The organism is Couchioplanes azureus (assembly GCF_014648355.1).
Classification (GTDB): domain Bacteria; phylum Actinomycetota; class Actinomycetes; order Mycobacteriales; family Micromonosporaceae; genus Actinoplanes; species Actinoplanes azureus.
Map to the genome: position 1 here is coordinate 57,672 of NZ_BMQY01000012.1, position 57,671 is coordinate 115,342.

Sequence of the window (57,671 nt, forward strand, 5' to 3'; positions counted from 1 at the left end):
ACGGGCTTGCCGCCCTTGTCGCCGCCCGCCTCGGCGCGGTTGCCGCCGGTCAGGACCCACGCCGCGGCGCCACCGCCGAGCAGCAGGACCAGCGCCGCACCCACCGCGATCAGGGCGACCCGGCCCCGTTTGGCCGGCGGTTCCGGCGCCGCCGCCGCGGAGCCGGCGGCCGGTGCGGCGGTGGTCGATGCGTAAGTCCTGGTGCGGGCGGGCCGGCCGGCCGGGCCGGCGGGCGCCGGGAGGCCCGCGGGACCGGTCACGGGCGCACCGGGAAGAGCGGGCGCGTCGACGCGCGATGCCGGATGCGGAATCACGGGTTCGCCGTGGAACGTCGCCCGGACCGGCCCGGCCGCTGGTGGCGCCGGCCTGGCGGGCGGGGCCGCGGGTGCCGCCTGCCGGCTCGGCGGGGCCGCGGGTGCCGCCTGCCGGCTCGGCGGGGCCGGGCTGGGCACCGCGCCGGCGGCGCTCGCGGGCCTGGTCAGTGCTCCGCCGGCCAGCCATGCCGCGCCGAGGGCGACCGAGTGCTTGGGATGGGCGTCGACCACCACCGGCCGTCCCAGCTCCGAGCCGACCAGCTGGGACACGATCGGCATCCGGGACGAGCCACCCGCCAGCAGCACCGAGTGCACCTGTTCCGGCGCGCAGTCGGCGGACCGCAGCGCCCGCTGGAGCGCCTCGACGGAGGTGTGCAGCGCCGGCCGGACCATCGTCTCGAACTCGGCCCGGGTGAGCCGGATCTCCGTGGACACATCGGGCAGCAGGACCGGGATGGTCGTGTCGGTGTCCGCCGACAGCGCCTCCTTGGCCTGGACGCACTCGTCCCGCAGCCGGGCCACGGCGTTGATCACCGCGGGGTCGTCCTCGTCGAGCTCCTCCAGCTTGCCGTCGAGTGCGGTACGGACATGGTGGAAGACCGCCGCGTCGAAGTCGCTGCCGCCGAGCCGCTCGATGCCTTCCGGCTGCCCCATGACCTCGAAGCCGGTCGCCGTCTTGCGCAGCACCGCGGCGTCGAAGGTGCCGCCGCCGAGGTCGTACACGGCCACGACGGTGCCCGGCTCGACGCGTTGCTGCTGGGTGTAGTTGACCGCCGCCGCCTCGGGTTCGGTCGTGTACGTCACCGGCAGATCGAGGCCGGCCATGCGGATGGCCTGGCGGAAGAGGTCCATCTTGTACGGACCCCAGTTCGCGGGGTGCGAGACGCAGAGCGCGGTGGGCAGGCCGCCTTCCCGGCCGGCCACCTCGTCGACCACCCACCGGAGCAACCGCGACATCAGCGCCTCGGCCGACTGCGGCACACCGCCGAGCAGGATGGGGGTGGTGTCGCCCAGCCGCCGCTTGAACTCGCGGGCGACCCGTTGCGGTTCGGAGAGTCCCCGGCGATGTGCCGCGTCTCCGGTCAGGAACGTCTCGTCCTGACGGAGCAGCACCACCGAAGGGATGGCCGCGCTCCGGTCGCCGAGCGAGACGGTCTCCGCCCGGCCGTCCCGCCAGATCGCCGCCGCCGTGAAGGTGGTTCCGAGGTCAATGCCAAGCGCGTACATCGATGGGTGCTCCGATTATGGTGATCAAGACAGGGCTCAGGTCGTCGCACGACACACGTCGCGGCGGGTCGACCGGTTCGATCGCGACTCAGCCGTCACTCAGCGTGATCGCCGCCGTTCGGCGATCATGCCTTCGCAGGACCGGACGGCCACCCGTGCGGCGACCGCCATCTCCGCCGTGGTCAGGGGGTTCTCCGCCCGGCGCTGCCAGCGGGCCAGCGCCGCGTCCGCCGCCGCGTCCAGCTCCGCGCCGGAGGCGTCCGGCGGCAGCCGCAACCGCTGGTGGATCGCCGCGCCGGCGCCGCCGATGAGCTGCTCGAGCTCGGCGACGACGTCGGGCTTGCCGGTCACCCATCCGGCGCGGAGGCTGGAGAGCACCCTCAGCTCGTGGAACGGGTGCGCCGAGGCGATGATCTCCTCCACCATGGCGGCCACCTGGTCACTGCCCGGCCGAGGGCGGACGCGCGTGATCTCGGCCAGGGCGAGCAGCGCGGACCGGGACTTGAGCACATCCCGGCGTTCGAAGAACAGCGAGCCGAGGATCTCCCGCAACTGCGCCAGTCCGCTGCGCTCGGTCAGCTCCCGGGCCAGTTCCGTTGCGGTGCCGCTGGTGCCGTGCCGCAGCAGGGCCGCCGACAGCCGCAGCCCGAACAGGCCGAACCGGGCGAGCAGCGCCTCCCGCTCGATCGAGGTCATGCCGAGCTCCGGCATGGTCTGGACGAACCGGTCGACGGAGAGCAGCAGCTGCTCGGCCTGGGCCGGCGGCAGCTCCGAGATCCGGCGCAACCGGGCGAACTCCACTTCGGTGAGGGTCGCGGCGGTCTCGGCGAGCAGGCCCGCCACGGGAACGACGGACTGCACCAGGCGCCGGACGCCCGCGTCGGTGCTCAGCCGGCCCGCGACCCGGCGCGCCGAGGCCATCGCGTCGAGCCGGCCGGCGGCGATCTCGTCGGCCCGGGACAGCACCCCGATGGCGTTGACCGGATTGGGGCGCGACACCTCCACGTCGTGGAAGGCCCGCAGGAACTCGACGTCGTTGCTGTGCAGGTGACGCATCAGATAGATGACGGCGTCGGCGGGCGTCTCCTCGTCGTCGGGCGCGAGCAGGTGCCAGGAACGCTGCGAGGTCTGCTCGGACAGCGACCCGATCCCCGGAGTGTCGATCAGCGTCACGGTCCGCAGCGCCTGCGCCGGCCAGCTGACCTCCAGCTGCACCACGTCCTCCACGCCGAGGTCGCCGAGGTCCATCTCGATGGCGCCGTCCTCGCGGCTGAACCGGAGCTGCCGGGGCGGACCCTGATGGGGCCGGGCCATGACCTGGTAGGTGTGCCCGTCCCGGTACCAGGTGACGATGCGAGTGCACTCCCCCGCGTCGGTGGGCGCCAGCCGGTCGCCGACCAGGGCGTTGAGCAGCGTCGACTTTCCGGCCTTGACCCGGCCCGCGACGGCCACCCGGAGCGGCTCGTCGAGGCGGTCGCGCAGGGCGGCGATCCGCCGCTCCTCCGGCGTCGCGCGGTACACGCCGGCGGCCCGGCCGAGCACCTCCCGGGTACGGTCGATCAGGCTCATCCGGTCACCGCGGACGACCGCCGCCCGAGCATACGCATCACGCCCAACTCGGACCCCACATCCTCACGTCGCTGCCTCCCGGACGGCACCGGAGCACGCCTCCCGGTGCAAGGTACTCGGCGGTTCCCGGCCGCCCGGCCGGACGGCCCGGCGCATGTGGTGCGTCACTGTGCCGCCGGTGTGGCCGCCACCATCTGACAGTCTTGGTGCCGGGAAGCGGCGACGGTACACCCTCGACGCGAGCGGTACCACACCGTGCGGCCGCCCCACCAGCCGTAAACTGCCAGGTCGGTACGGGCGGAGGGATCGCACGGGTGACTGTCGTGGTGGGCGTGGACGGCTCCGGGCGTACCCATCGGCTGGGTGAGATCGCCGCCGCAGCCGGCCGGCCGGTCGCCTCCGTGGTCTTCACGACGGCCGACGACCTGGAAGCGCTGCTGGCCCGCGCCCGCTCCGACGGCGCGATGGTCGTCGTCGACGACGCCCACCGGCTGCCCCCGGAGGCGCTGCGGGCGCTGGCCGCCGCCGCGCGCGCCGGACTGCCGATGGCGATCGCCCGCCGCCCCACGATCGACGGCCCGGAGCTGGCCGACCTGGACGAGGCGGTCGCCGCCACGTCGACGGTCGAACACCTCGGCCCGCTCGACCCCGGCGCCCTGACCGCGCTGGTCACGGCCACGATCGGCCGGCCGGTGACCCCGGAGCACGTGGCGGCCGTCCAGGCCGCCTCGGCAGGCCTGGCCGCGCTGGCCGAGACGGTGGCCGCGGCTCCGGACGGCACACCGCCCGCGCTGGTCGCCCGGCTGCAACGACGGCTCGCCGCGTCCGGCCGCGACACCGCGGAACTGGCCGGAATCCTCGCGCTCGGACTGGACCTCGGCGACGACGTCCTCGGTGCCGCGGCACGGTTGGATCCGGCGGCTGCCGCGGCGGCGATGCGCTCGCTGCGCGACCAGGGACTGCTGATGCCCGACGGCGAACGGATGATCCCGGCCGTCGCCCGCGCGCTCCTCGCCGACCTGTCTGCGCTGGAGCGCCGCCGGGTGCACGACACCGTGGCAGCGGCCCTGCTGGCCACCCGTGCCGACCCGGTGCGCGCCGCGGAGCAGCTGCGCGCGGCCCGCGCGCGTACGCCCGCGGCGGCCGACGTCTACCGGCGTGCCGCCGACCGGCTCCGCTTCGCCGCGCCCGAGCGCGCTCTGTCCTGCTACGACGACGCGCTCGACGCCGGCGCCGACCCGGCCGTCGTCGCCGCGGGCCGGGCCGAGGCGGCCGTCCTGCTCGGCTTGCCCGTCGACCTGGACGCCGCGACCGCCTCGGAATCCGACGCGGCCCGGCTCGCCCTGGTCGCCGGTGCCGCCGCGGCCCATGACGGCCGAGCCGGCCGGGCGGCCGAGGCGCTGCTGAGCACCGGCCCGCCCGGGCCCGTCCTGGCCGTACCGGCGCTGGTGGCCACCGGTCGACCGGAAGCGGCGCGCTCCGCGGCGACCGGCCAGGCTCCCTTGCCGTTGCGCCGCCTCGCCGAGGCGACGCTGGCCGTCGGCAACCCCACGACGGCCCTGCCGCTGCTGATCGAGGCGGCCGAGGCCTACGAACAGGCGCCACCGGCGGTCACGGTCCCCGACCTGCCGCACGCACTCGGCGCGCTGGTCGCGGTGACCGCCGGTGACAGCGCGACCGCCGAGTACCTGCTGGAACGGGCGCTGGACGCCGGGACCGGTGGGCCCGTCGCCGGCAACCGGCACCGCACACTGCTGGCCTGGGTACGGCTGCGGGCCGGCCGGTACGACACCGCCCTCGCCGAACTCGACCGGCTGACCGGCACGTCGCTGCCGGGCCGGGAACGTCTGGCGTTCGCCTGCCTCACCGCCGGGATCGCCCGGCGCCGGGGCGACATCGCCCAGCTCCGGGCGGCGTGGGCGCTCGCCGAGCCGGTGCTCGCCCGGCGTGCGGTGGACCTGTTCCACCTGGAGATGACCGAAGAACTGCTGGTGGCCGCCGCCCGGCTGCGCCACCACCGGCGGATCGCGCCGGTCCTCGACGACCTGGAGGCGGTCGTCGACCGGCTCGGCCGGCCGGACGCCTGGGCGGTGTCGCTGGGCTGGATCCGGCTGCAGATCGCCGTCGTCGGCGAGGACCGGGCGGCCGCGACCGCCGCCGCGGACCACCTCGCCGGCCTCGACCCCTCGGGCCCCCGGCAGCAGGCCCAATGCCGTGCGGCCACCCGGTGGGCCGCCGCGCTGCACGGCGACGTACGCCCGGACGACGTGCTGGCGGACGCCGCCGATCTGGTCGCGGCCGACCTGCCGTGGGAGTCGTCCCGGCTGCTCGGGCACGCCGCGATCCGGACCAGCGACCCGTCGGCCGCGCGCCGGCTGCTGGAGCGCGCGCGGGAGCTGTCCCGCCCGGAGGGGACGGCGGACGAGTCACCGCAGGATGCGGGCCGGGGCGGTCTGTCCGAGCGGGAGGTGGAGGTGGCACGGCTGGTGCTTGCGGGTCGTACGCACCGTGAGATCGGGTCGCAGCTCTACCTGTCCCCGAAGACGGTGGAACACCACGTGGCCAGGATCCGTGCCAAACTCGGTGCCGCCAACCGGGCCGAGATGATCGCTGCGCTGCGGAGCCGGTTGCCGTCGGAGTCCTGACCGGGCCCCCCTAACCCCCTCCGGCCGGAAGGGGGAAAGCCCCGATGCGAGGCATGGTCGGCAACCCGCAGGCTTGCTCATGTCCGACCACCGGGGCGGGCCCGAGCACAGGAGAAGTCATGGCCGTTGAAGTAACCCCGCTGATCATCGACAACATCCGGGCGTTGTTCGAGAAGGTGTTCAGCAGCGACGCGGAGACCGCGAAGTTCCTCGCCGACCCGGCCGGCGCCTTCGCCGCCAACGACATCGACGCCGAGTCGCTCAATGCGGTCGACATCGACCAGGTCGTCGCGGATGCGGCCTACGGCGGCGACGGCGCCGCGAGCGGTGGCTACAGCGGCGGCTACACCGGCAGTGGCAGCGGTGGCGGCTTCAGCGGTGGCAGCAACGCCGGCGGCTTCAGCGGTGGCGGCAGCGGTGGTGGAGCGGCCGCGAGCGGCGGTGCCGCCTCGGCGCCGGCCCCGCAGGCCGTGCAGCAGGTCACCCAGGTCACGCAGACCTTCACCACCCAGAACCTGATCGAGAACACGCAGACCTTCACCGACAACTCCACCAGCATCGACAACTCGGTGGACGTCGACGTGGACGGTGCGGTTCTCGGCGACATCGACATCGACGCCACCAACCTCAACCAGACCGGTGACGGCAACGTGGGCACCACCGGCGCCGGTGACGTCAACGCCGCCACCGGCGACGGGGCGGTGGCCCAGCAGGGCGACGGGGACCAGGTCGCCGCGACCGGCGGCTCGGTGGCGGCGGGCGGCACCGCGGTCGGGGTCACCGGCGACAACTCGTCGGCGGAGGTCGTCGGCGGCGACAAGGTCACCACGGGTGACGGCTCCGTGGTCGGCACCGGCAGCGGCGACGTGCTCGGCGCGACCGGCGACGGTGCGTTCGTCGGCAACGCGGCCAACGGCGACGTGGTCGGCAACACCGGCGACAACGCGGTGACGGCGGGCGGCGACATCTCCGGCGCGGTCAACACCGGGATCAACTCCGGGGTGCAGGCGAACGGCGACGTCGACAAGGCGATCCTGGGCGACAACTTCGGCATCGTCGGCGACGACGTGGACAAGGCGGTCGTCGGGGACGGCAACCAGTCCGCTCAGTTCGACATCGACACCAGCGGCGGCGCCGGCGGCACCGCCAACGGCACCGGAGGCGCCGGCGGCATCGGCGGCGACGCCTCCGCCGACGGCGGAAACGGCGCCGGCGGCGCGGCCGGCACCGGGGTCGGCCTCGGGGTGGGCGTCGGGCTCCGCGGCAGCGGCGACGGGCGCGGCCAGGGCATCGGTGGCGACGGCGGCGACGGCGGCGACGGCGGCACCGCCGTCGGTGGCAGCGCCGCGGGCGGTGCCGGTGTGGGCGGCAACGCCGGCGGCGGCGCCGGTGGCGCGGTGGGCCCGATCAACTTCAACTTCGGTGGGGGCAGCCAGACCAACGTCTCCGGCTCCCGGGTGGAGGACTCGTCGGTGTCCGGCAGCGGCAACGCGGCCACGACGCAGGACTCGTTCAACGACCAGTCGACGAACGACTCCTTCAACGACCAGTCCACGAACGACTCGTTCAACGACCAGTCCGCCGATGACTCGTTCAACACCGACGACTCGATCCAGGCCGACGACTCGCTCATCATCCGCGAGTCCGCCGACAACTTCACCGGGAACGGCCGCGACGCGCTGGACGGCGCCGACGCGGACGCGAGCCCCGCGGCCTGATCCCAGACCGGGGGAACCGGCAGATACCGGGCATCGGGCCGGTGAGCACACCGTGGCGTGGCGGGTCGGTGGACCTGCCACGCCACACTCGCGAGCGGGCCATGGCCGGCCGGCCCCGGTCCGCCGTACCCTTCGTGACCGGGAGGAACGACGTTGACCACCACCACGGCACCGCCGGACGCCGGCGACACGCTACGACGGGCGACCGAGATCGTCGACCTCGCGCACCGCGCCTGCGAGGCGTACGGCCGCGCGGACCTCGGCAGCCGGCTCGCCGCCGTCCGCGCCACGCTGGCCGACCCGGCGGTGCACATCGTCGTCGTGGGCGAGTTCAAGCAGGGCAAGAGCTCGCTGGTGAACGCGCTGGTCGGCACCAGGGTCTGCCCGGTCAACGACGACGTCGCCACCGCCCTGCCGACCTACGTGCGCTACGGCAAGGAGCCGTCCGCCGAGGTGCTCCTCGACGAGGTCCCGCCCCGCCGCGAGCCGGTGCCCGTCGACCGGGTCCGGGAGTTCGTCCTGGAGAAGGACGCCGGAGGCGCGGTGGACGGCGTGACCGGGGTCGAGGTCCGGCTGCCGCGCCAGCTGCTCTCCAGCGGCCTGGTCATCGTCGACACCCCGGGGGTCGGCGGCCTCGGCTCGATGCACTCGGCGGCCAGCCTGACCGCGGCGTCCATGGCCGACGCGCTGCTGTTCGTCACCGACGCGGCTCAGGAACTCACCCGCAGCGAGCTGGATTTCCTGCGCCAGGCCCGCGAGGTGTGCCCGACCGCGGTGTGCGTGCTCACCAAGACCGACTTCTATCCGTACTGGCGCAAGATCCGTGACCTCGACGCGGGACATCTGCGCGACCTCGGGGAGATGCCCATCCTCCCCGTCTCGTCCGATCTCCGCCTGCGTGCCGTCGCCGCCGGCGACAAGGACCTCAACGCCGAATCCGGGTTTCCGGACCTGGTCAAGTTCGTCGCCCAGCGGGTCTCCGGCGGAGCGACCGCCCGGGTTGCCGCCCAGGCGGGCGCGACGGTCGTCGGGATCTGCGAGCAGATCGAGAGCCAGTTCGAGGCGGAACGGGCCGCGCTCGCGGACCCGGCCGCCGCGGCCCGGGTGATGGACGACCTCACCAGGGTGAAGACCCGCGTGGAAGCGCTCAAGGCCGCCGCGGCGAAGTGGCAGCAGACCCTCGGCGACGGCATCGCCGACCTCAACGCCGACATCGACCACGACCTGCGCGGCCGGATCCGCCGGCTGGTGGAGGAGGCCGACGCGGAGATCGAGGCGGGCGACCCGGCCGACACCTGGGACGAGACCGAACGGTGGCTCAAAGCCCGGGTCTCCGAGGAGCTGGTGGCCAACTACATGATGCTGCGGGACCGGGCGGTCGGGCTCAGCGACGACGTGGCGGCCCACTTCGAGGAGGCCGCGGGGCAGATCCTGCGCCAGGTCGCGATCGCCGACCCGCTGCCGCTGGCCGGCACCGCCCAGGTCGAGCACAAGATCGACCTGGCCAGGATGAACCGCCGGAAACAGGCGATGGTGGCACTCAAGAGTGCCTACGGCGGCGCGCTCATGTTCACCATGCTCGGGACGCTGACCGGCATCGCCCTCGGCCCGATCGGCATCGGGATCGGCCTGGTGATGGGCCGCAAGGGCCTGCGCGAGGAGAAGAAGCGGCAACGGACGAACCGGCAGAACCAGGCCCGGAACGCGATCCGCCGCTACTGCGACGAGGTCACCTTCCTGATGACCAAGGACTCGCGGGACACCCTGCGCCGGATCCAGCGTCAGCTCCGGGACCACTACAGCGGCCTGGCCGACGAGCTGGCCCGGTCGAACGCGAAGGCGCTGAGCGCCGCGTCGGAGGCGGCTCAGCGCACCGCCGCCGAGCGCGAGAGCCGGCTGCGCGATCTGACGGCCGAGCAGGAACGCCTGCGGCAGTTGCGGGAGTACGCCGCGGCGCTCATCTCGTGACCCGGCCGGCCTCAGGCGCCGTCGACGTCGTCGATCTCCGGGGCATCCGCGGGCAGCGACGGCATCGCCCACAGCCCGGCCGCCGGCGACGGCACGTCCTCGGCTTCCGGCAGGTCATGCAGCTCGGCGTCGCCGACCGGCTCCGGCTCCGGTGCCACGGCACCGAAGGCGGTGTCGTCCACCGGCACGCCCGCGACGTCGTGGCCATGACCGAAGGCCGTGTCCATCGGCAACCCCGGGTGCTCGACGGGCATGCCGGCGGCGGCGGAGCCCTGCCCGTCCGGCAGATGCGCCTCGCCGGCCCCGAGGGGCGGATCGATCTCGGGCATCGCCGGGGTCGCACTCTCGTCGAGATCCGCCGCGGGGGCCGTGGCGAGAAGATCGAGCAAGTTGCCGATGTCACCTGCCGCGGTGTCGCCCTCGACGATCGGACCGTGCGCCCGGACGAACGGGGCCAGATGCTCGGCGACCTCGGCCCGGGCGGTGTCGGCGAAACTGACCACGGCCTCGGCGAGGAGCTCCTGCGGCAGGTCCGGGTATCCGCCGTCCCGGAGCACGGCGGAGAGGTCGCCCGGGGTCCCGGCAGCGCCGGTCAACCCCGCGAAGATCTCGTGAAGGGAGCGCGCCGGTGCCATGTACCTACTGTAAGGAGAACGCCACCGGTACGGGCAAGGGGGACATCCCCCGGCCGTCCCCCTAACGCCCGCATGACCGATATCGATCGCTGCTGCCGCGGTGCGGCCGTCCGGCTTGAACGGGCGCCCGGTGGGCCCTATCCTCCGTCCGAGCCGAACCCTGGGAGTGACGAATGACCGGCCGCACCATGACGTTCCTGGCCAGCGTGGCAGCACTCGGTGTCGCCGGGGTCGTCCTGTCCACCACCGCCAGCGCGGCCGAGGAACCGAACACCGCGCCGGAAGGTGCACACAAGCTTTCCACCTACCGCATCTGGCCCGGTCAGACGACCGTACTGACGGTCCTCTCGGTGAGCGACGACAGGACGCCGCCGGCGGGGATCACCCAGACCATCGACTGGGGCGACGGCTCGGCCCCGCAGGTCGTCGCCGGTGACGTGACCGAGATCCCGCACTCCTACCGGACAGCGGGGACGTTCACGCCCAGAGTGATCCTCTCCGACGGCGTCCTCACGTCCCAGGCCGGGCGGCAGACCCCCGGATACGTCACGGTGTCGGCGCCGGTGGGCGGATACCGGGTGAAGCAGACGTCGGCCTGGGCCGGAACGGCCGCAGGTCTTCGGCACCACGCCTCCGACGACACCGACACGGTCCGGATCTGGTGGGGTGACGGGCAGTCCAGCACGGTCGAGGCCAGCCTGTCCGAGGCCACGGCCGCGCACGTCTACACCAAGGCCGGCACGTTCGCGGTGACGGCGGCCCCGGCCAACGAGTTCGGCGTCGCCACGCCGCAGAGCGCCGGCACGATCACCGTCCGGATCGACGCCACGCGGCCGGTGGTCACCCTGACGAAGCCCTCGACACCGAGCAAGGCGGCATCCTGGGCCACGCTGCGCGGCAAGGCCGGCGACACCGGGACAGGCGTGCGCGCCGTGCACCTGACCGCGATCGAGAAGCGCGGTTCTTCCTGGTACTACTACACCGGCACGACGTGGGTGAAGGCCACCTCCGAGCGCACCGCGGCCGCGAAGGCCAAGGTCGTGACGATCACCCCCGCAGCGTCCGGCGCCTGGAGTGTCAAGATCAAAGGTTTGACGAAGGGAACGGTCCGCTTCTCCTGCACCGCCGTCGACCGGGTTGGAAACCGCTCCGCCGCCAAGCTCACCACCCAGACCCTGAACGCCTGAACGCCCCTTTCTGTCCACCGACAAGCCTGTTTGTTGTCGGCCGTCGGAACCGGCGCCGGCAACCGTACGGACGATTGCCCCGCTGACCGATCGGCGAGGACAACCGCAGCTCGGCCGGTACGCCGCCGGCCATTTCCCCGACCGCGCCACGAATCGGCGGAACCGCCGTAAACGGAGCCTTTGGCGCGGTCTGCAAATACTTCGACTTCGCCCCGGACCCGGCCGCGCCGGCCCACATCTGCCCAATTGGCGACAGCCTTTCCGCCGCGCACGGGACTAAATTGGAGCACCACGGGCCGCGACGGCGTGTTGTTGCCGGATGCGCTTCGCGATAGCGCCGGACAACGCATGGGGGAATCGCATGACCAGATCACATCGCCGCGTCCTGACTGCTGCGGCGCCTCTCGTCCGCTGACCGGTTCCTCCCCACCAGGCAAGGGAAGCCGTTATGGACGCAGCAGCTCACCTGCTCGCCGCCGGCCAGGGGTTGGTCCGCCCCCGCCTGCTCGACGAGCTGGACGGTCTGCGGACCGGCCGCCTCGCGATGATCGTGGCACCCGCGGGCGCGGGAAAGACCACCCTGCTGGCGCAGTACGCCGCCCGGTGGGCAGGTCGGGTCGGCGCCGTCCAGATCGAGACCGCCAGTACCCGGGCCCGCGATGTGGTCCGGGCGATCTGGCAGGCCATCCCCGCGCTGCCCGCCGCGGACCGCGGCGAGGAGGTCGACGAGCTCCTGGCCGCACTTCGTGCCGTCCGTACGACCGACACCCTGGTCCTCATCGACGACATCCATCTGCTGGCGGGGGCCGAGGCGTGGGCCGCGCTGGAGACGATCGTCGCGTACGTCCCGCCCTGGCTGCACATACTCTGCTGCGGCAGGCGGATGCCCGATCTCAACCTGTGCCGCTTCGAGCTGGCCGACGCCTGCCTCGTCGACGGGGAGCACCTGCGGTTCCGGTCCTGGGAGGTCGAGCAGCTGCTCCGCGAGGTCTACCGGGAACCGATGCCTCCCGACGACGCCGCGGCACTGACCCGCAGAGTCAGCGGCTGGGCCGCGGGCCTGCACATGTTCCATCTGTCCACCCGCGGGCGGCCCCTCGTCGAACGCCAGCGTACGGTGGCGGCCCTCGACGGCAGGTCCGCGCTGACCCGCTCCTACCTCGCCCGTACGGTGCTCGGCGAACTGCCGCCGGAGTTGCGGGACTTCCTGGTGCGCACGTGCGTTTTCGACGTCCTGACACCGGCCCGTTGCGAGGGATTGCTCGGCGACCCCGGTGTCAGCCGGCGGCATCTGGAGGAGTTGGAGCGCAGACAGGCCTTCACCGCCAGTCCGGACGGCGGACACACCTTCCGGTATCACGAGGTGCTCCGGGCGCACCTCGCCATCACCCTCGCCGAGGAGATCGGGGAAGCGGCAGCCCGGCAGTGGCATGCCCGGGCCGCGGCGCTGCTCGCCGCCGAGGGTGCGGACCTGGAGGCGGCCCGGGCGTACGCGCGCGCGGCCGACTGGCCGGCGGTGCGGCGGCTGCTCACCCGGCTCGGCATCCGGGTGGCGGACGAGGGGGTCGAACCCTGGCTGGACCTCCTGCCGGACTGGCTGGTGGCCGAGGATCCGTGGCTGATGCTCGCCGAGGGCCGGTATCTGATGGCGTGTGGCCGGCTGACCGCGGCGGTACGCCACCTGCGCTCGGCGGAGGAACGCTTCTCCGACGAAGGCGCTCGCGCCCGTTGCCGGGCCGCCCGCCGGCTGGCGTCGACCTGGCTGCCCGGACGGGCCGTGCTCGCCGGACACTACTCCGCCGCCCTGCGGGAGGCGACCCGGCAGCATCCCACCCTGGTGGCGGCCGAGGCACAGGGTGAACCCCTGGTGCAGGCCGTGGCATACCTGCTGGCGGGCAACGTGGCCGAGGCACACCAGGCTCTGGTGGCCGGCACGGCCGACGACAGCGACGTCGGACATCTCGGCGTCCGGCTCCTGCAGGCGTGCTGGGCGATCGCCGCCGGGTCCGCGGCCGACGGCCGGCGTCAACTCGCCGAGGTGCTCGTCGAGGCCGAGCGGGCCGAGCTGCCCTGGCTGGTCCGGATGGGCCGGGCGGCCCTGGCCCTCGACGGCAGCGCGCGCGGCGCGGCCGAGGCGGCCGCGGTGGTGGGCGAATGCGACCGGGCGGGCGACCAGTGGGGCGGTGTGCTCGCCCGAGCGGTGCTCTGCCTGGTCCGTTCGCTGAGCCCGGAAGCCGGCCCGGCAGACGTGGAAGCCACCGCCGAGTTGCTGCGGCGCTGCCGCGCACTGGACGCCGGCGTGCTCGAGGCATGGGCGCAGGCGCTGGCCACCCTGGCCGCGGCACGGACGGGAATGTCCGGCACGGACGTGGCGGCGGAGCGCCCGGAAGCCCTCGCCCGGTCCGCGGGTGTCCCGGGCGCGCGGGTGGCCGCACTCGCCGCTGCCACCCGGTGCGGCACGGCCGGCACCGACCCGCGGTCGCTGGCCCTCCAGTGCGGCTTGCCGGTCCGGGTGGCCGGCAGGTGGGCGGGTGTGGAGAGCCCGGCGGCCGGGGTCCGCGAGCCGGCCCCGGTCGAGGTCCGGTGTTTCGGCGGATTTCAGCTGCGGCTGCACGACCGGCCACTGGACCTGTCGATGGTCAAGCCGCGGGCCCGGACGATGTTGCGACTGCTCGCCATGCACGCCGGCCGGCCCGTGCACCGCGAGGCCCTCATCGAGGCGCTCTGGTCCGCCCTGCCGCCCGGGGCCGCAACCCGCAACCTCCACGTCACGATGTCGAGTCTGCGCACGTTCCTCTCGCCGGGCGGCCCTCGCGGGTGCGCGGGGCTGGTGGCACGCAACGGCGACGCGTACCACTTGTCCCTGCCGGAGGGCGGCTACAGCGACGTGACCGACTTCCGCGGCGCGCTGAAGCAGAGCCGTCAGGCGCGTCTCGCCGGTGACGCGGCGTCGGCCGCCGCCGCCCTGCAACGGGCGTTGCTGGCGTACGGCGGCGACCTGCTGCCGGAGGAGGGGCCCGCGGAATGGGTGGTGTGGGAACGCGACATGCTCCGCCGCGAGGCCGCCGAGGCGGCCGCCGCGCTCGCCGCCGACGCCCTGGCCGCCGGCCGGTACGAGGAGGCCGTCGTCGCGGCAGAGCGGTGCGTCCAGATCGACCGCTACAGCGACGAGGGCTGGCGCTCGCTGGTCGACGGGTACGACCGTCTCGGTCACCGGGCGGCCGCCGCGCGGGCTCGCGACAGCTACGCCGAGATCGTCGCCTCGCTGTAGGTGGTGCGGTCGCCTTCCGCGCTAGCGCCGAGCGTCGAACTCGAGCTCCGCCAGTGCGCACACCCGGGCCGGTGCCATCCCGTAGGTCGACATGACCGTCAGCCGGATCCCGGTCGCGTCGCTGACCCGCAGGTCGAAATACTGCGGGCCCGGCTGATCGCGCAACGCGAGGGTTTGCGCCGGGGCCGGCCCGGAACCGGTCAGCACGACGGCCTTCAGCTCGCCCGGCCGGCCCTGGTGGGCGAACCGCTCGGGATCCGACGACACCCCGGCGGTGACGATCACCCGCAGCAGCCGCACCCGCTCGGCGAAGACCAGCTCCACCCATGCGCCGACCGGCTTACCGGTGGGCGCCCAGTACCGGTTGCTCTTGCCGTCGACCAGGTTGGCCGGTGCCGCACCCCGGGCGGCGGACGACGCCTCGCCGGCGCGCGCGGCGAGGCGGAACGACGCCGTGAAGCGGTCCCGGACCGCATCGTCGGCCCGCCTCAGCAAGCCGGTGGGCACGGCCATCACCGCCGTCACCGCCAGCGCGGCGAGGAGCACCGTCCACACCATCCGGGCCGTTCCCGGGCCGCCCCGCACCCGGCGGCGGGTGCCGGCGTCGTGGACTCGCCGGGCGGTCCACCGTGCCCGCCACCGCCGCCACCAGGAGAGCCGCGGTGGCGCGGCGGCCTCGGTCAGCGGCGCTCCGCAGGCGCGGCAGAATCGCCGGCCGAGGGTGTTGCCGGCCGCGCAGCGCGGACACGGCTGCTCGTCGGCGCCCAGCGGGCGCGGCTCCGGCGGGACCACGACGTGCCGCCGGGTTCTGGTCTCCCCCGGGCGTACCGCCTCGGGTGTCTCGCTCGGCCGGTCCGCCTCGATCGGCACCGCCGCCGGACCGGGCGCGGCCTCCTCGGCCCGTGGTGCCTGCGGAACGGCAGACTGCGATGCCGGCGCCTGCGCCGGAGGCGCCTCCGGCTCGGTGGAAGCGGTGTCCCAGTCCAGGAAGGCCCCGCACTCCCCGCAGAACTGCACGCCCTGCGGGCTGCGTTCGCCACATTCGACGCAGACGACAACGGCCACGGTCAGCTCCTCGCCGAGACGTCGACCGTGACGCGGACGTGTGCCGGCACCAGTTCCACGACGACCTGGCGCAGCCGCCGCTGGTCCACGTCCCGTACGTCCGCCACGCGGACGCGCACCACCACCTGTGGCGGGCCGTCGCCCGGCAGCGGGCCGCCCGCCCGGTCCGACCAGGCGCACAGACCGCTGTCGGCGATGTCGACATCGCCACCGGTCAGCAGACGCACGTGTTCCGCCAGCCCCCGCTTGGTGCCGCGCCAGCGGTGCAGCTGCACCGCCTGTGCCACCAGCTCCCGGCGCTGCCCCACGGTCCAGCTCTCGTCCACCGCGAAGGCCACCCAGTCGGCCAGCCAGCAGACGAAGTCCTCCGGCGCGAGCCGCGGGTCCAGATAGTCGGCGAAACAGTCCAACGTGAGGATGATCGGCGCCAGGACCTCGTCGAGCGCGCTGGTGAAGCGGAGGGTGAAATCGTCGTCCAGGTAGACCGCCGGCAACCGCTCCGCGATCGGCAGCGGTGTCGCCAACCCGGCCATGGCCGTCCGCATGCTGGTCATCGCTTCGACACCCGGACCTGGTGGCCGTACGAGAAGACCAGGGCGTGCGGCAGCAGGTCCAGACGTTGCACCGCGCCGCCCCGCTCACCGGTCGTGGGGTCCGCCCCGAACAGCCGGACCTCCTCCACCAGTTCCACCCCGCTCAGGCGCTGCAGCACGGCGAACACCTCCCCCGCCTGCACCGGGCGGCCGAACGGCCAGCCGGTGCCGTCGGGGCCGCCGCGCAGCGGATCGAGGTATCCGTACAGCGCCCGGACGGCCCGTTCGCGCAGCGCCTCCGGCGACGTACGGGCCCGGGCCTGCACCTGCGCCACCACGGTGACACCCTGGTAGAAGGGCGGTTCGACGGAGATCCGGGCGCCCAGGCAGCGCCGTTCCTCGAGGTGCCGGGCGATCCTGCCGAGAATCGTCCGGCTCGGTCTGAGATCCTCGAACACCGGCTCCGGGGACTCGGCGCAGGCCGGTACGACCAGCACCCGGACGCCCTCGGAGCCCTCGTCGACCGGCACACACCGTACCCGGGCGACCTCGGGCGCGGCCTCGCGAGCCAGGTGCTCGTAGTCCTCGACCGTGACCGCCCGCTCGCGGGTGCGCAGCAGCAGCGGTCCCCGGATCGCGGCGTCCCGCACCGATTCGCCGTCGACGCCGCCCGCCGCGGGTCGGCGGTTGGCGACCGTGCTGACGAACGCCACCGGATCGCGGGCGACCTGCAGCACGTTGCGCGCGACATTGCCGCGCAGCCCGCCCCCGGTGCGGTACTCCGGCACCCGGATCGGCGCACCCTTGGGTGGCACCCCGCCGTAGTACACCAGCCGGCCGTCCGGTTCGCGGACCGCCGGGCCGAACACCACCTCGCCCGCGACGCGGTCGAGGACGAGATGGCGGTCGTACGGGCCGGACTGGGCGAACGTCGCCACTTCCCGCCACTCCTGCCAGCCGTCGCCCCCGGCGACCTCCACGACGAGCGGGCCCTCTCCGGGCACCACCGGCCGCCGGGCCAACGGGAAGCGCTGACCGGGCACGCCCTCGGAGATGCCCAGCACCTCGCCCCGGACGATCTCGGCGTGGACGGCCGCCACGGTGCCGCCCACCACGGCGGCCTCGGCCGACACGATCTTCGGAGAGACCGTGTAGAACGGCTGGTCGGGCCCGGGCGGCACGATCCGGCAGCGCAGCCAGCCCGCCAGCTGACGGCCCACCAGCGACGTGGCGTGATCCTCCGGTACGTGCAGCAGGACGTCGCCGGCCCGGTTGAAGCCACCCGTGGTGTCCCGCTCGACCTCGCACTCGGCCCACCCGCCGCCCTGCCATGCCTCCCATACCCAGGGCGGGTTACGCGGGTCCACGCCGACACCCTTGGTGACGCAGTCGAGGCGCAACAGGACCGCGCAGGACGGCACGGCCGCCGACAGCCCGAGGTAGAGTGCGTCCCCCGATTGCGGTGGTGCGCCGAAGGCGTCGATACCGGCACCGGACCGCAGGTCGTCGGTGCGGTTCCGGGGTTGCCCGGCACCACCGGTCATCGCCCGGGCCAGCTCGGCGGAGACGATCCGCAGCTCACGTTCGGTGGTGAAGACGACCGGTTCCTCCACCTCGTTGCGTACGCTCGCCACCTGCGCTCCGGCCGGCACAGTCACGTCGTTGTGCTGCGGCGCCGACAACCAGAAGGTGACGTCGCCGCGGGCGGCCGTGGGCGGGAAGAGCCGTACCCCGATCAGCTCGAGGAACCGCAGGTAATGCAGGTCCGGTACCCGGTTGAGCCGGTACACCAGCTGATCGACCATCGACGCGAAGGTCTCGATGAGCGTCACACCGGGATCGGAGACGTTGTGGTCGGTCCACTCGGGACAGCGTTCCTGGACCCGCCGCTTCGCCTCGTCGACGAAGTCCTGGAACCGGCGGTCGTCCAGGTGGGGTACCGGCAGCGGCATCAGCTCTCCACCTCCTCGTGGGTGGGGATGACATAGAACGGGAAGACGAGGTTGCGCGGATCGTTGCTGCCGCGCAGGGTGTAGCGGATGTCGATCAGCAGCGTGCCGGCCTCCACGGCGTCGAACCCGACGATGACGTCGGTCAGGTCGATCCGCGGCTCCCAGCGCTCCAGCGACCGGCGTACCTCGTAGGCGATACGCCCGGCGGTCGCGGCGTCGGCCGGCGCGAAGACCAGATCGTGGATGGCGCAACCGAACTCCGGCCGCATCGGCCGCTCCCCCGGCGCGGTGGCCAGGATCAGCCGGACGCTCTCGATGATCTCCCGCTCGCCCCGGACCAGGGCCACCGATCCGGTCGCGTCGGTACGCAACGGGAAGGCCCAGCCAGCGCCGATGAACTCGGTGTTCACGGCGTACCTCCGATCCACGTGCTCAGTTCAGCTTGATCATGGCGCCGCGGACGGTGACCTGGCCGTTCGCGGTCAGTTCCGCCTCGGACGTCGCGGTGATCGACACCTTCTGGCCTTTGAGCTCCAGGGGGCCGGTGCCGGCATCGACGGTCACGCCGCTGCTGCCCTTGATCTCGACGACGCCCCGCTTCTTGTCCAGGCGGACGCTGAGCTTGCCGTCTCCCGTGGCCACGACGATGCCGTCGTTCTCCACCAGCTCCACCCGGTGCCCGGTCCGGGACACGAACCCGCGTACCGCGATCTCTCCGCTGGCGCCGTCGATCGGGTCCGTACCGAGGGTCGGCACGCCGTCCTTGCCGTTGTGGAGCCCGCCCAGCACGTACGGCTCGCCCAGGTCGGCGCCGGCGAAGCCCACCAGCACCTCGTCGCCGACCTCCGGGAGGATCAGCGTGCCGCGCTGCTTGCCGGCTCCAGCCTGCGCGGTACGCGCCCAGCCGCTGGTGAAGTCCTTGCCCAGCCAGGGAAAGGTGAGCCGCACCCGGCCGAGCTTCTGCGGGTCCCGGACGTCACTGACGATCGCCGGCACCAGCCCCGCCGCGCCCCGCGTGCCGGAGTGCGCGCCGGTGACGAGCCCGTGCAGGGACCGCTCCTGGCGACCCGAGACCGTGAACGCGGTGGTGTAGCCCGCGTGCTCACTGAACAGGTGCCGGGTACTGGTCAACGTGTACTTGCCGAGGAAGGGCTCCGACACGTTCGCCAGGGTGACCGCCGCACCGGCGCGCAGCTTCGGGTTGCCCTTCGCCACCCCTTCCAGCTCGACGCAGGCACCGCCGAGCTGTCCGGCGAGAGCGTCCGCGACCGCCTTCACCATGCCGGGCGTGTGCCAGGACGCGTCCGCGGCCAGCAACGGCGGAGCGTCGAAGGTGCGGGCCAGCGCGACCGGGTCGGCACCGGGCACCTCGGTGCCCGCCGTGTGCGGGGTGGCGGTGGCGCTGACCTCGCGCTTGTTCGCGAAATCCCACCCCCGAGCCTCCACCTGCGGGACCTGTTCCGCCGCGCTGACGCAGGCTCGCAGCGACACCAGGTTGCTGTGCGCCTCGAGCACCAACGGGTTGCTGGTGGCCTTCGCCGCGGTGTCGGGGGCACCGCTGGGTGCCGTCGGCAGCCGGAAGTCGAGGGCGCCGTCCACGACGGCGAGCTGCGCACCGACGAGATCGGCAAGCCGGGACAGGAAGTCCCAGTCGCTGATGTTGTCCTGACTCAGCTGCGTGTCGCTCTGGCCGCCGACGCCCGGCAGCGCGTCGATCCGGCCGGCCTTGAGTCCCGCCCGTGCGGCGACCTTGCGGACGACGTCGGCGACGGTCATGTTCGGGTACGCCGCGACCCGCCGCCCCCGGAACAGCCGGTGCGCGACGTCGAGCCCTCGAACCTGCAGAAACGTACCGGTGCGGTCGAGCTCCAGCTCGACCGCCGTGACCTCACCGGCCGCCAGTTGCTGGGGGCCGCCCGCATCGGCGGTCTGCACCTTGAGCGTGACCTCGGCCCCGATGGTCAGCCGGACCTTGGTGAGCACGAGCTGCTGCGGGTCCCGGAAGCGCAGGACGAACATGTCGGGCAGGTTGCGGCTGTCCTCGACGTACGCATAGGTCAGCAGGGCGGCCACGTCGGCGGGCAGCGCCGTGCCCGCCACCTCGACCAGCAGCGTGTTGGCGAAACTCTCATTGGCCATGCGCCTGCTCCAGCTCATCGAGGGCGGGGATGAGCAGCCGGCTGCCGGGGCGCAACCGCATCGGATCGTCGATCCCGTTGGCCTCGGCGATGTCGCGCCACAACACCGGATCGCCGTAGGCCTGGAAGGCCACCGAGGGCAAGGTGTCGCCGGCCACGACGACGTGCACGTCCCGCGCGGCCAGCGATCCCGACGTGGGATTCTGGCCGCCCTGCTCGCCGGAGATCTCCTCGAGCGCCACCGTGCAGAGTGCCCGGACCGGGGTGCCGCTCGGCGTGAACAGGGTGTACTTGGCGGTGACACTGCTGACGTACGCCGGGAAGCTGGTGAGCCCGCCCCAGCGCAGGATGACCCACGGCGGTGAGCCCTTCTTGCCCTGCCGGCTCTTCACGGTGGGCACGCAGCACTCGAAGAGCTTCTCGACCGACTTGACCACCTTGTCGTCCATGCTGTCGGTGGCGTCGAAGAACATCTCGAGGCTGAGCTTGCTCGGATCGGAGCCGGTGAACTCGGGCGGCCCGCTCTTCGCGGCGTTGCGCTGGGCCTCCCGCTTCCACTTGGCATTCTTCGTCAGGCTCAGTTCTCGGGGATTGAACTGGAAGGGGATGGTGCCGAGCACCGCCTTCCCGGGTTCGGCGGTGCCACCCCCGGCCGGCGGCTCGTGCAGTTCCAGGTACGCATGCTGCAGGCTGGCCGGTGCGCCGGCCTTCGCCGGCGCGGCGCCCGCTGCGGTGAACGTGACGGGGGACGTCATGTCAGCGACCCGACGGCCCGAGGAAACCGTGGTGAGCCAGCTCGATCGTCTCGACGGCGACCTTCGCGGTGTCCGGGTTCAGCTGTGGCCCGCTCCAGCGCACCGGGACCACGTCCATCAGGCTCCAGCTGGCGACGATCGTGCCTTCCAGGGTGCGCGCCTCGATGGTGGCGGTCTTGCGTTTCACCCCGGCGGCCATCCCGGCGAACCACTGGGCGATCTTGGTGCTGTCGCGGGTGACGGGCCGCGACAGCTTGACGTTGGAGTACCTGAGCCGGGTGGGCAGCTGCCAGATCCAGCCGTTGTTGCCGCCCTCCTCCCGCTGCTCCATGACGAACTCGCAGCCGAGCCCCTCGCAGCTGTTGAAGGCGCCGAGACTCTGGTCGTCGATCTTGACGACGAAGCAGACGGCGACGGCTTCCTCGATGTCGGTCATGGTGGTGGGCTCTCCTCCGTCATCGGGGCAGGTCGGTCAGCCAGCCGCGGCGGTCCCGGTCGATCCGTAGTTCGGCCTTGAGCCGGCGCAGCAACGGGTCGTAGAGGGTGGCCAGCAGCGTTTCGGGTTCGATCGCCGAGGCGGCGGGCGGGGCGGCGACGGCCGGCGGTGCGGTGACCGTGGCGGCATCGGCGGGCGGCGCGAGGACGGCGGTGGCGCCGGCGGGCGGCGTTGGCACCGCGGGACCGGCCGGCGGCATGGCCGCGGCGGTCGCCTCGCCCGGCGCGGGCCCGTCACGCTGGACCGTCATGATCTGCGGACCAGTCGGCGTACGGTCCGCGCCTGCGGTCACGGCCCGCGCCACGGTCAGTGGCAGTGCCGGTGCGACGGCGAGCTGGGGCACACCGGAGGTGGGTCCCGTGGCCGGGCGCGCTGACGCGCTGTGCGGGTGCCCGGGCAGCCAGCCGGGCCCCGCCCCAGCGGGCTCGGCGCGAACCGGATCGACCCCGGACGATGCGGGGGTCGGCAGCCGTTGCAGGTCGGCGACGGCACCTGCCGGACCCCACCGGGGTGCCGCCGATCGCGGCTCAGGCGTGCCGCCGCCGGTGGCCGCCCCGGTGACCGGCTTGTCCGGGGCCGTGGCGAGACCGGCGGCCGGTGGCGCGCCGGTCTCGACGAGCCGCGACACCGCCGCCACGGGACGGTCACCGATCAGCGGGGCCAGCGCCGCCGGCGGTGGGAACGGGTCAGGCCGGGTGACCCGCACGACCGGGAGCTCGGCGGCAGCGTCGGGGCCGGTGCCCGGGTCGCTGACGGCCGGCTCGGCGGGGAGGGCACCGAGGTCGACGGACGTCGCGCCGGGCTCGCCACCGTCGGAAGGCGACGAATCCCGCGCCGCCGTCGGTGCGACCGGAGACCTCGGCGAGTCGGCGAACCATGGTGCGCCGGTGTCCCGCTGCACCGGTTGCGGCCGGACCGCGTCCGTCGGATCGCCGCCCGGCACGGTCGGTGCGGCCAGGCCCGGCACGATGGGGGTGCCGGCGGTCAGGGAGCCGACTTCACGCTGCACCAGGTCCGGTGCCCCGGCACCGGCGGCGATCGGGGCGCCGAGTCCGAGGCGGCGGGTGGCGACCGGGCCCGTGGTGTCCGACGTGCCGAACGTCGGGGCCCCGAGCGCCGGGTTTCCGGCCGTGGCACTCCCGGCCGTGGCACTCCCGGGCACGGCGCTCCAGGGCACGGCACCGCCGGGCTCGGCGTGGCGCTGAGGGTCATCGGCCGGGGCCGGCCGGGCGGGCGGCTGCGGCACAGCCGCAAGCGGGTCGGGCAGCCGCTGCACCGCCGGGGATCCGGACGAATGCTGCGCCGACGAATCCGGCGCGGCAACGGACGAGCGCTGCGCCGACGAACCCGGCGCGGCAACCGACGAGCGCTGCGCCGGCGAACCCGGCGCGGCAACCGACGAGCGCTGCGCCGACGAACCCGGCGCGGCAACGGACGAGCGCTGCACCTGCGGCCGGTTCGCCGTCGCCGGCAGTACCGTCGCCTCCACGCCTTGGGCCGGTGGTGTCCCGGAGCGTTCGGGCCGCTCTGCCGCATTCACCTCCGCGGTGGGGACGCCGGGCACCGGCACCTCGAGCGGCGGCCCGGAAGCGGTGGCACGCACGTCCGGCACGGCGGACACGGCGACGACCGCCTCGGGTTCCGTCTGGCGGGAGACCGTGGGCGCCGCCGGTTCGAAAGCCTGCGGGACGGGAGCGGACGCCGTCTGGACGACCGGTGCGTCGGACGGCGCCCCAGGCGGCGGTGCTGCCGGCGCCGAGAACGTGGGGGCGCGCTGGGCGAACGCTGTCCCCACCGGCGCGGCGGCGGGCGGTTCCGGCGACGGTTCCGCGGCCGGAGTCCACGGCGGCTGCGGGGCGGTAGCAGGCGGTGGCGCGACCGGCGTTGCGGCGCCCTGCGGCCCGGCCATCCGCTGGACGACGGCGCCGATCCAGCGGGTCGGTGCCGTCCACAACCGCCGGACATCAGGCGCCGGCGCGGCGAGCGGCAACCCCGGCGCGGCCGGATCAGCGCTCACCGAAGGTACCGGGGCAGCCCCGATGACGCCGGACGGTTCGCCGGCACCGACGGCGTGGTGCAGCGGCGCGACGAAGCGGGGATCCTGCCAGGTGGCGAGGGCGCCGCTGAACCGCTGGACCGGATTCGTCAACGGTGGGTCGCCCAGCACCCGCCCGATCGCCGCCACGTCCCGCCACGGCTCACGCGGCACCCGGGACACGGCGTCCGCCGGACCTGCCGGAGGCTCGGCCCGGCCGCGTCGCCACGGCCACATCACGCCTCACCGCCCCTGACTGATACGGGTGTTGATCCGGGCGATCTCGTCGACGTAACGCCGGCGGTCGGGGTGCTCCAGATCGAGGATCTCGTCGAGACCCCAGTGGAAGTGGTAGGCGACGTACGCGACCTCCTCGTGCAACCGGTCGGCGGCGTACGTCACGATTCCCCCAGGCGGCCACCGGCGAGGTCGATCTCGAACCGGTGCCGGCACTCGGGACAGGCGACACCCGCCCGGGTGTGCCCCTCGCTGTTGATCCGCCGGTACATGTCCTGCAGGAAGGCCAGGTCGGCGGCGAAGAGGTTCTCCATCACGCCCACATGCACGTCGGTCACCGCCCCGATCCGGGTGACGACGCGGGCGAGCAGCACGACCGTGAGGTACGCCGGGTTCTCCCGTACCCGGTCGTCCTTGAGGGGCACCAGCTCGTCGCGTCCGGTCGCCAGGCGCATGACGCCGTCGCGGTGCACGACGCCGGCGCCGTCGAGGTAGCCGCGGGGCAGTTCGAAGGCGAACTCGGTACGCAGCTGTTCACGCGGCCGTTCGGGTAAGGCGGCCGGTTCGGCTGCCGCCGGATCCGCCAGGGAGAGGCTGCGGCGCATCGGTCTACTCGACTTCCATCAGCTCGTACGTGATGACCAGCTTCTCGGTCAGCACACTCGTGTCGCCGGCCTTCAGTGAGCCGATCTCCAGGCTCTTCGGCCAGGCGTTGGTGAGCTTGTAGCGTTTGAGCGCGGCGCCCTCGTAGTCGTACACGATGATGGCGCCGCCCTTGCGTGCCGTGGCCATCTTGCCGAAGTGCGCGTCCTTCACCCACTTCTCGAAACTGTTGTCACCGGTGAGGCCGCGGACGAGGGTCACCTCGCCGGCCTTGGGCCGGCCGGGCAGCTTCTTGACGACGTACTTGCCGTCGGCGGTGTTCTGCTTCAGCTCGATGACGTCCTGCTCCATCTTCAAGCCGCTCACCTCGGAGATCTGCTTGATCACGATGCCGTCGACCTCCAGGCCGAAGGAGTGACCGACCGAGGTGTCGAGATCGGGCAGTGGCATGGTCTACCGTCCCTTGCTATTCGTTGACGAGGCTGGTGCCGCCGGAGAACTGGGCCAGGCGGAACACGACGAACTCCGCGGGCTTGACCGGCGCCACCCCGATCTCACAGACCACCTGGCCGAGGTCGATGCTTTCGGCCGGGTTCGTGTCGCGGTCGCAGCGGACGTAGAACGCCTCGTCGGGGGTCAGCCCGAACAACGCGCCCCTGCGCCACTCCATGACCAGGAACGCGCTGATGGTGCGCCGGATGCGCGCCCACAGGGCGTCGTCGTTGGGTTCGAACACCACCCACTGGGTGCCGGCCAGGATCGATTCCTCCAGGTAGTTGAACAGCCGGCGGACGTTCAGATACCGCCATGCCGGATCGCTCGACAACGTGCGCGCGCCCCAGACCCGTACCCCGCGGCCGGGGAACGTGCGGATGCAGTTCACCCCGACGGGATTCAGCAGTTCCTGCTCGTTCTTGGTCACCTGGGTGGCGAGAGTGATGGCTCCCCGGACGACCTCGTTGGCGGGGGCCTTGTGCACCCCCCGGCCGGCGTCGTTCCGCGCCCAGACACCGGCGATGTGCCCGCTGGGCGGCACGAACTCGTTGGTGCCGGTCGCCGGGTCGAACACCTTGATCCACGGGTAGTAGAGCGACGCGTACTTGGAGTCGTAGCCGGCCAGATCGGTACGCCATTCCCTGACCTGCTGCGGTGACAGTCCGGGCGGCGCGTCCAGGATGGCCATCCGGTCGCCCATCAGCTCGCAGTGTGCGATGACACCGAGCTGCACGGCCTTCACGGTCTCCAGGTCGACCCCGTTGCGCCGATAGGCGCTCATCAGGTCGGGCACCGCGACCATCGTCACCTCGTCGACGGTTTCCAGGCCACCGAACCCGGTCCGCTCCGCCACGTCACCGACGTAGTCGTCGGCCGCCACTTCACGACGCGCCGGGGCCGGCGGCGGCGCCTCCGGCCGCAGGGTGACGGTCCCCTTGGCCAGTCCGGCGTTGCTGTCCACCTCCTCGGCAGTGATCAGCTTCGACTGCTCACGCAGGACGGTGACGACATGGTCCTTGCCGCGCTTGGTGGTCACCTGATGGGTCTCGACGGGCTTGCCGTCCTGTTTGACGACGATGGTCTGCTTGTCGCTCGCGCCCGCTTCCCCACCGTCGCCGCTGGGAGGGCTGTCGGTCACCTCGACGCTCAGCTCCGGTGCGCCGCCCTTGGCGCCGCCGGAAGCCCACTCACGAGAGACCAGCCGGTAACCGCCGAGCATGCCCTGCGCCTTCCTCGGCACGGGCTTCGCCCGGCCGTTGCCGGTGGCACCGTCCCCCTCGGCGGTCCGCTCGCCACCGACCCGTACGACGTAGCAGTTGCCGCCGCCGTTGAGGAAGTAGCCGTAGACGGCGTGCGCCAGGTAGTAGTCCTCGGCGAACTCCCCGAAGACCTTGGTGTACTGGCCCCAGTTCGTGACCAGGGTGGGCGTGTGGAACGGTCCGCACGGGGCGAAGCCGACGAACGCAGCGACCGCTGTCCCGACGCCCTCGATCGGCCGGGAGCCGGCCTCGACCTCTTCCACATACACGCCGGGCGAAAGATACGTGGGCATCGCGCCTCCTCGTCAGCTGTACGGGAAGCGTCGCACCGTTCGCGCCGCGGCTGAACGACCGAGCGGCCGCTTGATCGGGAACGCTGTGCTGCCCCATGGGGCACCGCCGGTCGCCGGCGTGGGCGCGCTGCGCCTTCGGGCAACCCCGGCTTCCCCGCCGACTGCCCCCGGGACCCCTGCCGCCCGGAGCGCCCGGCGGCACAGTGGACGTATGCGATACGGCCGGACGGCGCCGGCGTGACGGCCCGGGCGCCTCGCGAGAGCGGGGGGAGGACCGAGCCCCGGAAGAAGGCCGCACCCGACCGGCGCCTCCCGGCCGGACCGTCCGCCGTGCTGCGCCTGCAGGCGGCCGCCGGCAACGCCGCAGTGGCCACTCTGTTACAGCGCCGGTCCACGGCGCAGGCCTCGGTGCAGCGGCTGGCCGGCTCCTGCCCCGCTCCCCCGGTCGCGCCGCCGGGCGTCACGCCGGCCGCGGACCCGAGGTTCGCCGCCGTCAAGGCCGACCTCGCCGCCACGGCGAAGACCGCCCGCGCCCATCCCCCGGCCACCGCCGAGGTACGCAAGGCTCAGGACGCGGCCGTGGCACCGCCGGACGACAAAGAGGCCCAGGCCAAGGCCGCCCAGACCGACCAGATGGCGGCCGCCAGGCCGGCCGGCTTCGACAAGGCCGCGTTCATCGCCGCGGTCAATGCCGCCGTGTCCAAGCAGGCGCCGAAGAACCTCGAGGAGGCCGACGGCTTCGCCACCTCCGGCAAGGCCGACCAGGTGAAGTCGGAGGTGCTGGGCAAGGTCACCCAGGGCAAGGACCAGTCGGGCAAGGACATCGCCGAGAAGACCCGGCAGGCCCCGGACCTCGGCAAGGCGGTCGACAAACCGGTCACGCCGCTGCCACCGCCCCCGCCCGCACCGCGGCTCGCGGCCCCCGACCCGCGCAAGGCCACCCCGGAGCGGGCTCCCGCGGAGCAGACCGATCTCCGCGCCGAGCAGTGCGAGACGCACGGCGCCATGGCGGCCGCCGGGGTGTCGGACGATCAGCTCGCTCACTCCGGCGAACCGCAGTTCACCGAGGCGCTGGCGGCGAAGAAGGAGGGTGAGCAGCACACGGCGACGGCGCCCGCAGCGGTCCGTGACACGGAGGCCAAGCAGTTGTCGGCGACCACCGCCTCCGCCGATGCCGCGGGCAAGGCCGCCGTCGCCGGCATGCTGGGCGCCCACAAGGCCACCGGCCAGAAGGGCAACGCCGCCAAGGCGGCCACCAAGAGCAAGGACGAACAGGACCGGACCCGCATCACCGGCGAGATCAAGGCCATCTTCGACGCCACCAAGACCGACGTCGAGACGATCCTCAACGGGATCGACACCGAGGTGACCAAGCGGTTCGAGACGGGCGAGGCCAAGGCGAAGGCCGCGTTCACCGCCGACCACAAGGCGCGCATGCAGCGGTACAAGGACCAGCGCTACTCCGGTGTCACCGGCGCCCTGTTGTGGGCCAAGGATCTGGTGGCCGACCTGCCCGCCGAGGCCAACAACCTGTTCCTGGAATCGAAGAAACTGTACGAGAGCCAGATGCAGGTGGTCATCGCAGACATCGCCGACTTCGTCGGAGGCGAGCTGAACCGCGCCACGAACCGCATCGCCCAGGGCCGCGAACAGGTCAAGAAGAAGGTCGCCGACCAGCCGGCAGCCCTACGGAAGATCGCCGGGGAGGCCGCGGGCGAGTTCGAGAAGCAGTTCGACGACCTCGACACGGCCGTACGGGACAAGCAACAGGCGGTCGTGGAAGACCTGGCCGCGAAGTACGTGGAAGCACGCAACGCCGTCGACGAGGAGATCAAGAAACTCCAGGAGGAGAACAAGGGCCTCTGGTCGAAGGCCAAGGACGCGGTGGTCGGCGCGATCGAGACGATCGGCAAGCTCAAGGACATGCTCCTGGGCGTCCTCGCCCGGGCCGCCGGCGCCATCGAGCTCATCGTCAAGGACCCGATCGGCTTCCTGGGCAACCTGGTCAACGCCGTCAAGACCGGGGTGATGAACTTCGGCGCCAACATCCTCGAGCACCTCAAGGCGGGTCTGAAGGCCTGGCTGCTGGGCAGCCTGGCCAGCGCCGGCGTGGAGATCCCGGAGACCTTCGACCTGCGGGGCATCCTCGGGCTGGTGCTGTCCCTGCTCGGCCTGACCTGGGCGAACGTCCGGTCCCGCATCCTCAAGGTGATCCCCGAACCGGTGCTGGCGGCACTGGAGAAGACCGTCGCCGTGGTCGGCATCCTGGTCACCGAGGGCCTGCCCGGCCTGTGGAAGTGGGTGCTGGAGAAGGTCGGCGACATCAAGGAGATGGTCCTCGGCCAGATCAAGCAGTTCGTGGTCGAGAAGATCGTCAAGGCCGGTCTCACCTGGATCATCGGTCTGCTGAACCCGGCGGCGGCCTTCATCAAGGCGTGCAAGGCCATCTACGACATCGTGATGTTCTTCGTCGACAAGGCCGCGCAGATCAAGGAGTTCGTCGACACCGTCCTCGACTCGATCGAGTCGATCGCACGAGGCGGGGTCGGCGCGGTGGCCGGACTGATCGAGAAGGCACTCGCCAAGGCGGTGCCACTGGTCCTCGGCATGCTGGCCAGCCTGCTCGGCCTGGGCGGCATCTCCGAGAAGATCAAGAGCATCCTCGAAAAGATCGCCGCCCCGGTCAACAAGGTCATCGACTCGGTGGTGGGCACGGTCGTCAAGGCCGGCAAGAGGGTGCTCACCAAGATGAAGGCCCGGCTTCGCGGCGGCGACGACAGTCCGGAGGGAAAGAAGCAGCGTCTCGACAAGGCCATGGCCGCCGCGAAGTCGGTGACCGAACGGTTCGGCGGCAGGCCGGTGTCCGAACGGATCCTGCGCCCCGTTCTCAGCGTCATCAAGATGCGATACGGCCTCACCCGCCTAGATCCCGTGGCGAAGGGCCAGACGTGGGCAGCCGAAGGCGAGATCAACCCCAAACAGACACAGCCATTGACTGCCCTCGTCGTCAACCAGGTCGACATCGACGAGATGGTCCGGTCACACGACATGGCACTCGCCGGGCTCAAGGTGGCGCGCGACCTGATGAAAAAGAACCGAGTTAAGCAGGCGCTGACCGCCGATCCTGCGAGAAAGGCCTCCGCCGAGGAGGCCATGGCCGACTTCGAGGCTCATTTCGTCGCAGGCAAGGATCCGGAACGAGAGTTCCGAAGCCTACGGAAGGGCAAGGGCGGATCTCGTAACCCCAAGGACATCCAAGCTGTATTCGACATGCTCGGGCCAAGGATCGGCGCGTTCCTTCGAGGTCTGGACACTGCGGTACAGCAGGACGTCAAGAAACACGACATCATCCAGATCAAGCAAGAGAAGGGCTGGAACATCTGCGAAGTCACCGAGGTCGCTGGCGGCAAGATCCGGTTCATCGGTCACAACTCGACCTCCCGGATCTCGGGAATGCTCGACGCATCAGGCATGGGTCGCACTTGGCAGAAGTTCGTGCCGGAAGCGAACTACAAGGTGGGTGCCGCCTTCGACGCAATCAAGGACCTACCGGAACGGGGGGGAAGCTTCCCGGACGTCCGTCAGGTGCTCAGCTACCGCGCGCACGGCCAGTTCAACGTCCCGCCTGGCATGCAATGGCACCACATCCACGAGCATTCCGCCGGTGGCCCGAACACTGTGACAAATCTAGTCCTCTCCACGGCTGCACAGAATCAGGCCTTCAACGTCTGGTTCGGTGAACGACACGGCGCGGCCGACGGCTGTCCTTGGACGGAGGACAAACCGCTGAGGGCCTTCCTGGTAGGTAAGGACCGCGCTCTGCACGAGATGTGGGGTCAGTTGTGCCTCACGAAGCATGGGGTGACAGCCATTCGCGTGGACCGCGGTCGCGGACCGTTCTACATGTTGGTGTGACGGCAGCTCTGCACGGATCCGTCATCGAGTGCAGCGGCGGAGATGGTGGAGACCCCGTGGGGACGGGCGTGCGCGGCATGAACCTTCAATGCCGTGAGGCCTACGCCACGTCCGGCTAGTGACGTCCGTGGCCGCACGATGGCCACCACGCGGCTTCGCCGGAAAGTTGGTGAGACTATTCCGGTGCTTCTTCCTCTTCCTCGGCGCGCTGGACGTACGTCTGGGCCGATGCCTTGTCGTCGTCCTCCTCGGACGACTCCTCGCGCTGCACCGCACTCGGTGTCGTGTCCTCCTCGCACCGCTGGACGCCGGCGGCGGGCGCCGCGGGGATCGGTGCGGACATCGCCCGGTCCGCGGTGGCCGCGGCTTCGCGTTCGAAGCGGTCGGACGGGTCGCTGACCTTCACGCCGCCGCCCGCGTCGGTGCCGTCGACCGGCCCGTTGCGCTGTTGCACCACGTGGGTCAGTTCGTGCGCCAGCATGTGGCGGCCGCTGTCCGAGGACGGGTCGTACCTGTCGCGCTGGAAGACGATGTTGGTGCCCACCGTGTACGCCTGGGCGTTCACCGACCGGGCCGACTCGTGGGCGGCGGCGTCGTTGTGCACCCGTACGTCGCCGAAGTCGTGGCCGAGGCGGGCCTCCATGTCGGCCCGGACGGCGGGGTCGAGCGGGCTGCCGCCGCCGGAGCCGACCACGTCGTGGACGGGTGAGCGGTCCTCCTCGACCAGCGAGGCGACGCCGGCGTTGCCGACCGCGCGTTGCAGGCCCAGCAGGCCCGCCGGGCCGAGCACGTCGGTACGGCCCGCCGCGGCCGCGCGGAACATCAGGTCGCCGCCGTCCTCCCGCTCGACCCGGTCACTGCTGGGCCGGAAGTCGCTCTCCGGGTTGTGGTCGTGCCCGCGCATGGCAGCCCCCAAGGTGGTGAGACCCTTGGCGAGAGCCTGCCCCGCGCGGCTCCGGCGGGCCAGGCGCGGCCGGGCGCTTCCCGGGGCAGAGCCGGCCGCCCGATCGGGCAGCGCCGCGCGACGAGCCGGCCGGCGTCACTGCGGGATCAGATAGAAGTCCTGGTCCTGGTTGTCCGGCTGGCAGTCCCACTGGCCGACGTGCCCGCCGTTCTCGAGGCTGCTCGCGCCGACACCGATGCACATGCCGGCCGGGACGGTGTCGAAGCTGTGCATCGGCCGCAGGTGGAAGACCTGTCCGTCGGGGGTGTCGTCGCCCCGGTCGAACGCGAACTCCTGGTCGAGGCGGGTGTCGTCGCACTCGTCCTGGAACGCGTCGGTGCCGCGGCCCACGGCGCCGGCGCTGACGCACAGGCCACTCGTCAGGGACTGGATCCGGTAGACCTTCGACCGTACCCGCTGGAGCTGGAACTGCTGGTCCGGCACCTCCGCGCAGTCGGCCTGGACGATCCACGCGGCGGGCTCCGCGCCCTCGATCCCGAGGCATTTGTTCAGGGCGAAACTGTGCCGCGGCCGGAACCGGTAGGTTCCCTCGTCCAGCGCGACCGCGCCGGCCGGTGGACGCTTTCCCGACGGCGGCGACGACGTCGGGGGTGAGGATTCCGGCGAGGAGGCCTGCGGGGTCGGCGACGCCGGCGGGGTCGTGGGAGTCGGGGTGGCCGCTGCCGACGACTTCGACGCCTGCGGCGACGGCGTGTCCCTGCCCGCCGGGAGCGGCGTGGCCGACGAGGTCGCCGTCGGTTCGTCGGCACCGCCGGCGAGCATCATCGCGGCTGCGGCGCCGCCACCGAACAGCACCAGGACCGCCGCCAGCGCCGGGACCCAGGTCGGGAACACCGGGACCAGGTGCCGGGTGCCCTCGAGCCGGATCGGCGGCGTGCCGGGGGTCGCGGGCGTCACGGTGACCCGTACGGGCACCGTCCTGGCCCGGCCGAACCACCGGGGCCGCGCCCGGACCGTCATCGGCACCTCCAGGCGGGCCGGCGGCAGGTCGACGGCCGGCGTGCCGACCCGTACGGTCAACGCCCCCTCGTCGTCCGCGGCGGCCAGACCGAGGCGTTCGATCACGTTGCCGTTGTTGCGCAGCACGATCTGCTGGGTGGTCGTGCCGCGCCCCGACGCGCTGAGCGGCACCAGTTCCGCGGCGAGGTCGCGGTACGGCGCCACCACCGCGACGCCGCTGACGGTCGCGGCCAGACCGGGGTTGATGGTGGAGGCCAACCGTACGGTGTAGTCCGTCGGCCCGGCGGGGGTCTCGGAGGAGCGCGGCGGCGCGAAGCGCACCGTCACCGTCGTGGACTGCTCCGGGTAGACGGACAGCTCGACGGGTTCGACGGTGGTCCACGCCGCGGCCGGGCCACTGATCGTCACCTCCAACCCCTCGACCCGGGTCCCGCTGTTGTGCACCGACACGGTGGTGGAGGCGCTGTCCCCCGGTGTGACCTTCACGGACGGCTTGGCCAGGTCGGCGCGGACGCCGGCCCGCTGGTTCTCGTTGGCGGAGGCCTGGAACCCCGTGGCGCGATAGAGGGTGCCGGTGTCGGTGCTCTGTTTCTCCCAGCCGAGATAGGCGCCGCACGCCGGGTTGGTGCAGAACTGCGCGGCCTGCTCGTTGCGCTGCCCGCAGTGGGGGCACGTCATGCTCATCGTGGGTCCCTCGTCAGCCCGTCAGGGCCAGGTAAGGGCCGAACTCGCGGTCCAGGCAGAGCCGGCCGAGCTTGCGGTACTCGCGGGCCACCGCGCCGATCAGATCGGCCATGCCGACCGGCCGGTCGGCATCGGCGGCCAGGTAGGCGGCGGTGACCGCGGCGGAGCGGATGTGCCCGCCCGCCAGCTCGAACGCCGTCGCCAGGAAGGCCAGGTCGAGGTCGTTCGAGCGGGGCAGCGCGGTGCCCAGGCACCGGTCCCAGAGGGCCCGGCGCAGCTCCACGTCCGGCAGCGGAAAGTCCACCACGACGTCGAGTCGGCGGGTGAACGCCTCGTCGAGGTTGGCCCTCAGGTTGGTGGCGAGGATGGCGATGCCGTCGAAGGTCTCCATCCGCTGCAACAGGTAGGCGCTTTCGATGTTCGCGTACCGGTCGTGCGCGTCGCGGACCTCCGAGCGCTTGCCGAAGATGGCGTCGGCCTCGTCGAAGAGCAGCACACCGTTGACACCCGCGGCCTCGGTGAAGATGCGTTCGAGGTTCTTCTCGGTCTCGCCGACGTACTTGTCGACCACGGTCGCCAGGTTCACCGTGTACAGGTCCAGCCCCAGCGAGTGGGCGACGACCTCGGCGGACATGGTCTTGCCGGTGCCCGAGTCACCGGCGAACAGGCCGGTGAGCCCGCGGCCGCGGCCTCCGCCGGGCCGCATCCGCCACTGGTCGAGGACGCGGTCGCGGTGGTGCGCCCGGGCCGCCAGCTCCCGCAACTGGCCGAGCACGGCCGGCGGCAACACCAGATCCGGCCAGTCGACGGCGGGTTCCACCCGGCGGGCCAGCCGCTCCAGGCCGGCCGCGTTCTGCCCCCGGGCGCCGCGCCGCAGCAGGTCCGCGGTCACCGGGCCACCGACGGCGCGGGCGGACAGGACGGCGGCCTCGGCGGCGCGGCGGATCTGCGGCGGGCCGAGGTTGAAGTGGGCGGTGACCTCGGCCGGGTCGACGCCCGGCGCGAGCCGGCCGTCGAGGGTCGAGCGCCAGACCGCCGCGCGTACCGCCGGCGGTACGGTCTCGGCGTCCAGCCGCAGCGCGGGCCGCTTGCTCCACCGGGGGTCCCACCCGCCCGTGCCGTACAGCACGAGCGGGACGTCGACCCGGCTGAAGGCCTCCAGGCAGGCACCGACGTCGACGCCGTCGAGCGGGCCCAGCACCACCCCGGCGCCGGTGAGCAGCGCCTCGCGCAGCAGCGGTCCGGCGAGTTCCGGGGCACCGGCGAGCCGGACGGCGTCGACGCTGAGCGCCGGACGGCCCATCCGGTCGAACGCGCTGACCGCCAGGGCGGGCCCGCTGCCACCCGCCCTCTCCTGGAGGTACGCCAGCCCGGCGCCGCTGCCGAGGGCCCGGACCAGCAGGTCGACGTCCGGCAGGCCGGGCACCGGGGTCACCTCGTCGAGCAGCGGGCGCAGCTGGGGATCGGGCCGGTCGTCGCCCAGCAGATAGCCGACGACGCGATCGGGCAGCCGCAGCGTCCGGGACAGGAACGGCCGGCCCGGGTCCTCCACCACGATCAGGCCGGCGGCGAGCAGCGGCGCGTCGGCGTCCAGCCGCGCCCGCCCGGCGGCGACCGCCTCGGGGAGCCCGCACAGCCGCAGCGCCAGCCCGGCGGTGCACCGGCGGCGCGTCACGTCGTCGTTGAGGTAGCCGTAGAACTGCTCGAACCGGCTGTCCACGTCGGGGGCGACCGCCACCAGCAGCAGCTCGGTGTCCAGGGCGGTGAGGCCGGCCGCCGCGGGCAGCAGCCCCGCACCCTCCGGCGGCGCCGGGAACGGCTGCCGCGGCGCGTCGAGCAACGCGTCGATCGCCTCGTCGGAGAGGTACAAGCCGCGGAAGGCGTCGTCGGGGGCGGGATCCGCGGCCCGCCGGGCGGCCACGGCGTCCCGGACGCGGACCTCCAGCGCGGCGAGGCGGCCGAGCAGGTGGCCGAGGCGGTCCATCAGCCGTCCCGGCCCGGGCCGGCCGGCTCGGACGGTGGCACCGGATGCGGCCTGCGGTGCGCCCTGGCGCCGTCGCCGTCGACCCGCAACCGCATGCCCTCCTCGGGCGGCGCTGCGGCCGGGTAGCGACGCCCGGCCTCGACGGGCACGCTCACCACCACGTCGAGGGACGGCTTCAGCTCACCACCGAGCGCGGTCCACACGTCGGCGAACGCGCGGTCCTCGGGTGGCGGCAACGCCACCGTCATCGGCGCCGGCATCCCGAGGGCGGCGAGCGAGCCGGTCAGCACCTCGGGCGGCAGCGCCTCGTAGCCGAGCAACGTGACCAGCAGCGAGGAGAGCAGCCGGTGCTCGTCCTCCGGCCGCTGGGTCCAGGCAGTGATGAGGTACGACATCTTGACGTACCGCGGGGGCAGGTGCCGTGCGGTCACCCGGCCGTCGTCGCCGTACTCGTTGATCAGCCCGCGCTGGCGCCGGCGCAGGTCTTCGCGGATGTCGTACAGGTACATGTCGACCGTCGGAGCGTTGCGCCGGGCGGCCCAGTCCTTGGTCGGTGCGTCCAGCACGATGTCCACGTCGTTGCCTTCGAGCGCTCCGCCCCGCAGCAGGCTGCGCAGGGCATCGTCCACCTCGTGGATCATCCGTACCCCCTCGGCGCGACGGCGATCAGATGAGCCCGTGCCGCAGGGCGTACGCGACGGCATGGGTGCGGTTGCGCAGATGCAGCCGGGCGGTGACGTCATGCAGGACGTTCTTGACGGTGCGCTCGGAGTAGGACAGCTTCAGCGCGATCTCCGCGGTGTCGAACCCGTCGGCCACCAGGCGCAGCACGTCGATCTCCCGCTCGGTCAGGCCCGAGAAGGTCCAGCCCCGCGGGCCGAGCACCTGCCGTTGCAGCCGGCCGACCTGGCTGAGCAGGTGGCCCAGCAGGTCGGGTGGCACGCTTCCTTCACCCTGCACGGCGCTGGTGATCACCGTGACCAGCCGGTCCGGCGTGGCATCCCCCCGGCGGATCAGCCCGGACACCCCGACCTCGACGATCGGGCCGAGATCCGCCTCGTCGATCCGGGTGGCCACCATCACCAACCGGGGTACGCCGGCGCAGCGCAGCTCGCGCAGGACCCGCAGCGCCTCGTTGTCCACGCCGTCGACGACCGCCAGACCGACGTCGGCCTGGTTCGTCTCGTCGGATCCCAGCAACCGGATCTCGGGACGGGGGCGCAACTGACCGGCCACCCCGGCGTACGAGATCGGATCGCTGGCGTGCAGGTACACCGGAACCCTTCGCATTGCCATGGCGGCCGCCCCTCCACGATGTCGCTCCGACCACTCGCCAGAGCATGCGCCGGCGCACCAACCGCCCAGTCAACGTGGGCTCAACGGGCGGCGATTTCTGCCCTCAGGTGTACCCGCACGGCGCCTGGCACGGCGTCGGCGCCTCCGTACGGTCGCGCCCATGACGACCCATGCGATGCTCGGCACTCCGGAGCTCCGGGTGCTGCCCGGAAGCGAGGCGACCTGCGACCTGACCGTCCGCAACACCGGCGATCTGGTCGAGGCGTACGAATTCGACGTGGTCGGCGACGCCGCGGCCTGGGCCACCGTCGAGCCGCCCTCGGCCAACCTGTATCCGGGCGACGAGACCACCGCGCGGGTGGTGTTCCAACCGCTCCGGTCGCCGCCCCCTCCCGCCGGCGAGATCCCTTTCGCCGTACGGGTCCGGCCCTCGCTCCACGCGGACGATGCCGTGGCACCCGAGGGCACGATCTGGGTGGAGCCGCTCCTGAACGTCGGCGCGGAAGTGCTGCCCCGCACGTCCCGCGCCTGGTACCAGGCGCGTCACGAGGTCGCCGTCGACAACCGTGGCAACGTCCCGGTGACCGTGACCGTGGCGGGCGACGACCCGGACCGGCTGTTGACGTTCCGGGCCCAGCCACCGACGCTCACGGTCGGACCCGGCCAGGCGGCGTTCGTCCGTCTGACCGCCCGGAACCGGCGCGTCCTGTGGCGAGGGCAACCGGTCACGCATCCCTTCCAGGTTCTGGTGACCCCCGACGGCGAGACGCCGGTCGTGCTCGACGCGGCGCTGCTGCAGACCGCGGCGGTACCGAGGGCCGCCGGCCGGCTCGCCGCCGGCCTGCTGGCCCTGGCCGTGCTGCTGCTCGCCGGGTGGTTCTTCCTGGTCAAGCCGGCGGCCGAATCGGCCGCCAAGGAGGCCGTGCAGGAGCCGCTGGCCGAGGTGTCGGCGCAGGCCGAGACCGCCGACCAGAAGGCGGAGGCCGCCGATCAGAAGGCGCAGACGGCGGACGAGAAGGCCGAGGACGCGAGCGGCGGGGGGACCCGCCCGAAGACCACCAAGAGCCCGGGCAGCGCGGCGGCCAAGACCAAGACGACGCCGGCCCGGCTCCGGATGCGCACGGAGGGCGCCCCGGGTACGACGGTGGTGGACCCGCACGTGGTGCCCGAGCGGAACACGCTGGTGATCACCGACCTGGTGCTGCAGAACCCGCAGGGCGACACCGGGAGGGTGGAAGTGCTCGTGGGCGACGACGCGATCCTGACCATGGCGTTGGCGAACTTCCGCGACATCGACTACCACTTCGTGTCGCCGATCGAGGTCCCCGCCGGCCGCCGGCTCAGCCTGCGGACGACCTGCCGTACCGCCGGGGCCGACCTCACCGCGACGCCCGCCGACCGGTGCCAGACGCTGCTGCTGGTCAGTGGCAGCAACCGGGTCGTTCCCGCACCGGCCGCATAGCCGGCCGATCCCCACGCCGCCGCGGCCGTCGGCCGTGGCGGCGTCCGCATCCGTGCCGGACGCCGGGGGTTCAGTTGCGGACGGCGAAGTCCGGTGGATCCAGCGTCGCCGGTACGACGAGGAAACCGGCCTTGACCGGCGGCAGCCCCGAGGTCACCGCGACGACCTGCCGGGGGCCCAGCGCATCGTCCCGGCCGGCCACCAGCATGGGCGTCCGGAAGGTGCCGTCGGACCCGACGACGACGGGCGCCGCGCGGGTCAGCGTCAGGCCACGGCTCCACGCCAGCCGGACCGTGGCGGCCGGGGGGAACTCCGTGCCCCGTACCGACGTCACGAAGCCGGGCGGTCCGATCGGCGGCTCCACCACCAGCGTGGGCTGCCTGATCGACACGGTCGCCTGGGCGCGGTCGTTGCGATCGCTGAGGTCGAACGTCGCGGGCAGCACCTGAGCCGCCACCGTCGCGGGGCCGCGGGCGACCGGCACGAGTTGCACCGGCACGGTGACCGCCGCTCCCGGTGCCAGCATGCCCAGGGACACGTCGCGGCTGGCGGCGGCGCACCCCGCCGCCGCCGGCGTCTCGCAGGCGGTCGCGGGCAGACGCAACCGCACTGCGGCCGGTACGGTCGCCGTACCCGCATTACGCACGACGACGCTCGCCCGGATCCGTCCACCGACATAGCCGACCGGCGCGGACGCGGTCACGCCGACGGCGAGGTCGCCGGCATCGACCTGGGTCGTCACGTCGTCGCAGTCCTCGAAGACCCGCCTCGGCGCCGCGCCGGGGGTGGCCGGCTCGGCCGGTTCCGGCGGGAGCACCGCGCGTACGCAGGCGGTGTTGCGGACGGGACCGGGCGCGGTGGCGCGGACCCGCACTCGCACCTGCACCAGGTCTGCCGTCGCCGGGACGCCCTCGGTGCCGGGAAGCGGCGGCAAGGAGCAGACCACCGTGGCCGGGGACGTCGTGACGGTGCAATCGGCGGAGGCCGACTCCGCGGCGACCACGGTCACGCCGTCCGGCAGCTCGTCGACCAGCGTCGCGCCCGAGATCGCGCGCTCGCCGCCGTTGCGTACGCCGATGAGGTAACCGAACTCCTCCCCCACCGCGGCCGACGTGGGGGCCTGCTTCGCCACCGCCAGCTCGGCCCCCACGACCCTGGTGGTGAACGCCGAGGTGTCGTTGGCCGGATTCACGTCCCGGGTCGGCGAGGTGACCTGCGCCGACCCGGTCCTCTCGCCCAGGGCGGTGGCCGTGGCCCGCACGACCACGGTGGCGGAGTCGTCGCTCTCGACGCCCAGGGGCGGCAGTGCGCAGCGCAACGGTGCCCCCGGCGTCGGCGAGCACGCAGTGCCCGCGCCGGGGTCCACGCCGGCGAAGGTCACGTTGTCGGGCAGGGTGATCTCGACGGAGGCGCCCGTGACACCGTCACCGGCGACCCGCTGCACCGTCACGGTGTACGCGACGATCTCGCCGAGCAGAACGGGACCGACCGGAGCCACCGCGGTGGCGGCGAGATCGGTGCCTTCCACCTCGAACCGGCCCTGGACCGTGTTGTCGGCGGGATCCAGGTCGGCCGTCCCGCTCGTCGCCGTGGCGGTCACCGCAACGGTGCCGAACGTGTCCGGCCGGCCGGTGACCCGTACCGCCACCGAGGCACCGGTGGCCAGGTCCCCCAGCTCGCAGGTCACCCGTCCGGCGTCGAGATCGCAGGTCGCGGGCTCGACGGCCGGCGCGTCGAGATCGGCGGGCAGCTGCACGGTCAGCCGCGCCGCTCGGGCCGGCGCGGGCCCCCCGTTGGTCACGGTGGTGACGATCGTGCCCGGCTGGCCGAACTGCAGCGGCAGCGGCGCCGCCCCGACCGTCACGTGCAGGTCGGCGGTCGGGCGCCAGGTGGGGTGCCGGTCGTCGGTGGGTCCGGTGGCCACCGGGATGTTCTCTCCCCCGGCCGCGGGCACCGCCCGGATGTCGCCGCTGTCGTCGTACGAGTTCCACCAGGTGTACAGGATCGTCCGGCCGTCCGGTGACCACGCCGGCTCGGCCGCGAACTCGACCTCGATCTCGCCACCCGCGGGCCGGACGAGGGGTGTGCTGGTCCCGGCCGCCACGTCGAGCACCATCAGCGTCCCGGCACCTGCGGTGGCACGCTCGACGTACGCCAGCCTGAGCCCGTCCGGCGACCAGGCCGGGTCGGTGTCGTCCGGCCCGTCGGTCAGGTCGGTGGCCCCGGTGCCGGCCGGGGTGACCGCCACGATCCGGGCGGTCCACCGCTCCGCGCCGCTGTCGTAGCTGACGTGCTGGTAGGCGATCCGCCGGCCGTCCGGCGACCAGCTCGGGTGGGATGCCCGCACCTCGTCGAGGTCCACCACGGGAGCCGTGTCACCCTCCGCGCCGTCCGCCGGGACCGTCCGGATGGCCGTTCTCGACGGGACCTCGATCATCCACTGTGACCGGGTGAAGGCGAGGCGGGTGCCGTCCGGCGACCACGTGGGCTCACCGTCGAAGGAGCGCGGTGGAGGATCGGTCACCTTGCGGGCGCTTGCACCGTTCCCGTCGGCGACGCAGATCGCGGTGCCGCTCGTCCCGCCGTCGGCGCACGTGTAGGCGATGCGGTTGCCGTCCGGACTCCACGCCGGCTCGAACTCGGCCGCCGTCGACGCGGACGCGAACGGATCCGCGGGCTGGTACGGCGGCACCGCGACGACCCGCGCCAGGTGGGTCGGCCGCGGAGGGGCGGCAAGGGCCGCGGTGACCTCCGGTTCGGACGTCGGCGGCGACGGGGACCCGGCCGACGAGGGCGGGGCGGAGCGGCTGAAGGCGATCTGTCCCGGTACCGGCACCTCGGCGGCCAGGACACGCGGCTGGGTCCGTATCGCGATGGCGGTCCCCAGCACCAGCACGAGCGCGGTCACGGCGGCGATCCTGCGCCGCCGCGGACGCCCCAAGCTCAGCGACATCTGGTCTCCCGGGTCTATGGCGGACGCCACGCCATCGTGCAGTCCGCCGGTGCTCGGCGGGACCCGTCACAGGACAGACCTTCGGGCATCCTGAGATGCCCGAAGAGGCCGTCTCCGGCTCATCCCGCGAGTACGTCGGTGGATCCGCCGGCGATGGTGCCGGCGGGCAGGTCCGCGGGGTCGTTGCAGGTGGCCACGGGGTCGCCGGCCCGCGCCAGCGGCTTGCCGTTGACCAGCACGGTCGTCGAGCCGAGCACCACCCGGCCCTGGTTGGTGGGCGCCTTGCCGAACGTGGCCGGCGGTGGGGCGACATGCGGTGGCACGTTCTGCGCCACGCTGCCCTGCACCGCGGCGGGCAGGCCGTTGATCAGCACATCGGTGGAGAGGCCGGTCATCAGCCGTCCGGCGAACGGCATCGGCGTGGGCGTGGGCACCGGCCCGCCCGGCGACGGCACCAGCAGGACGTGTACGTCGGTGCCCGTGACCGGGTCGTTCTGCCGCGCACAAGGCTGGGGCATGGTGTCTCCTCGTTTCGGCGGACCGGCCCGGCGATCGAGCATGCCTCGCCCACCCGCGGAGGGGAAGGTACGGCGAGGCAACCGAAGGTGCAGCGTCACCTATCCGGTCGGCGTCACCACGAAGTTGACGACGTTGTCCGGTGGAATGGACACCGTGTTGCCCGCCAGGTTCGACACACTGAACTCCAGATCGGCATCGGGCTCATCGCCGGCCAGCGCGGTGTACACGCCCGGAGGCACAGGAAGGCTGTAGTAGCCGTTGCTGTCCGTGGTGGTGTGCACGTTCTCGTCGAAGACGGTCGTGAATTCCACCCAGGCGCCCCCGTACGGCTCGCCCGAGCCGGCGTACACCACCCGCCCGTGGACCCGCACAGCGCCATTCGCCGCCGGCTCCGCGGGTTCCTCCTGCGGCTGGTTTCGGGGGACGACGCCGGTGCGCTCGGACCGCACGGGCGGCTGGTAGGGCGCCTCACCGGAGTCGTCGCCGGAGCCGCACGCTCCGGTGAGCAGAGCGGTAGCGGCAACGAGGGCAATGCACAATGGACGGATCATGATGTCGGTCTCCTCGCGTGGACGGGGAATCGGCCGGCGGGGCCAGATCCCCGGGAATGACGGCGAACGCCATCGCACGACACCCATGGTGTCGCCACGACCACGCTGGAACGTGGTCGATTGTCCGTGATCTGCCGTGCTTTCCCGTCGCGGGTCCTCCGCACGGCCCTGATCAGAAGTGAGCAGCGTCGAGCAGTCGCCGGTAGCGCGGTTGGACAGCGACCCTCGCCAGGATCGGTGGCGTACCCGGTGATCCCCGGTACCGCAACCGCCCCGAAGGAGAGAGTTCGATGATCTACCACGGCAACCGCTTCACGCTGAAGAAGGACGCCAGCCCGGAGCAGATCGAGATCGCGATGGAGAGCCTGCGCAACCAGGGCCGCGCCATCCCCGCGGTGAAGTCCTTCGTGGTCGGCCGCGACTTCGGCGGCGACTTCGAGTACGGCGCGGTGTTCGTCCTGGAGGACCTGGACGGCTATTGGGAGTACCTGACCCACCCGGCGCACGCGAACACCGACCGGGTCGGCCTGCCGCTGGTGGAGAAGTTCGACTCCTACGACATCACCGACGAGGACGACCCCGACTTCGGCGACAAGATCGCCGAGCTGCACCGGCGCCGCTACGCGCAGGACGCCGAGCTCACCAGGCTGGTCTCCGACCTGCCCTCCTACCACGGCAGCGCCGCCCCCGGCCCGCACGGCAAGTGACCGCCCGCGCCGTGCCCCGGGAGCCGTCCGGGGCACGGCGGTCCGCCCCCAGACTCCGAGGACCTGAGATGACGACGACCACGCCGGCCGGGTCGGCCCCGTCGGTCCCGGCACGCGCCGGAGTGCTGACCGCCGCGATGCTGACCATCATGGCGGCGGCGGTGATCGCGCCGAGCCTGCCGGCCATGTCGACCGAGTTCGCCGGCCGGGAGGTGCTGGTCCGCCTCACGCTGACGGTCACGTCGCTGGCGATCGCCGTGACCGCCCCGATCGCCGGGATACTCGCCGACCGCCTCGGCCGGCGCCCGATCCTGGTGACCTCTCTCGCACTGTTCGCGGTTGCCGGCACCGCCGGTTACTTCCTGCCCGGCCTCGGCACCGTCATCGCCAGCCGCGCCCTGCTCGGCGTCGCCGTGGGCGGCATCATGACCTCGATCGGTGCGATCATCACCGACTGGTTCGGCGGACCCCGCCGGGCGACCTTCCTGGGCCTGCAACAGGCCTTCGCCAGCATCGGCGGAGTGGTGTTCCTACCGCTGGCCGGTGCCTTGGCCGGGGTCTCCTGGCGTACGCCGTTCCTGATCTATGCCGTGGCCCTGCTCGTGCTGCCGCTGGCGCTGGCGATCCGCGAGCCGGCCCGGACCACCGCCCAGGCCGCGGCTGCGGACGCCAGGACCGCGCCGGGCGCCGTACGGTGGATCGCCGGCACCTATGCCCTGGTCCTGGTCGCCACCGTCGTGTTCTTCATGGCGCCCACCCAGCTGCCGTTCCACCTGCCCGCCTTCGGCGCCGGCACCACGGTCACCGGGATGGTCGTCGCCGGCTCCACCGTCACCGGGATCCTCGGGGCGCTCGCCTTCCCCCGCCTGCGGTCCCGCCTGTCGGCCGGTGCGATCACCGCGCTCGCGGTCGCGCTGCTCGGTGCCGGCTGGCTCCTCGTCGGCACGGCCGCCGGCCTTGCGGCCCTCGTCGCCGGCATCCTCGTCGGTGGCACCGGCGTCGGCATCGTCGTGCCGAACCTCAATCTGCGTCTCGCGGAAGTGGCACCCCCGGCCCGCCGCGGCCGCATCCTCAGCGGCCTGGTGGTGGCGATCTTCGGCGGCCAGTTCCTCTCTCCGCTGGCCGTGCAGCCACTGACCGCCGCGCTCGGCATCGGCGGCGCCTTCGCCTGGACCGGCGCCGGCCTGCTGGTCCTCAGCGCCCTCATGGCCTTCACCACCATCCGACGGCCCTGAACCGTTCCGCCCGGACAGCGGCGGCTCTGCGGCGATCGCCGCGGAGCCGCCGCGTCTGCCGTGAACACCACTGAGTACAAGTGAGCAGTGGTCGGCCACGCGAATGGCCATCGCGGGGGTGCAGAGTCATGGGCACACCGGTGATCGCCGGTACGGCCTGGAGGACTGACCATGATTACGAACATCGAAGAGGACGCCGCGGTCGTCGTGCGCCGCGAGATCCGGATCGCCGCCCCGATCAACCGGGTGTGGCATCTGCACACGAACGTCGACGGCTGGACCGCATGGCAGGGCGACATCGACACCGCGTACGCCGACGGGCCCCTGCGCACGGGAGCGACGTTCCACTGGAGCACCGCGGGCCTGCAGATCGCCTCCACCGTGTACGCGATGGACGCCCCGCACCGCATCCTCTGGGGAGGTCCCGCGCACGGCATCACCGGCATCCACGAGTGGACCTTCACCGCCGACGGCGACGCCACGATCGTGCGGACCGCCGAGTCCTGGGACGGCAACGTGGTCCGGGCCGACCCGGACAATCTGCGCGAGGCCCTCGACGGCTCCCTCGCCTCCTGGCTCGACCTGCTGCGCAGGACCGCCGAGAACCCCGTCACCTGAAGGCGTGTCCCATGGGTGATCGTCGACGGTGGGCGGCGTGCCAGGATGTCTGCCCGGGGAGGGCACATGGACGACAACGGCAAGGCACCGCCGGCCCGTTCGCTGGCGGACCGGTTGCGGCAGGCGCGGGCCCGGGCGTTCGTCGGTCGCCGGGAGGAACTGGCGGCGTTCGACGAGGCGCTGCGCGGGGAACCGGCGGCAGCGCCGGTCCTGTACGTGCACGGCCCGGGCGGCATCGGCAAATCGACGCTGGCCAAACGGCTCTGCGACGCCGCGCGGCACGCCGGGCGCATGCTCGTCGAGCTCGACGGCCGGTACGTCGGCCGCTCCCCCGCCGAGTTCGAGCGTTCCGCGCAGCCGGTGCTGGACCGCTGCGACGTCGTCCTGGTGGTGGACTCCTTCGAGCACTGCCAGTGGCTGGAGCCCTGGCTGTGGCAGCACTTCCTGCCGCGGATCGCCGACGGCGCGCTGGTGGTCCTGGCCGGCCGGCAGGCGCCCATGGCGGAATGGACGGCCGACCCGGGGTGGGCGCAGGCACTGCGGGTCGCCGAGCTGGCACCGCTCGACAAGGAGCAGGCGCGGAGGCTGCTGACGGTCAGCGGCGTCGGCGCGGACCGCCAGGACGCCCTCGTCCGGCTCGCCGGCGGCAACCCGCTGGCGCTGTCGCTGGCCGCGGCCGTGGACGCGGCGCATCCCGGCGCGGCCGGCAACTGGTCCTCTTCCGGCGAGACGCTGCGCACCCTCATCGCCGGCCTGATCGGCGAGGTGCCGTCACCGGCGCACCGGCGGGCGCTCGAGGTCGCCGCGCAGGCGCACACCACCACCGAGGAGCTCCTGCAGGCCGCGCTACCGGAAGAGGACGCCCACCCGCTGTTCGCGTGGCTGCGCGGGCTGCCGTTCATGGAGGCCACCTTGCGGGGCATCTACCCGCACGACGCCGCCCGCGAGGCCGTCATCGCCGACCTGCGCTGGCGGGCACCCACCGCGTTCACGGCGATGAAGCGCAAGCTGACCGCGGAGTACCTGCGTCTGCTGCGCGAGGCTCCCGAGGGCCAGACGGCCGAACTCTCCAGCCAGATCTTCTACCTGTTCCGCGAGGTGCCGGCGATCGCCCGCACCCAGGTCTGGGACCGGGAAGGCGCGGTCCACGACGAACCGCTGCGCCCCGGGGACATCGACACCGTGGTGGAGATGGCCACCGCGACCGAGGGTGCCGCGTCCGCCGCGCTCGTCCGGTACTGGCTGGGCAAGCGGCCCGAGGCGTTCAGCCTCTTCCGGCTGGTCTCCAGCGGGCGTCCGGTGGCGTTCTCGGCCCGGCTGGACCTGCCGTTCCCGCCCGACGAGCAGGACATCGCCGTCGACCCGGTCGTCGCCGCGGCCTGGAAGTTCTGCATGAGCACCGCCCCGGCGCGACCCGGCGAACACATCAGCATGACCCGGTTCTGCGTCCATCCCGAGGCGCACGAGGTGCCCTCCCAGGTGATCAACCTGAACATCTCGCGGGCGCATGCCGAGGTGGCGCGTGCCCGCGGTCGCGCGTACGGGATGCTCGTCTTCCACGACCACGAAGCGTGGGCCGAACGGCTCGAGGGAGTCATGACCGACGCCGGGGTACGGCCCAAGGTCGGCGACCGCACCTACGCGCTGTTCGTCAACGACTGGCGTCAGGTGCCGTTCGAGACGTGGATCGACCACGTCATCACCCAGACGCACGTCCCGGCTCCGGCGGCACCGTCCGGCACCGCCCGGGAGGCGTTCGACCGAGCGGTCCGCGAGGCCCTGCAGCACTGGCGAACGCCGCGCTCCTTCGCCGTCGTGGATTTGCTGAGGACCCGGCTCGTGGCGGACTCCACCGACGCCGTCGACGACCTGCGCACCCTGATCCAGCAGGCGGTCGACGACGTGGGCCGCAACGCCAGGAGCGTCAAGGCGCACCAGGCGCTGGTGGCCACGTACTTCTCCGGCGCGCCCACCCAGGAGGCGGCAGCCCGGCGCGCCGGGATGGCGTTCAGCACCTATCGCCGGCACCTGCGGCAGGGTCTCGACGACGTCTGCGCCGCCCTGTGGGAGGTCGAGCTGCACGGCTCGAGGCCGGCGCCGCCGGTTTCCTGAACGGGAGGTGCAGCGGACTCGCGGCCGCCACCCGCCGGGGCAATCCGGGCATAGTCGACACAATCGGCCATGACGAGCATCCGCAGCTGCCCGCCACCGCCGACTGCGCCGTACCTTGATCTAAATCCGGTCCCCGGCGCGGAGCGGGCTCCCGCGCACCCTACGATGCGATCGTGGTGTCCTCATGAAGGCGGCCGTGCTGCTCTCGCTGCGATTTCGCATCCGCTGGGTGCGCGACCGGATCCCCGCCTCCGGCTGGGACGTAGTCCGGTGACGCGGTCACGCGCGCTCGAGGGGCGCGGCCCGATCCTGGCCGTGATCCTTGCCGCTGCCGTCGTGGCAGGCGTGGCTGCCTGGGTGGATGCCCCTGCCAAGCTCAGCGTCCACGGCGGGTTCGTGGATCTTTCCGTCTACCAGTACGGCGGCCGGCTCGTGCTCGACGGTCTGCCTCTCTACGGGTCCCGCGACCCGGCCACCAACCTGCGCTTCACCTATCCGCCGTTCGCGGCGGTGGCGATGGTGCCGCTGGCGCCGCTTCCGGGCTGGCTCGCCACGGCGCTGTGGACCGCGGTCTCGGTGGCCGCGCTGGCGGGGGTCGTCCTGCTGGTGGGCCGCGCGCTCGGCCGTACCTTCCCCGGGTGGCTGGTCGCACTGCTGACCGGTGGTGCGTTCGCGCTGGAGCCGGTGTGGCAGAACCTCACCTTCGGTCAGATCAACCTGTTGCTCATGCTGGCGCTGCTCATCGATCTGGTGCGGCCGGACCGGCGCTGGTCCGGCGTGCTCGTGGGCATCGCCGCCGGCGTGAAGCTGACCCCGCTCGTGTTCGTCGTGCTGCTGGTGCTGGCCGGTCGGCGTACGATCGCGGGACGGGCGCTGCTGGCCTTCGCCGGCACCGTCGCGGTCGGGTTCGCGGTGATCCCCGACTCGGCGCAGGCCTACTGGACCCACAATCTCATCAAGGCAGGCCGGGTCGGTCCCCCGGAGCTGGCCCACAACCAATCGGTGTTCGGCGCGCTCACCCGGCTGCTCGACGCTCCGCCGCCGACCTCCCTCTGGCTCGCGGTCGCCGGGCCGCTCGCTCTCACGGCCGTGGTCCTCGGCGCCGTGTGGTGGCGCCGCGGCGACCGGCTGCTCGGCACCGGCCTGGGCGCGTTGGCCATGCTGCTGGCGTCTCCTGTCTCGTGGTCCCACCACTGGGTCTGGGCCGCGCCTATCGGGCTGGCGCTGTGGGAGCGCAGCCGGTCGGCCAGCGTCGCATGGACCGCGGTCTTCGTGGCCCGCCCGTTCGTGTGGCCACCATGGGGGCAAAGACGCGAGTACGGCTGGAGCCCGATCGAGCACGTCCTCGGCAACGCCTACCTCCTCGCCGCCCTCGCCCTCTGCGTCTGGGCGGCGGTGGGCCTCAGCCGGCGAGTCGGCCCGCCCGCAGGACGCTCGGACCCCGAACCGGTGCCCTCGAACCCGCCGAGCCTCTCGTAGGCGGGCGCAGCGCGTCCATCAACCCGTCAGGTGGCGTGAGGGCCGGGCGGCAGCGCCGCGGGCTGGCAGCCACCGCAGACGCACAGGCGGGCGCCGGAGGCACCCGTGGCCGACAGGCGGCTCGCCCGTGTCCGGGCTCTCCAGCCGGGCGGGCGCCAGGGCCGGCGCCAGGGCGATATCCCGCAGCCCCGCAAGAAGTCCCGGTCAGCGGTGCCCAGCTCGGGGCGGTAGTAGAGACCTTTGTGCAGGCTCAGGTCGGCCTTCATCTGGTGCCGCAGCAGTGATGCCTGGCTGATGCACACGCACCCGCGACGGCGATCGGCGTCGGCCTCGGCCAGGCTGGCGAGCTCCGCCGCCAGGGCCGCAGGTCGCAGCGAAGCGACGGGACAGGTGAGGTTGCTCGCGACGGCAATCCACAGGTCCCGCGCCGGCGTCGACATGAGGATGCCGTTGCCGTCGTCGAAGTACCACCGGTTCATCTCGTCGCGCACCTTCTGCCGCTCGACCCGATCGAGTGGGCTCGTACGCCCTGGTGACGCGGCCGCCAGGATCGCCCACAGGCCCATGTACGCGTCGATACGACGCTCGACGAGTTTGAGCCCGACCTGCCGACGGTAGTTGTGCGCAATCCAAAGTCCGATGACGGCGAGGATGGCGGTCGCCGCCGCTTGTGCCCAGTTCGCGTTGACCATGCCGTCGTCCAACCCTCCCTGCCCGCGGGTCGCTGACATCTACGAGAGTAGAAACACGGTCAATGCATGTACGCGGATGCCCGGGGCGTGTGGCAGCCGTCCACGACGTCCGCAGCACTCCGGGAGGCGAGCATGGCGCAACGCAACCGTCAGTGCTCCCGCGGAAGCCGGACCGCAGGTCATCCATTGACCAAGAAGGCCTCAATCGCCGCCAGGTACTCATCCGGCTCCTCGTCGTGCGGAGAATGCGCGCTGCGGTGGAACAGGTGCAAGGAAGCATTGCGCAGGCGCACGACCAGATCACGCGCACTGTCCACTCCGACGTTGCCGTCCCACAACCCGGCCATGACCAGCGTAGCGGTATCGAGGTCCGCCAGATCGTCGATGAGGTCCGTTCTCATGGTCGCCAGCAGCGCGCGGGCCATCGTCTCGTTGAATCCGAAATCCGGCTCGTCCTTCCCGTCGCTATCCGCTCCGCCATCCGGATTCCGTAAGGCCAGACGCCGCCGGGTGACCACATCTTCGGCGAGAACGGCATGAGCCAGCCATACGCGCTGCACCGGATCCTCCACGCCGTCCAGCCGTGCCCGCAGTGCTGCCCGGGTGACCGGCGTGGCAAGAGCATCGATCGCCGCGGGCTGCAACGCGATCGCGCCCGGATGCAACGGCCCCACAATCGGCGGGGCCTGCAGGATCAGCCGCGACACCCGCCGCGGATACGTCACCACGTATTCCGCGGCGAGCACGGCACCGAACGACACTCCCCACAGCACGAAAGACTCGAGGCCCAGCGCGACGCGTAGCTCGTCGAGGTCTCGAACCAGCCGGGCGAACGTGTACGTGTCCGCCTGCGCCGGCTTTCCCGAGCGGCCGCAACCGCGCTGGTCATAGAAGACGACCGGCACTCGCCGAGCCAATCGGTCGCCGATCGCCTCGTACGGACAGGCGCTGGCCCCGGGCCCGCCATGGACGAGCACCACCGGCGTCCCCGGCCGGGATGCCCCCGCCACGCGAACCCAATGGGACACCCCACCAGCGGATATCTCGTGTTGCCCATCGATCATCGCTGGACTATATCCACAGTCGGGGACCGGAAGGGTGTCCTGCCCGGCGCCGGGTGAAGCGGATCCACATGACCGCATGCGGCGACGGCCAAGAGGATGCTCGCGACAACGAGGTTGCCCGTACCAAGGTATGACCGTTGCGTCACGTCGCTCGCTCGCATGCTGTCGCTTCTTTCGTGTCGGGCCTGCCGTGTCACTGGAATACGATCTGCGCCGCCGCGTTGAAGCGGCATGAGAGTGTGCCGGAGCCGAAGTCAGCGGGTATCTTCAGCAGTTTCCTCCGGCCGATGGTCAAGGGTGTGAAGTCGTTCGGTCGCGGCGGCTCTGATATGGGCATGCTCGATCGGGTCGTCGCGGAGTTCGACGAGCCAGCGGCGGGCGTCGTCGGTAAGCGCGGTGTGCCGCACGGCGAGCAATCGCACGTCGGCTTCGCAGTCGAGCAGGTAGATAGGCAGATGCTCCGGGGCTTGGTGATCCAACAGGAGCAGGCTGCGTAGGTAGCTGGCACGTTCGTATGTGTGCGGTGAGCCGGTGGTCAGGTGGATCAACCGGCGTACGAGTCTGTCCTTCGCGTCGAGATGGGCGGCCGGTGGTGTGCCGGCGAGGACCCGGGCGAGTTTCTCGGTAAGTAGGTCGTAGCCGCACCATTCCCCGTCGTTGTCGCGGTCGAGCCGGTCGAGCGCGTCAGAAAGCATCGCGACATTCAAGTCCATGGGTGCGTTTGGGAACGTTCGAAGGGAACTCGCAGATACTTGCTGGCCGAGCTCGAGCAGGATGCCGAACACGCCCGTCGGGCCGGGGGGTCCCAGTCGTTCCGCGAGGTTCAGCAGTTCCAGGAGCTCACGTCCCTGGTGCCGAGCGGTCCCGAACGTGAGGTTGAGGGTGCCACTGTCGGTGCCGACGGCTTGCATCAAGTCGAGAAGCTGTGCCGCAGAGAACGCCGCCAGGTTCGCGCGCGGAGCGACAGCGGCGATCGGACGCTCGCGGATGGCGGCGTCGAAGGCTGCATCGAGTCCCCCGTCCCGGCCGCGCCAACGTCGCCAGGGTTGCTCAGCCGGCCAGAACTCGGTCGCCTCGACGGTATCGACGCGCACGGCCGCCTGGAGCCATAGATCGTCCCACCACTCCACCGGCCACCACCGGGCGATCATGGTCAGGGCATCAGTCCAGCGGGCGCCGTTGCTCACGTAGTCGCGCAGCGTCTCGAGGGCCTGTTCGTCACCGCCAACCGCGAGCACCGCCAGGATCCCGGCAGGGAGATCGAACATGTCCGCATCGCTATCGGGATCGTACGGCTCCGACGGCGGCGGCAAGGGGCCGCAGGCATGCAGCTGCGCGACCAAGGGAGCCAGATCGAGGTCCAGGTCGCGGACCAGCCTGGCCAGGTAGACCTCACGGCTGTCGACGTAGTGGTTCCATCTGGTGTCACGACCGATGCACTCGTAAACCAGCCGGGCATCCTCCGGCCGGGCGCGAAGCCGGGCGACGGCAATCCCCCGACCCCGCTCCAGCGCCCCGAGCACGCTGCGTGCCGGCGCATAGTGCCAGTCGTGCTCACAGTCGCCGTCAGCACAGTCCACGCCATGATTCTCATCGGCCTCCCGGCCCCATACAGGCAAACAGCCCTTCCCGGCGCGTGGCGGGCCTCGTGGCGTCATCTGCCCATCATCGAGGAGTTGGCCGACGGAGCGTACACGTGGCTTGCCTGCCCGTTGCAGCACGACGGCCCTCCCGAAGGAGGGCCGTTGCATGTGCTCAGCCAGGCCCGGGGATCTCTGCCACTCGGACCCGGATGGCTTCTGGAACCAGCATCACAGGCCAAACTCAAGCCCAGGGCAAGAGCGGCTCAGCATCGCCGCAAGTGGGAGGCGCCTCTTCATCGGGTGTTCGGCGCCGGTCCAACCGGATCACCGATGGTCGTGTTCCTCACCGAGGTTGTCGATGTTCGCGCCGCACGCTTCGAAGATCCGCAGGCCGAGCAGGCCCAGCATCGCGATCGACGCGGAGTCGTTGAGGTCCCGCCGACAGCCTGGCGGCGGCGGTAGGGCCTCGAACTGCGTACGCCTATGACCCGGAACACTGAGTAGCAGCAGCCGGCTGCAATCGGCAGATCAGGCAGGGCCTTCAATCACGGGGTATGACGGTGTGCCCCTCGCGCGTACGGGTGGCGGCAGGTGAGCGAGGCTTTTCAGCTGGTCGATCAGGGGTCATACACCATTGCACAGTGGGGTGGGTCTTTCCGAGGCGCAGACAGAGTATGAGTCGGACGGGTCGGGCCTGCGCCGGAACCTTGAAGGTGAGAACGATGTCGGACTCGACGCCGGGGTGGACCGTGGCCGGCGGGGTACTGCCGGTCATGAGGGTCCGCACCTCAGGCGGATAGAACCTCTTGCCGTCGTCCGTGTCCAACCATGCACAGCCTCTCGCGAACGAACCATCGAACGGCTCGGTCCCGACGTTCTGGAGCCGGACTGCATATGACCCCGGGTCGGCGTCGTTCCCGCGGGTGGCGTGTAGTCGCGCCGCATAGCCGGGATCGCCTGTCATGGTCAGCTCCTCGCCGAGCGAGACCGGGTCGAGGTAGGGATGGCGCTGGTCGACGTAGTCGGCGATGGCCTGTTTGTTGAGGTAGTCGCGCAGGTTGCCGTAGACGGGTCGGTCAGCGTCGTCGCGCTGCCTCTGCTCGAGGAGTCCGTTCGTGACGACGACCAGCATGACCAGCAGCGCCGTGATGCCGGCGAGCACGGCCACGACGCGGATCCAGGGGTACCTCGCTGTCACGGGATCGCCAGATCGGCAGGGGCGGCTCGAAGCTGAGGAGAACGAGACGCGCGCTTGCCGGCCATACGCTGCAAGAAGAGCTGCCGACTCACTCCTGTCAGCGGCAAAGAGACAGCCTTCACGCGGCGTATCCGGAGTCCGTATTCAAGGCGATACCTTCGCCGAATTGCGGCGCCAGCTCGCGGACGCCCTCAACCGACTACGCCGTCGACGAGATGGCGGCAGCATTGCGCTTCTATGAGACAGCACTCGGGGTGCATGGCCTTCGGCAGCCATGTTTCCACCGGGAAACCGGCTAAGGCCCCTTCCAGATGCCGAGGCTACGCACGAAGCGCACCGGATCCTCGAACTGGTTCTCCGGAGCGTGACGGCGACGCCGCCGCCGCGCACGACCGGGGGCATGAGGTCCGTGCATGTTCCGCGGTTGTGGTTGTCGCTACGTCAATCCCCCAGCCGGTTGACGAATGACACGTGCAACGATCTCGCTGCTGGTCCCCACATGCCACCGTCGCAGTTCGGCCATCGGGCGGATCACCATTCCACAATGGCAGGGCTCGGTGGTGCCCGCTGCGTATGATGCTGGCAGGTCTCGGTCCGCCACCTGGCAGCGCCCGCCGCCAAGAGAGGTAGCCATGGATCCGGCGAATTTCACCGTGGGTGTTCTCTCCAGCCTGGTCGCCACAGCGATCGTGGGCGGCTGCGCCCGGTACTTCTCGTGGGGGCGCAAAGTTTCGTTCCGGCAGGTCGTCCGCGACGTCGAGGCGCTGGCCTGCAAGATCAAGGCAGATCCTTCCTTCCGGCCGGACGCGGTCGTCGCGGTCAGCCGGAGCGGCGCCGTCGTGGGTGGTGTGCTGGCCGGGCTCCTCGACGGGTTGGCCATCGGCGCGCCGATCGTGCTGCCGATCGAGATCGACCGCCGGCACGGCTTGCGGCACACCGCCATCAGCTATGGTCCGACCAATCTGTCGGCGTTTTCCAAGGTCATTCTCGTGGGCTGCGTCAACGACACGGGGGAGGCACTGCGCGCCGCCAAGGAATGGCTTGCTGAGAATGCCCCTTCGGTGCAGGTGAAGACCGCCGCGGTGTATTCCCGGCCCGGCGCGCTCGTCCGGCCCGACCACATCGGACGGGAGGCGGGCAGGAACGGCCGATACGACACCGGAAGGCTGCTCGTCCGGATGCCGTGGATGATCGACGGCTGGCTCCACGACCTTCCCGCCGAACGCGGTCAGGCGAGCCTGGCCCCCCGGTGACGGTGCACCGTGCCCGCTGTCCCGGGCTTGCCGGCCGGCCTCCGGCGACGGCTACCCAGCTACGGCCGCGCTGAGCAAGGCGGCCAGTCTGGGGCCGGCAGCGATGGAAACAGGCGTGCCGGACCCCAGGTGGGTGACGGCCACCGTCCCGCCGGCCAACTCGACCAGTCCGTGCCCGGCGGCCGTATCCCAGGGGGGAATGTCCACCGAGACGTACGCGTCGAGCCGGCCGGTCACCACCTCCAGCAGCGCGCACGCGGCCGACCCCACCCGCCGTTCGGTCGCGACGAGCGGCGTCAGCGCCTCCCGCAGGCGCATAGCCTCCGCATGGCGGGCGGGATCGTGCGGTCGGCTCAACGAGACCCTCGCGGCGCAGAGCCGTTCCGGGTCGTTGATCCTCACGCGGAGGTTGCCCCGCAGCTCGCCGGTGGCCGAGCTGGCGAGCCAGCGCAGATCCGCCGGCCGGTACACGACCACCGCGACCGGCTCGTGGCGCCGGTGCGCCGCGATGCTCACCGCATAGTCCGGCCGTCCCGCGACGAGGTTGGCGGTGCCGTCCAGCGGATCGACGTACCAGCGGATCCCGCTGCTCCCGGCGCTCACCCCGGATTCCTCGGCGACGATCTCATCGTCGGGGCGGGCCGCCCGGATCACCGCGGTGATCGCCTTCTCCGCGGCGAGGTCGGCAGCCGTGACGAAGTCCTCTACGCCGCCTTTGTCGGCGACCGCCAGCCGTCCATCGCCGGCGTCTTCGGAGGTCACGGCGCGGATCGCGGTCACGCCCGCGACCGCCGCGTCCAGCGCCAGCGCGTGCAGGTCACCGTACCCGGTGACGTTCTCCGGATCGGACGGCGTGGTCATCCCGGTACGGTATCGCGCGGCAACCAGGGGCACCGGTGCGCGCCGCGTAGCGCACAGCACTCCTGTCCGGCGGTACGCCGCCAAGACGAGGAATCGCGCCGGTCAGCGTAGCGTCAGCCGGAAGACCCGGGCGCCCGCCGCCCAGGCCAGGTGCAGATCGCCGGGGTCCGGATCGCCGTTCTCGTCGAGACGGATGTTGTTGAAGCCGGCAAAGGTCGGAACGTCCCGGGCGATCACGCCATACTTCTCGACCACCGCGGCCTCCTCGGTCAGCACGCGCACGTCCGCCAGGCGCCGCCGGCCCAGGTGCCGCACCTCCACCGGTTCCCCGGTCCGCAGATTCCTCCCCCAGGCGAACGGCGAGCCGATCAGCAGGTCACCCTCATACCGCGTGTACGTCACGGGGACCGCGAACTGCTTCCCCGACTTGCGTCCGACGACGTACAGGATGAGCAGATTCCGGCCGACCACCCGGGACAGAAGCGGCATCCGCAGAAGGACCCGCACGATCACGTTGGCGAGGCGCTGGAAGCGCAGCGTCCTCGCCCTACCCCTCCCGGGCTCGGCGCGACCAGCCGTCATGGCGGCCTCCCCACGGTCGACGCCGCTGTACGTACGCCTCGACGTTACTCCACCGGAGGCGTCGTCGGGCCCGGTACTCATAGCGCACGACACCGAAGTAGCCCATGGTGGATGAGGCGGAGATGACGAGTACGGGATGGACTGGAGACGAAGTTGATCCCGCCGCCGACTCGGTCGGCTCCGATCCGGAGGGCTACTGACGTGTTTGACGACAACGGATCGTTCCTGCTGGCGATGTTGGAGTTCTTCATCTTCTTCGCCTGGTTCATGGGCCTGTTCTGGATCTTCGGAGACCTCTTCCGGAGCAAGGATCTCGGCGGCGTGGCCAAGACGTTGTGGACTCTGTTCCTCGTCTTCCTGCCGATCCTCGGCATGATGATCTACCTGATCGCACGCGGCAGCGGCATGGCCGAGCGCGCGGTCGCTTCCCAGACGGAGCTGCAGAAGCGGCAGGATGCCTATATCAGGTCGGTCGCGACATCGAGCGGAGGCAGAGGTAGCGCTACCGATGAGATCGCGTCGGCGAAGGCACTGCTCGACTCCGGTGCCATCACCACGAGCGAGTACGAGCAGCTGAAAGCCAATGCGATGGGGAAAGGCCCCGCCTCGCCGGTTGCGTAGCAGATCGCGGCGCTCGGCGGGCGGCCGCCGAACAGACCTAGAGCGCGGTCGGCAGCTCCGCCCGCCGCGCGCGCCACCGGCGGGGACTGTCACCGAACCGGTGGCGGAACCACCGGGAGAACGCACTCGGCGCGGCGAAGCCCAACAGCTCGGAGATCTCCGTCAACCGGTAGCGCTCGTGGGACAGGTACCGCTCGGCCAGACCGGCCCGGACATCGTCGACCATGGACGTGAAGGTGTTCCCGGTGGCGGTGAGGTGCCGGTGCAGGGTCCGCCGGTCCATGCCCAGGGTGCGGGCGACCCGCTCGACGCCGCAGCGGCCGGTCGGCAACAGCACTTCCACCAGGTCTCTGACCCGCTCCGGGACGGTGAGGCCCGGTGAGATGGCCAGGGACGCGAAGATCTCGTCGAGGCGCCCCGCAGCCTGCGAGCCGGCGAGCACGTTCGGCGCATCGAGATCACTCGCGTACAGCACCAGGCCGGTGAAGCTGTGGCCGAAGCGCACTCGAGGGCCGAACAGCCGGGTGTGCGTGTCGACATCGGCGGGGGCGGCGTGCGAGAAACACGCCGACAGCGGCTGCCACCGGGGGCCCAGGACCTCACTGACGATGCCGTGGAGCGCACCGACCGCCAGTTGCTCCGCCTGGGTCGTGGGCGCCGGCTCGCCCAGTTCCAACCACATCCGGAGGGACGCGAGTCCTTCGGCCTCCACCAGCCGGATCCGGATCGCCTCGTTGTAGGTGTGTTCGTAGCGCATCAGCAGGCCCAGCGCATCACGCAACGTGTCTTCCGCGCGGAGAGCGAGGCTCAGCGGCCCCAGCGTGGACAGCCGGCGGTACTCGGCCAGCCTGAGGCCGAAGTCGGCGCGGCCGCAGGCGCGGGCGGACAGCTCCAGCAGCCGGGCCACGCGGACCGCCGGCACCCACTTGTCGGGCGTGGACAGATCGGCCGGATCGAGGTCGACGGCCCGCATCAGGGTCGCCGGGTCCACGCCGTAGGACCGGGAGAGCTGCAGATAGCCGCTGAGTGCCGCGTACCGGAGCGAAGGTCTCACGTCGCGCCGTCGATGTCTCGCAGGGATAAGAAAGCTGTCCCGCTCAGTAAAGCACCCCTCGGACATCACGCCTAGCGTCGATGGCGTTACGGAAACCGGCCGGCACCGTTCCCGAGGAGACACGCATGGCCAAGGCCATCCGCTTCGACAGGCCCGGGCCCCCCGGGGTCATGACATGTGAATCGGTCGAGGTCGGCGAACCGGGTCCGGGCGAGGTCCGGATCCGGCACCGGGCCGCCGGGCTCAACTTCGCCGACATCTACTTCCGCCGCGGCCTCTACCCCGCTGAGCTGCCCGCCGGAATGGGCGTCGAGGCGGCCGGTGTGATCGAGGCGACCGGTCCCGGCGTCACCGGGTTCCGCGTCGGCGACCGGGTGACCTACACCGGCAGCCCGCTCGGGGCCTACAGCACCGAACGGGTCATGTCCGTGGCACCCTTGATCAAACTCACCGGCCCGGGGCCGTCGCCGGCCGCCGGCAGGCAGCGCGCTCGCCTCGGCAGTCTCTTCTCCACCCCCGCCGTGGTCCTCGCGTACCTCGGTGGCGGGCTCCAATTGTTCATCGCCGGCTCGCTGTTCGCGTGGCTGCCCAGTTACTTCCACCGGGCGTACGCGATGGCGCCGGACAAGAGTCGGTCCGGGCCACCGCGTTCGGCACGCTCACCTTCTTCAACAACGCGCTCGGCCTGGCCGCCGGCCCGATTCTCACCGGCCTTCTCGCCGACCGGCTCGGCCTGCAGGCCGCCATGCGGTACGTCCCGCTGGCGGCCGTGGGCGCCGTCGTGCTGCTGCTCGCGGGGCGCCGCGCCTACCCCACGAGCATCGAGCGGCTCGAATCCCCGGCGACCGGCGCCACCGACCGGAGCCGCTGATGCGGCGGCCGGCCGGGTCTCGGCGCCACGGATCTCAGCTCAGGATCCGGGCCTTCTG

The 57,671-nt window shown here is 72.1% G+C and carries 46 protein-coding genes and 1 pseudogene (2 of these 47 cut by a window edge); 16 read left to right on the forward strand and 31 right to left on the reverse strand.

Features of this window, described 5'->3' with window-relative positions:
• Positions 1-1,541, reverse strand: the 5' portion of a protein-coding gene (locus IEY99_RS30175) for an Hsp70 family protein (protein ID WP_189207503.1). Its footprint begins 433 nt before the window's first position; only the first 1,541 of its 1,974 coding nucleotides appear in the window; it begins with the start codon at positions 1,539-1,541; its stop codon lies beyond the left edge, outside the window.
• A 99-nt stretch (positions 1,542-1,640) separates the two neighbouring features.
• Positions 1,641-3,110 (reverse strand): dynamin family protein, encoded by a 1,470-nt coding sequence (locus tag IEY99_RS30180; protein WP_189207504.1) that lies wholly within the window; start codon positions 3,108-3,110, stop codon positions 1,641-1,643.
• 314 nt (positions 3,111-3,424) lie between these two features.
• Between IEY99_RS30180 and IEY99_RS30185 the strand changes: the two genes are divergently transcribed.
• The 3 genes from IEY99_RS30185 to IEY99_RS30195 all read left to right on the forward strand — a co-directional run bounded on the left by IEY99_RS30185 (position 3,425) and on the right by IEY99_RS30195 (position 9,441).
• Positions 3,425-5,755: a helix-turn-helix domain-containing protein gene (locus IEY99_RS30185; RefSeq protein WP_229799379.1), complete on the forward strand. Its 2,331-nt coding sequence runs from the start codon at positions 3,425-3,427 to the stop codon at positions 5,753-5,755.
• Positions 5,756-5,874: 119 nt separating this feature from the next.
• On the forward strand, positions 5,875-7,473 hold the full coding sequence (locus IEY99_RS30190; protein ID WP_189207505.1) for a YdhT family protein: 1,599 nt from the start codon (positions 5,875-5,877) through the stop codon (positions 7,471-7,473).
• A gap of 153 nt (positions 7,474-7,626) precedes the next feature.
• Entirely contained in the window at positions 7,627-9,441 is a 1,815-nt protein-coding gene (locus IEY99_RS30195; protein WP_189207506.1) for a dynamin family protein, read from the forward strand.
• A gap of 11 nt (positions 9,442-9,452) precedes the next feature.
• Here IEY99_RS30195 and IEY99_RS30200 read toward each other — a convergent pair whose 3' ends face one another.
• Complete coding sequence (locus tag IEY99_RS30200) at positions 9,453-10,076, reverse strand: hypothetical protein (RefSeq protein WP_189207507.1); 624 nt, start codon at positions 10,074-10,076, stop codon at positions 9,453-9,455.
• 173 nt (positions 10,077-10,249) lie between these two features.
• Between IEY99_RS30200 and IEY99_RS30205 the strand changes: the two genes are divergently transcribed.
• Positions 10,250-11,263, forward strand: a complete 1,014-nt coding sequence (locus IEY99_RS30205) for a hypothetical protein (RefSeq protein ID WP_189207508.1) — start codon at positions 10,250-10,252, stop codon at positions 11,261-11,263.
• A 448-nt stretch (positions 11,264-11,711) separates the two neighbouring features.
• Positions 11,712-14,534, forward strand: a complete 2,823-nt coding sequence (locus tag IEY99_RS30210) for an AfsR/SARP family transcriptional regulator (protein ID WP_189207509.1) — start codon at positions 11,712-11,714, stop codon at positions 14,532-14,534.
• 21 nt (positions 14,535-14,555) lie between these two features.
• On the opposite strand, the gene IEY99_RS30215 is transcribed toward IEY99_RS30210, so the two are convergent.
• The 12 genes from IEY99_RS30215 to IEY99_RS30270 all read right to left on the reverse strand — a co-directional run bounded on the left by IEY99_RS30215 (position 14,556) and on the right by IEY99_RS30270 (position 26,395).
• Positions 14,556-15,599, reverse strand: a complete 1,044-nt coding sequence (locus IEY99_RS30215) for an NADase-type glycan-binding domain-containing protein (protein ID WP_189207510.1) — start codon at positions 15,597-15,599, stop codon at positions 14,556-14,558.
• A 2-nt stretch (positions 15,600-15,601) separates the two neighbouring features.
• Positions 15,602-16,153 carry a phage tail protein gene (locus IEY99_RS30220; protein WP_229799380.1) on the reverse strand — a complete coding sequence of 184 codons (552 nt, stop codon included), beginning with the start codon at positions 16,151-16,153 and terminating at the stop codon, positions 15,602-15,604.
• Complete coding sequence (locus tag IEY99_RS30225; RefSeq protein ID WP_189207511.1) at positions 16,150-18,084, reverse strand: putative baseplate assembly protein; 1,935 nt, start codon at positions 18,082-18,084, stop codon at positions 16,150-16,152. Before IEY99_RS30225 ends, IEY99_RS30220 begins: the two co-directional genes overlap by 4 nt.
• On the reverse strand, positions 18,084-18,494 hold the full coding sequence (locus IEY99_RS30230) for a GPW/gp25 family protein (protein ID WP_189207512.1): 411 nt from the start codon (positions 18,492-18,494) through the stop codon (positions 18,084-18,086). Before IEY99_RS30230 ends, IEY99_RS30225 begins: the two co-directional genes overlap by 1 nt.
• Positions 18,495-18,516: 22 nt before the next feature.
• A complete protein-coding gene (locus IEY99_RS30235) occupies positions 18,517-20,223 on the reverse strand; it encodes a VgrG-related protein (protein WP_189207513.1) in 1,707 nt (568 codons plus the stop codon).
• Positions 20,213-20,977 (reverse strand): CIS tube protein, encoded by a 765-nt coding sequence (locus IEY99_RS30240; RefSeq protein ID WP_189207514.1) that lies wholly within the window; start codon positions 20,975-20,977, stop codon positions 20,213-20,215. The genes IEY99_RS30235 and IEY99_RS30240 overlap by 11 nt, the downstream gene beginning before the upstream one ends.
• A gap of 1 nt (position 20,978) precedes the next feature.
• Positions 20,979-21,413 (reverse strand): phage tail protein, encoded by a 435-nt coding sequence (locus IEY99_RS30245; protein ID WP_189207515.1) that lies wholly within the window; start codon positions 21,411-21,413, stop codon positions 20,979-20,981.
• A 19-nt stretch (positions 21,414-21,432) separates the two neighbouring features.
• Positions 21,433-23,682, reverse strand: a complete 2,250-nt coding sequence (locus IEY99_RS30250) for a hypothetical protein (protein ID WP_189207516.1) — start codon at positions 23,680-23,682, stop codon at positions 21,433-21,435.
• A 69-nt stretch (positions 23,683-23,751) separates the two neighbouring features.
• Positions 23,752-23,910, reverse strand: coding sequence for a DUF6760 family protein (locus IEY99_RS30255; protein ID WP_189207517.1), 159 nt, complete (start codon positions 23,908-23,910; stop codon positions 23,752-23,754).
• The gene (locus IEY99_RS30260; RefSeq protein ID WP_189207518.1) at positions 23,907-24,350 is read right to left on the reverse strand and encodes a hypothetical protein; all 444 of its coding nucleotides are present in this window, start codon (positions 24,348-24,350) and stop codon (positions 23,907-23,909) included. Before IEY99_RS30260 ends, IEY99_RS30255 begins: the two co-directional genes overlap by 4 nt.
• Before the next feature lie 4 nt (positions 24,351-24,354).
• Positions 24,355-24,798 carry a phage tail protein gene (locus tag IEY99_RS30265; protein ID WP_189207519.1) on the reverse strand — a complete coding sequence of 148 codons (444 nt, stop codon included), beginning with the start codon at positions 24,796-24,798 and terminating at the stop codon, positions 24,355-24,357.
• Positions 24,799-24,814: 16 nt separating this feature from the next.
• Positions 24,815-26,395 (reverse strand): phage tail sheath family protein, encoded by a 1,581-nt coding sequence (locus IEY99_RS30270; protein WP_189207520.1) that lies wholly within the window; start codon positions 26,393-26,395, stop codon positions 24,815-24,817.
• Positions 26,396-26,725: 330 nt separating this feature from the next.
• Here IEY99_RS30270 and IEY99_RS30275 point away from each other — a divergent pair, with 330 nt between their 5' ends.
• A complete protein-coding gene (locus IEY99_RS30275) occupies positions 26,726-30,310 on the forward strand; it encodes a hypothetical protein (protein WP_229799381.1) in 3,585 nt (1,194 codons plus the stop codon).
• Between the two features lie 175 nt (positions 30,311-30,485).
• Here IEY99_RS30275 and IEY99_RS30280 read toward each other — a convergent pair whose 3' ends face one another.
• The 5 genes from IEY99_RS30280 to IEY99_RS30300 all read right to left on the reverse strand — a co-directional run bounded on the left by IEY99_RS30280 (position 30,486) and on the right by IEY99_RS30300 (position 36,198).
• Positions 30,486-31,214, reverse strand: coding sequence for an eCIS core domain-containing protein (locus IEY99_RS30280; protein WP_189207521.1), 729 nt, complete (start codon positions 31,212-31,214; stop codon positions 30,486-30,488).
• Positions 31,215-31,349: 135 nt separating this feature from the next.
• Entirely contained in the window at positions 31,350-32,918 is a 1,569-nt protein-coding gene (locus tag IEY99_RS30285) for an RICIN domain-containing protein (RefSeq protein ID WP_189207522.1), read from the reverse strand.
• A 13-nt stretch (positions 32,919-32,931) separates the two neighbouring features.
• Entirely contained in the window at positions 32,932-34,902 is a 1,971-nt protein-coding gene (locus tag IEY99_RS30290) for an ATP-binding protein (RefSeq protein WP_189207523.1), read from the reverse strand.
• On the reverse strand, positions 34,902-35,543 hold the full coding sequence (locus IEY99_RS30295; protein WP_189207524.1) for a Pvc16 family protein: 642 nt from the start codon (positions 35,541-35,543) through the stop codon (positions 34,902-34,904). The genes IEY99_RS30290 and IEY99_RS30295 overlap by 1 nt, the downstream gene beginning before the upstream one ends.
• Before the next feature lie 25 nt (positions 35,544-35,568).
• Complete coding sequence (locus IEY99_RS30300) at positions 35,569-36,198, reverse strand: response regulator transcription factor (RefSeq protein WP_229799382.1); 630 nt, start codon at positions 36,196-36,198, stop codon at positions 35,569-35,571.
• Between the two features lie 160 nt (positions 36,199-36,358).
• Between IEY99_RS30300 and IEY99_RS30305 the strand changes: the two genes are divergently transcribed.
• Positions 36,359-37,660: a COG1470 family protein gene (locus tag IEY99_RS30305; RefSeq protein WP_189207525.1), complete on the forward strand. Its 1,302-nt coding sequence runs from the start codon at positions 36,359-36,361 to the stop codon at positions 37,658-37,660.
• A 70-nt stretch (positions 37,661-37,730) separates the two neighbouring features.
• Here IEY99_RS30305 and IEY99_RS30310 read toward each other — a convergent pair whose 3' ends face one another.
• The 3 genes from IEY99_RS30310 to IEY99_RS30320 all read right to left on the reverse strand — a co-directional run bounded on the left by IEY99_RS30310 (position 37,731) and on the right by IEY99_RS30320 (position 41,683).
• Entirely contained in the window at positions 37,731-40,613 is a 2,883-nt protein-coding gene (locus IEY99_RS30310; protein WP_189207526.1) for a DUF11 domain-containing protein, read from the reverse strand.
• 119 nt (positions 40,614-40,732) lie between these two features.
• Entirely contained in the window at positions 40,733-41,131 is a 399-nt protein-coding gene (locus tag IEY99_RS30315; RefSeq protein WP_189207527.1) for a PAAR domain-containing protein, read from the reverse strand.
• Positions 41,132-41,230: 99 nt separating this feature from the next.
• Positions 41,231-41,683, reverse strand: coding sequence for a carboxypeptidase regulatory-like domain-containing protein (locus IEY99_RS30320; protein WP_189207528.1), 453 nt, complete (start codon positions 41,681-41,683; stop codon positions 41,231-41,233).
• Positions 41,684-41,973: 290 nt separating this feature from the next.
• On the opposite strand from IEY99_RS30320, the gene IEY99_RS30325 reads away from it, so the two are divergent.
• From IEY99_RS30325 to IEY99_RS30345, 5 genes are all read left to right on the forward strand, one after another.
• Positions 41,974-42,390, forward strand: coding sequence for a Dabb family protein (locus tag IEY99_RS30325; protein ID WP_189207529.1), 417 nt, complete (start codon positions 41,974-41,976; stop codon positions 42,388-42,390).
• Positions 42,391-42,458: 68 nt separating this feature from the next.
• A complete protein-coding gene (locus IEY99_RS30330) occupies positions 42,459-43,625 on the forward strand; it encodes an MFS transporter (protein WP_189207530.1) in 1,167 nt (388 codons plus the stop codon).
• 171 nt (positions 43,626-43,796) lie between these two features.
• Entirely contained in the window at positions 43,797-44,243 is a 447-nt protein-coding gene (locus IEY99_RS30335) for an SRPBCC family protein (protein WP_189207531.1), read from the forward strand.
• 66 nt (positions 44,244-44,309) lie between these two features.
• Positions 44,310-46,355: an AAA family ATPase gene (locus IEY99_RS30340; RefSeq protein ID WP_189207532.1), complete on the forward strand. Its 2,046-nt coding sequence runs from the start codon at positions 44,310-44,312 to the stop codon at positions 46,353-46,355.
• A gap of 270 nt (positions 46,356-46,625) precedes the next feature.
• Positions 46,626-47,834, forward strand: a complete 1,209-nt coding sequence (locus IEY99_RS30345) for a glycosyltransferase 87 family protein (protein ID WP_189207533.1) — start codon at positions 46,626-46,628, stop codon at positions 47,832-47,834.
• Positions 47,835-47,860: 26 nt separating this feature from the next.
• On the opposite strand, the gene IEY99_RS30350 is transcribed toward IEY99_RS30345, so the two are convergent.
• The 4 genes from IEY99_RS30350 to IEY99_RS30365 form a co-directional block, all read right to left on the reverse strand.
• On the reverse strand, positions 47,861-48,565 hold the full coding sequence (locus tag IEY99_RS30350; RefSeq protein WP_189207534.1) for a hypothetical protein: 705 nt from the start codon (positions 48,563-48,565) through the stop codon (positions 47,861-47,863).
• Positions 48,566-48,705: 140 nt separating this feature from the next.
• Positions 48,706-49,590, reverse strand: coding sequence for an alpha/beta fold hydrolase (locus tag IEY99_RS30355; protein WP_189207535.1), 885 nt, complete (start codon positions 49,588-49,590; stop codon positions 48,706-48,708).
• Positions 49,591-49,844: 254 nt separating this feature from the next.
• Complete coding sequence (locus tag IEY99_RS30360; RefSeq protein ID WP_189207536.1) at positions 49,845-51,170, reverse strand: hypothetical protein; 1,326 nt, start codon at positions 51,168-51,170, stop codon at positions 49,845-49,847.
• A 544-nt stretch (positions 51,171-51,714) separates the two neighbouring features.
• Positions 51,715-52,341 (reverse strand): hypothetical protein, encoded by a 627-nt coding sequence (locus IEY99_RS30365; RefSeq protein ID WP_189207537.1) that lies wholly within the window; start codon positions 52,339-52,341, stop codon positions 51,715-51,717.
• A gap of 662 nt (positions 52,342-53,003) precedes the next feature.
• On the opposite strand from IEY99_RS30365, the gene IEY99_RS30370 reads away from it, so the two are divergent.
• Positions 53,004-53,624: a phosphoribosyltransferase gene (locus IEY99_RS30370; protein WP_189207538.1), complete on the forward strand. Its 621-nt coding sequence runs from the start codon at positions 53,004-53,006 to the stop codon at positions 53,622-53,624.
• Positions 53,625-53,675: 51 nt separating this feature from the next.
• Here the strand turns inward: IEY99_RS30370 and IEY99_RS30375 are convergent, their stop codons facing one another.
• Both IEY99_RS30375 and IEY99_RS30380 read right to left on the reverse strand, forming a co-directional pair.
• The gene (locus IEY99_RS30375) at positions 53,676-54,485 is read right to left on the reverse strand and encodes an inositol monophosphatase family protein (protein WP_189207539.1); all 810 of its coding nucleotides are present in this window, start codon (positions 54,483-54,485) and stop codon (positions 53,676-53,678) included.
• A 102-nt stretch (positions 54,486-54,587) separates the two neighbouring features.
• Positions 54,588-55,067, reverse strand: coding sequence for a PNPOx family protein (locus IEY99_RS30380; RefSeq protein ID WP_229799383.1), 480 nt, complete (start codon positions 55,065-55,067; stop codon positions 54,588-54,590).
• A gap of 201 nt (positions 55,068-55,268) precedes the next feature.
• On the opposite strand from IEY99_RS30380, the gene IEY99_RS30385 reads away from it, so the two are divergent.
• Positions 55,269-55,688: an SHOCT domain-containing protein gene (locus IEY99_RS30385; protein WP_189207540.1), complete on the forward strand. Its 420-nt coding sequence runs from the start codon at positions 55,269-55,271 to the stop codon at positions 55,686-55,688.
• 37 nt (positions 55,689-55,725) lie between these two features.
• Here the strand turns inward: IEY99_RS30385 and IEY99_RS30390 are convergent, their stop codons facing one another.
• Positions 55,726-56,742 carry an AraC family transcriptional regulator gene (locus IEY99_RS30390; protein WP_189207541.1) on the reverse strand — a complete coding sequence of 339 codons (1,017 nt, stop codon included), beginning with the start codon at positions 56,740-56,742 and terminating at the stop codon, positions 55,726-55,728.
• Between the two features lie 170 nt (positions 56,743-56,912).
• Here IEY99_RS30390 and IEY99_RS34620 point away from each other — a divergent pair.
• Together IEY99_RS34620 and IEY99_RS30400 are read left to right on the forward strand one after the other, a co-directional pair.
• A pseudogene (locus IEY99_RS34620) lies at positions 56,913-57,110 on the forward strand (alcohol dehydrogenase catalytic domain-containing protein); the annotation flags it as partial.
• A gap of 212 nt (positions 57,111-57,322) precedes the next feature.
• Entirely contained in the window at positions 57,323-57,613 is a 291-nt protein-coding gene (locus IEY99_RS30400) for a hypothetical protein (RefSeq protein ID WP_189207542.1), read from the forward strand.
• Positions 57,614-57,647: 34 nt separating this feature from the next.
• Here the strand turns inward: IEY99_RS30400 and IEY99_RS30405 are convergent, their stop codons facing one another.
• Positions 57,648-57,671 carry the 3' portion of an SHOCT domain-containing protein gene (locus IEY99_RS30405; RefSeq protein ID WP_189207543.1) on the reverse strand. Its footprint extends 288 nt past the window's final position, so only the last 24 of its 312 coding nucleotides appear in the window; its start codon lies beyond the right edge, outside the window; the stop codon is at positions 57,648-57,650.

Bases quoted from the DNA above. Each gene is read 5' to 3' on its own strand.
- IEY99_RS30180 (WP_189207504.1), bottom strand. From the start codon at position 3,110: ATGAGCCTGATCGACCGTACCCGGGAGGTGCTCGGCCGGGCCGCCGGC.
- IEY99_RS30190 (WP_189207505.1), top strand. From the start codon at position 5,875: ATGGCCGTTGAAGTAACCCCGCTGATCATCGACAACATCCGGGCGTTG.
- IEY99_RS30200 (WP_189207507.1), bottom strand. From the start codon at position 10,076: ATGGCACCGGCGCGCTCCCTTCACGAGATCTTCGCGGGGTTGACCGGC.
- IEY99_RS30205 (WP_189207508.1), top strand. From the start codon at position 10,250: ATGACCGGCCGCACCATGACGTTCCTGGCCAGCGTGGCAGCACTCGGT.
- IEY99_RS30210 (WP_189207509.1), top strand. From the start codon at position 11,712: ATGGACGCAGCAGCTCACCTGCTCGCCGCCGGCCAGGGGTTGGTCCGC.
- IEY99_RS30220 (WP_229799380.1), bottom strand. From the start codon at position 16,153: ATGACCAGCATGCGGACGGCCATGGCCGGGTTGGCGACACCGCTGCCG.
- IEY99_RS30225 (WP_189207511.1), bottom strand. From the start codon at position 18,084: ATGCCGCTGCCGGTACCCCACCTGGACGACCGCCGGTTCCAGGACTTC.
- IEY99_RS30235 (WP_189207513.1), bottom strand. From the start codon at position 20,223: ATGGCCAATGAGAGTTTCGCCAACACGCTGCTGGTCGAGGTGGCGGGC.
- IEY99_RS30240 (WP_189207514.1), bottom strand. From the start codon at position 20,977: ATGACGTCCCCCGTCACGTTCACCGCAGCGGGCGCCGCGCCGGCGAAG.
- IEY99_RS30245 (WP_189207515.1), bottom strand. From the start codon at position 21,413: ATGACCGACATCGAGGAAGCCGTCGCCGTCTGCTTCGTCGTCAAGATC.
- IEY99_RS30260 (WP_189207518.1), bottom strand. From the start codon at position 24,350: ATGCGCCGCAGCCTCTCCCTGGCGGATCCGGCGGCAGCCGAACCGGCC.
- IEY99_RS30265 (WP_189207519.1), bottom strand. From the start codon at position 24,798: ATGCCACTGCCCGATCTCGACACCTCGGTCGGTCACTCCTTCGGCCTG.
- IEY99_RS30270 (WP_189207520.1), bottom strand. From the start codon at position 26,395: ATGCCCACGTATCTTTCGCCCGGCGTGTATGTGGAAGAGGTCGAGGCC.
- IEY99_RS30280 (WP_189207521.1), bottom strand. From the start codon at position 31,214: ATGCGCGGGCACGACCACAACCCGGAGAGCGACTTCCGGCCCAGCAGT.
- IEY99_RS30285 (WP_189207522.1), bottom strand. From the start codon at position 32,918: ATGAGCATGACGTGCCCCCACTGCGGGCAGCGCAACGAGCAGGCCGCG.
- IEY99_RS30290 (WP_189207523.1), bottom strand. From the start codon at position 34,902: ATGGACCGCCTCGGCCACCTGCTCGGCCGCCTCGCCGCGCTGGAGGTC.
- IEY99_RS30295 (WP_189207524.1), bottom strand. From the start codon at position 35,543: ATGATCCACGAGGTGGACGATGCCCTGCGCAGCCTGCTGCGGGGCGGA.
- IEY99_RS30300 (WP_229799382.1), bottom strand. From the start codon at position 36,198: ATGGCAATGCGAAGGGTTCCGGTGTACCTGCACGCCAGCGATCCGATC.
- IEY99_RS30305 (WP_189207525.1), top strand. From the start codon at position 36,359: ATGACGACCCATGCGATGCTCGGCACTCCGGAGCTCCGGGTGCTGCCC.
- IEY99_RS30310 (WP_189207526.1), bottom strand. From the start codon at position 40,613: ATGTCGCTGAGCTTGGGGCGTCCGCGGCGGCGCAGGATCGCCGCCGTG.
- IEY99_RS30315 (WP_189207527.1), bottom strand. From the start codon at position 41,131: ATGCCCCAGCCTTGTGCGCGGCAGAACGACCCGGTCACGGGCACCGAC.
- IEY99_RS30320 (WP_189207528.1), bottom strand. From the start codon at position 41,683: ATGATCCGTCCATTGTGCATTGCCCTCGTTGCCGCTACCGCTCTGCTC.
- IEY99_RS30325 (WP_189207529.1), top strand. From the start codon at position 41,974: ATGATCTACCACGGCAACCGCTTCACGCTGAAGAAGGACGCCAGCCCG.
- IEY99_RS30330 (WP_189207530.1), top strand. From the start codon at position 42,459: ATGACGACGACCACGCCGGCCGGGTCGGCCCCGTCGGTCCCGGCACGC.
- IEY99_RS30335 (WP_189207531.1), top strand. From the start codon at position 43,797: ATGATTACGAACATCGAAGAGGACGCCGCGGTCGTCGTGCGCCGCGAG.
- IEY99_RS30340 (WP_189207532.1), top strand. From the start codon at position 44,310: ATGGACGACAACGGCAAGGCACCGCCGGCCCGTTCGCTGGCGGACCGG.
- IEY99_RS30350 (WP_189207534.1), bottom strand. From the start codon at position 48,565: ATGTCAGCGACCCGCGGGCAGGGAGGGTTGGACGACGGCATGGTCAAC.
- IEY99_RS30355 (WP_189207535.1), bottom strand. From the start codon at position 49,590: ATGATCGATGGGCAACACGAGATATCCGCTGGTGGGGTGTCCCATTGG.
- IEY99_RS30370 (WP_189207538.1), top strand. From the start codon at position 53,004: ATGGATCCGGCGAATTTCACCGTGGGTGTTCTCTCCAGCCTGGTCGCC.
- IEY99_RS30375 (WP_189207539.1), bottom strand. From the start codon at position 54,485: ATGACCACGCCGTCCGATCCGGAGAACGTCACCGGGTACGGTGACCTG.
- IEY99_RS30380 (WP_229799383.1), bottom strand. From the start codon at position 55,067: ATGACGGCTGGTCGCGCCGAGCCCGGGAGGGGTAGGGCGAGGACGCTG.